48 protein-coding genes and 2 tRNA genes (2 of these 50 only partly in view) are annotated in these 55,899 nt (G+C 65.8%); 32 read left to right on the top strand and 18 right to left on the bottom strand.

What is annotated here, in order from left to right; translation table 11 throughout:
- The 3 genes in view from NOV65_RS05200 to NOV65_RS05190 are tightly spaced (at most 8 nt apart) and all read right to left on the bottom strand, a layout consistent with a single transcriptional unit that may run on beyond the window.
- Window positions 1-1,299: the 5' portion of a M20/M25/M40 family metallo-hydrolase gene (locus NOV65_RS05200; RefSeq protein ID WP_257304899.1), read on the bottom strand. 78 nt of this gene lie to the left of the window's left edge; 1,299 of the gene's 1,377 nt are visible here — the first part of the coding sequence; the start codon lies at window positions 1,297-1,299; its stop codon lies beyond the left edge, outside the window.
- Window positions 1,300-1,307: 8 nt separating this feature from the next.
- Window positions 1,308-2,840: a carboxypeptidase-like regulatory domain-containing protein gene (locus NOV65_RS05195; RefSeq protein ID WP_257304897.1), complete on the bottom strand. Its 1,533-nt coding sequence runs from the start codon at window positions 2,838-2,840 to the stop codon at window positions 1,308-1,310.
- Entirely contained in the window at window positions 2,837-3,652 is an 816-nt protein-coding gene (locus NOV65_RS05190; protein WP_257304896.1) for a response regulator, read from the bottom strand. The genes NOV65_RS05195 and NOV65_RS05190 overlap by 4 nt, the downstream gene beginning before the upstream one ends.
- Window positions 3,653-3,798: 146 nt before the next feature.
- Here NOV65_RS05190 and lepA point away from each other — a divergent pair, with 146 nt between their 5' ends.
- A complete protein-coding gene (gene lepA, locus NOV65_RS05185) occupies window positions 3,799-5,616 on the top strand; it encodes a translation elongation factor 4 (RefSeq protein ID WP_257304894.1) in 1,818 nt (605 codons plus the stop codon).
- A 12-nt stretch (window positions 5,617-5,628) separates the two neighbouring features.
- On the opposite strand, the gene NOV65_RS05180 is transcribed toward lepA, so the two are convergent.
- The gene (locus tag NOV65_RS05180; protein ID WP_257304893.1) at window positions 5,629-6,501 is read right to left on the bottom strand and encodes a cyclic di-GMP-binding domain-containing protein, MshE-related; all 873 of its coding nucleotides are present in this window, start codon (window positions 6,499-6,501) and stop codon (window positions 5,629-5,631) included.
- A 91-nt stretch (window positions 6,502-6,592) separates the two neighbouring features.
- Here NOV65_RS05180 and NOV65_RS05175 point away from each other — a divergent pair, with 91 nt between their 5' ends.
- From NOV65_RS05175 to miaB, 3 genes are all read left to right on the top strand, one after another.
- Entirely contained in the window at window positions 6,593-7,219 is a 627-nt protein-coding gene (locus NOV65_RS05175; protein ID WP_257304892.1) for a hypothetical protein, read from the top strand.
- The gene (locus NOV65_RS05170; RefSeq protein WP_257304891.1) at window positions 7,219-9,267 is read left to right on the top strand and encodes a TonB-dependent receptor; all 2,049 of its coding nucleotides are present in this window, start codon (window positions 7,219-7,221) and stop codon (window positions 9,265-9,267) included. Before NOV65_RS05175 ends, NOV65_RS05170 begins: the two co-directional genes overlap by 1 nt.
- Window positions 9,268-9,430: 163 nt before the next feature.
- Window positions 9,431-10,735, top strand: coding sequence for a tRNA (N6-isopentenyl adenosine(37)-C2)-methylthiotransferase MiaB (gene miaB, locus NOV65_RS05165; protein WP_257304889.1), 1,305 nt, complete (start codon window positions 9,431-9,433; stop codon window positions 10,733-10,735).
- Here miaB and NOV65_RS05160 read toward each other — a convergent pair.
- The gene (locus tag NOV65_RS05160; protein WP_257304888.1) at window positions 10,732-11,622 is read right to left on the bottom strand and encodes an aldose 1-epimerase family protein; all 891 of its coding nucleotides are present in this window, start codon (window positions 11,620-11,622) and stop codon (window positions 10,732-10,734) included. The genes miaB and NOV65_RS05160 overlap by 4 nt on opposite strands.
- Window positions 11,623-11,690: 68 nt before the next feature.
- Here NOV65_RS05160 and NOV65_RS05155 point away from each other — a divergent pair, with 68 nt between their 5' ends.
- Window positions 11,691-12,233: a hypothetical protein gene (locus NOV65_RS05155; protein WP_257304886.1), complete on the top strand. Its 543-nt coding sequence runs from the start codon at window positions 11,691-11,693 to the stop codon at window positions 12,231-12,233.
- Window positions 12,234-12,242: 9 nt separating this feature from the next.
- On the opposite strand, the gene NOV65_RS05150 is transcribed toward NOV65_RS05155, so the two are convergent.
- Window positions 12,243-12,328: transfer RNA gene (locus NOV65_RS05150), tRNA-Leu, on the bottom strand.
- A gap of 47 nt (window positions 12,329-12,375) precedes the next feature.
- Between NOV65_RS05150 and NOV65_RS05145 the strand changes: the two genes are divergently transcribed.
- From NOV65_RS05145 to NOV65_RS05135, 3 genes are all read left to right on the top strand, one after another.
- Entirely contained in the window at window positions 12,376-12,702 is a 327-nt protein-coding gene (locus tag NOV65_RS05145) for a c-type cytochrome (RefSeq protein WP_257304885.1), read from the top strand.
- A 68-nt stretch (window positions 12,703-12,770) separates the two neighbouring features.
- Window positions 12,771-13,145 (top strand): c-type cytochrome, encoded by a 375-nt coding sequence (locus NOV65_RS05140; RefSeq protein WP_257304882.1) that lies wholly within the window; start codon window positions 12,771-12,773, stop codon window positions 13,143-13,145.
- A 9-nt stretch (window positions 13,146-13,154) separates the two neighbouring features.
- A complete protein-coding gene (locus NOV65_RS05135; protein WP_257304880.1) occupies window positions 13,155-15,452 on the top strand; it encodes an ATP-dependent helicase in 2,298 nt (765 codons plus the stop codon).
- 6 nt (window positions 15,453-15,458) lie between these two features.
- Here NOV65_RS05135 and NOV65_RS05130 read toward each other — a convergent pair whose 3' ends face one another.
- Window positions 15,459-16,376 (bottom strand): TIGR01777 family oxidoreductase, encoded by a 918-nt coding sequence (locus NOV65_RS05130; protein WP_257304878.1) that lies wholly within the window; start codon window positions 16,374-16,376, stop codon window positions 15,459-15,461.
- 97 nt (window positions 16,377-16,473) lie between these two features.
- On the opposite strand from NOV65_RS05130, the gene NOV65_RS05125 reads away from it, so the two are divergent.
- Complete coding sequence (locus NOV65_RS05125; protein WP_257304876.1) at window positions 16,474-18,117, top strand: NAD(P)/FAD-dependent oxidoreductase; 1,644 nt, start codon at window positions 16,474-16,476, stop codon at window positions 18,115-18,117.
- A 1-nt stretch (window position 18,118) separates the two neighbouring features.
- Here the strand turns inward: NOV65_RS05125 and NOV65_RS05120 are convergent, their stop codons facing one another.
- Window positions 18,119-19,024 carry a DUF7544 domain-containing protein gene (locus NOV65_RS05120; RefSeq protein WP_257304875.1) on the bottom strand — a complete coding sequence of 302 codons (906 nt, stop codon included), beginning with the start codon at window positions 19,022-19,024 and terminating at the stop codon, window positions 18,119-18,121.
- 93 nt (window positions 19,025-19,117) lie between these two features.
- Between NOV65_RS05120 and pap the strand changes: the two genes are divergently transcribed.
- Window positions 19,118-20,593 carry a polyphosphate:AMP phosphotransferase gene (gene pap, locus NOV65_RS05115; protein ID WP_257304874.1) on the top strand — a complete coding sequence of 492 codons (1,476 nt, stop codon included), beginning with the start codon at window positions 19,118-19,120 and terminating at the stop codon, window positions 20,591-20,593.
- Between the two features lie 36 nt (window positions 20,594-20,629).
- Here the strand turns inward: pap and NOV65_RS05110 are convergent, their stop codons facing one another.
- The gene (locus NOV65_RS05110; protein WP_257304873.1) at window positions 20,630-21,457 is read right to left on the bottom strand and encodes a pyruvate, water dikinase regulatory protein; all 828 of its coding nucleotides are present in this window, start codon (window positions 21,455-21,457) and stop codon (window positions 20,630-20,632) included.
- A gap of 23 nt (window positions 21,458-21,480) precedes the next feature.
- Between NOV65_RS05110 and NOV65_RS05105 the strand changes: the two genes are divergently transcribed.
- From NOV65_RS05105 to NOV65_RS05085, 5 genes are all read left to right on the top strand, one after another.
- Window positions 21,481-22,623 (top strand): sensor histidine kinase, encoded by a 1,143-nt coding sequence (locus NOV65_RS05105; protein ID WP_257304871.1) that lies wholly within the window; start codon window positions 21,481-21,483, stop codon window positions 22,621-22,623.
- Window positions 22,624-22,644: 21 nt separating this feature from the next.
- Entirely contained in the window at window positions 22,645-24,354 is a 1,710-nt protein-coding gene (gene nadE, locus NOV65_RS05100; protein ID WP_257304869.1) for an NAD(+) synthase, read from the top strand.
- Between the two features lie 75 nt (window positions 24,355-24,429).
- Window positions 24,430-24,516, top strand: a tRNA-Leu gene (locus tag NOV65_RS05095).
- 335 nt (window positions 24,517-24,851) lie between these two features.
- Entirely contained in the window at window positions 24,852-25,256 is a 405-nt protein-coding gene (locus NOV65_RS05090) for a bacteriohemerythrin (RefSeq protein WP_257304868.1), read from the top strand.
- Between the two features lie 186 nt (window positions 25,257-25,442).
- Window positions 25,443-28,661, top strand: a complete 3,219-nt coding sequence (locus tag NOV65_RS05085; protein WP_257304867.1) for a TonB-dependent receptor — start codon at window positions 25,443-25,445, stop codon at window positions 28,659-28,661.
- Between the two features lie 65 nt (window positions 28,662-28,726).
- On the opposite strand, the gene NOV65_RS05080 is transcribed toward NOV65_RS05085, so the two are convergent.
- Both NOV65_RS05080 and rpsU read right to left on the bottom strand, forming a co-directional pair.
- Window positions 28,727-31,147: an endonuclease MutS2 gene (locus tag NOV65_RS05080; protein ID WP_257304865.1), complete on the bottom strand. Its 2,421-nt coding sequence runs from the start codon at window positions 31,145-31,147 to the stop codon at window positions 28,727-28,729.
- Between the two features lie 83 nt (window positions 31,148-31,230).
- Window positions 31,231-31,437: a 30S ribosomal protein S21 gene (gene rpsU / locus NOV65_RS05075; RefSeq protein ID WP_026852993.1), complete on the bottom strand. Its 207-nt coding sequence runs from the start codon at window positions 31,435-31,437 to the stop codon at window positions 31,231-31,233.
- 144 nt (window positions 31,438-31,581) lie between these two features.
- On the opposite strand from rpsU, the gene NOV65_RS05070 reads away from it, so the two are divergent.
- Together NOV65_RS05070 and NOV65_RS05065 are read left to right on the top strand one after the other, a co-directional pair.
- Window positions 31,582-33,528: a protein kinase domain-containing protein gene (locus NOV65_RS05070; RefSeq protein WP_257304862.1), complete on the top strand. Its 1,947-nt coding sequence runs from the start codon at window positions 31,582-31,584 to the stop codon at window positions 33,526-33,528.
- A gap of 59 nt (window positions 33,529-33,587) precedes the next feature.
- Window positions 33,588-33,818 carry a hypothetical protein gene (locus NOV65_RS05065; protein ID WP_257304861.1) on the top strand — a complete coding sequence of 77 codons (231 nt, stop codon included), beginning with the start codon at window positions 33,588-33,590 and terminating at the stop codon, window positions 33,816-33,818.
- Between the two features lie 77 nt (window positions 33,819-33,895).
- Here NOV65_RS05065 and NOV65_RS05060 read toward each other — a convergent pair whose 3' ends face one another.
- The 3 genes from NOV65_RS05060 to asd are packed head-to-tail and all read right to left on the bottom strand — an operon-like array spanning window position 33,896 to window position 35,807.
- The gene (locus NOV65_RS05060; protein ID WP_257304860.1) at window positions 33,896-34,147 is read right to left on the bottom strand and encodes a hypothetical protein; all 252 of its coding nucleotides are present in this window, start codon (window positions 34,145-34,147) and stop codon (window positions 33,896-33,898) included.
- Entirely contained in the window at window positions 34,144-34,818 is a 675-nt protein-coding gene (gene scpB, locus NOV65_RS05055) for an SMC-Scp complex subunit ScpB (RefSeq protein WP_257304859.1), read from the bottom strand. Before scpB ends, NOV65_RS05060 begins: the two co-directional genes overlap by 4 nt.
- Window positions 34,815-35,807, bottom strand: coding sequence for an archaetidylserine decarboxylase (gene asd / locus NOV65_RS05050; RefSeq protein WP_257304857.1), 993 nt, complete (start codon window positions 35,805-35,807; stop codon window positions 34,815-34,817). Before asd ends, scpB begins: the two co-directional genes overlap by 4 nt.
- 9 nt (window positions 35,808-35,816) lie before the next feature.
- Between asd and NOV65_RS05045 the strand changes: the two genes are divergently transcribed.
- Both NOV65_RS05045 and NOV65_RS05040 read left to right on the top strand, forming a co-directional pair.
- On the top strand, window positions 35,817-36,464 hold the full coding sequence (locus NOV65_RS05045) for a methyltransferase family protein (RefSeq protein WP_257304856.1): 648 nt from the start codon (window positions 35,817-35,819) through the stop codon (window positions 36,462-36,464).
- Entirely contained in the window at window positions 36,461-37,048 is a 588-nt protein-coding gene (locus NOV65_RS05040) for a HutD/Ves family protein (protein ID WP_257304855.1), read from the top strand. Before NOV65_RS05045 ends, NOV65_RS05040 begins: the two co-directional genes overlap by 4 nt.
- Here the strand turns inward: NOV65_RS05040 and NOV65_RS05035 are convergent.
- Complete coding sequence (locus tag NOV65_RS05035) at window positions 37,045-38,055, bottom strand: YncE family protein (protein WP_257304854.1); 1,011 nt, start codon at window positions 38,053-38,055, stop codon at window positions 37,045-37,047. The genes NOV65_RS05040 and NOV65_RS05035 overlap by 4 nt on opposite strands.
- 106 nt (window positions 38,056-38,161) lie before the next feature.
- Here NOV65_RS05035 and NOV65_RS05030 point away from each other — a divergent pair, with 106 nt between their 5' ends.
- Window positions 38,162-39,310, top strand: coding sequence for an ABC transporter substrate-binding protein (locus NOV65_RS05030; RefSeq protein WP_257304852.1), 1,149 nt, complete (start codon window positions 38,162-38,164; stop codon window positions 39,308-39,310).
- Window positions 39,311-39,351: 41 nt separating this feature from the next.
- Entirely contained in the window at window positions 39,352-40,140 is a 789-nt protein-coding gene (locus NOV65_RS05025) for a sulfite exporter TauE/SafE family protein (RefSeq protein ID WP_257304851.1), read from the top strand.
- On the opposite strand, the gene NOV65_RS05020 is transcribed toward NOV65_RS05025, so the two are convergent.
- Complete coding sequence (locus tag NOV65_RS05020; protein WP_257304849.1) at window positions 40,137-41,960, bottom strand: ABC transporter ATP-binding protein; 1,824 nt, start codon at window positions 41,958-41,960, stop codon at window positions 40,137-40,139. The genes NOV65_RS05025 and NOV65_RS05020 overlap by 4 nt on opposite strands.
- A 231-nt stretch (window positions 41,961-42,191) precedes the next feature.
- On the bottom strand, window positions 42,192-43,382 hold the full coding sequence (locus tag NOV65_RS05015; RefSeq protein WP_257304848.1) for an AI-2E family transporter: 1,191 nt from the start codon (window positions 43,380-43,382) through the stop codon (window positions 42,192-42,194).
- Window positions 43,383-44,116: 734 nt separating this feature from the next.
- Here NOV65_RS05015 and NOV65_RS05010 point away from each other — a divergent pair.
- The 4 genes from NOV65_RS05010 to NOV65_RS04995 all read left to right on the top strand — a co-directional run bounded on the left by NOV65_RS05010 (window position 44,117) and on the right by NOV65_RS04995 (window position 50,126).
- Window positions 44,117-44,392, top strand: coding sequence for a hypothetical protein (locus NOV65_RS05010; RefSeq protein WP_257304847.1), 276 nt, complete (start codon window positions 44,117-44,119; stop codon window positions 44,390-44,392).
- A 181-nt stretch (window positions 44,393-44,573) separates the two neighbouring features.
- Window positions 44,574-46,208, top strand: a complete 1,635-nt coding sequence (locus NOV65_RS05005) for a BamA/TamA family outer membrane protein (protein ID WP_257304846.1) — start codon at window positions 44,574-44,576, stop codon at window positions 46,206-46,208.
- Window positions 46,209-46,620: 412 nt separating this feature from the next.
- The gene (locus NOV65_RS05000) at window positions 46,621-49,218 is read left to right on the top strand and encodes a PAS domain S-box protein (protein ID WP_257304843.1); all 2,598 of its coding nucleotides are present in this window, start codon (window positions 46,621-46,623) and stop codon (window positions 49,216-49,218) included.
- Window positions 49,215-50,126 carry a response regulator gene (locus tag NOV65_RS04995; RefSeq protein WP_257304842.1) on the top strand — a complete coding sequence of 304 codons (912 nt, stop codon included), beginning with the start codon at window positions 49,215-49,217 and terminating at the stop codon, window positions 50,124-50,126. Before NOV65_RS05000 ends, NOV65_RS04995 begins: the two co-directional genes overlap by 4 nt.
- Before the next feature lie 450 nt (window positions 50,127-50,576).
- On the opposite strand, the gene NOV65_RS04990 is transcribed toward NOV65_RS04995, so the two are convergent.
- Complete coding sequence (locus tag NOV65_RS04990) at window positions 50,577-52,238, bottom strand: sigma-54-dependent Fis family transcriptional regulator (protein WP_257304841.1); 1,662 nt, start codon at window positions 52,236-52,238, stop codon at window positions 50,577-50,579.
- Window positions 52,239-52,655: 417 nt separating this feature from the next.
- On the opposite strand from NOV65_RS04990, the gene NOV65_RS04985 reads away from it, so the two are divergent.
- The 7 genes from NOV65_RS04985 to NOV65_RS04955 all read left to right on the top strand — a co-directional run.
- Window positions 52,656-53,417 (top strand): BON domain-containing protein, encoded by a 762-nt coding sequence (locus NOV65_RS04985; protein WP_257304839.1) that lies wholly within the window; start codon window positions 52,656-52,658, stop codon window positions 53,415-53,417.
- A 64-nt stretch (window positions 53,418-53,481) separates the two neighbouring features.
- Window positions 53,482-53,631, top strand: a complete 150-nt coding sequence (locus NOV65_RS04980) for a lmo0937 family membrane protein (RefSeq protein ID WP_257304838.1) — start codon at window positions 53,482-53,484, stop codon at window positions 53,629-53,631.
- An 11-nt stretch (window positions 53,632-53,642) separates the two neighbouring features.
- The gene (locus tag NOV65_RS04975; RefSeq protein ID WP_257304837.1) at window positions 53,643-53,930 is read left to right on the top strand and encodes a sll1863 family stress response protein; all 288 of its coding nucleotides are present in this window, start codon (window positions 53,643-53,645) and stop codon (window positions 53,928-53,930) included.
- A gap of 66 nt (window positions 53,931-53,996) precedes the next feature.
- Window positions 53,997-54,488, top strand: a complete 492-nt coding sequence (gene dps / locus NOV65_RS04970; protein WP_257304836.1) for a DNA starvation/stationary phase protection protein Dps — start codon at window positions 53,997-53,999, stop codon at window positions 54,486-54,488.
- 18 nt (window positions 54,489-54,506) lie between these two features.
- Complete coding sequence (locus NOV65_RS04965; RefSeq protein ID WP_257304835.1) at window positions 54,507-54,896, top strand: hypothetical protein; 390 nt, start codon at window positions 54,507-54,509, stop codon at window positions 54,894-54,896.
- Window positions 54,897-54,906: 10 nt separating this feature from the next.
- Entirely contained in the window at window positions 54,907-55,188 is a 282-nt protein-coding gene (locus NOV65_RS04960) for a YtxH domain-containing protein (RefSeq protein ID WP_257304834.1), read from the top strand.
- A 171-nt stretch (window positions 55,189-55,359) separates the two neighbouring features.
- On the top strand, window positions 55,360-55,899 hold the 5' portion of the coding sequence (locus NOV65_RS04955; protein ID WP_257304833.1) for an alpha/beta fold hydrolase. It continues 294 nt past the right edge of the window; only the first 540 of its 834 coding nucleotides appear in the window; the start codon lies at window positions 55,360-55,362; its stop codon lies off the right edge, out of view.

Below are 55,899 nucleotides of genomic sequence, written 5' to 3'. Positions count from 1 at the left end.
CTGGTCCACCTTGTCGAAGGTGTCGGCCTGGGTGTGGTGGATGTCGAAATAGTGGGTGGCGGCGTGGCCCACGCCGATACCCGGCACGCCCTCGGCCACCATGGGACTCACGTCCGCGCCGGAACCACCCAGCCGCAGGTCGATGGCGCCGAAGGGCTCGACGGCGCCCAGCTTTTTCAGCGAGGTCAACGCACCCGCTTTGGTCTCCGGAGTGGCCTTGCTCAGATCCAGGCTGAAGGCTTTGATGCGCTCGCTGCCCGAGTCGGTCTCGAAGGCGGCGATGATCTGGCCGAGCTCGGCGCGATGGGCATCACGGTAGGCCTTGCCACCGCGCAGTCCGTTCTCCTCGTTGGTCCACAGCACCACGCGGATCGTGCGGCGGGGCTTCAGGCCCAGGGTCTGGATGAGGCGCGCGGCCTCCATGGCGGTGACGGTGCCGGCGCCGTCGTCCTGGGCGCCCTGGCCCACGTCCCAGCTGTCGAGGTGGCCGCTGAGGATGACCACTTCATCGGGCTTCTCCGTGCCGCGGATCTCGGCTACCACATTGGCGGAGGGAGCATCGGGGAGCGTTTTCGCGCCCATCTCCAGCTTCATGCGGATGCGCTCGCCCCGGGCCTGCATGCGCCGCATCTGGGTGGAGGCCTCGATGGTCACGGCGGCGGTGGGGATCTTCGGATAGGCCGGGTCATAGTCCATGGCGCCGGTGTGCGGGGTGTCCAGGCTCACGGGGCCTACCGACCGCACCAGGGCGGCCGCGGCACCGTATTTGGCGGCCCGGGAGGCGCCGTCATGCCGGTAGACCACCGTGTGGCCATAGCCCTTGAAGGGCACGTCGAAGAGGACGATCTTCCCCTTCACGGCCTCGCCCAGCTTGTCGAGTTCATCGAAGGAACCCACCACCACCACGTCCGCCGTGAGGCCGCCCTCGGGCGTGCCCACGCTGCCGCCCAGACCCAGGAGGTTCACCCGCTGGGGGGCGGGCGACAGCAGCTCGGCGGATTCGTGCCCGCGCACCCAGTGGGGCACCATGGCGGGCTCGGCGTGGACATTGGTGAGGCCGGCGGCCTTCAGGCGCGCCTGGGCCCAATCAATGGCCTGGTCCAGCTGGGGCGAGCCGCTCAGGCGCGCTCCGATGTGGTCGCAGAGCCAGGCGAGGTCCGCATAGGCGCCATGGGTCCGGAAGGCCTCGGCGCGCAGCCGTTCGGCCGTGGCGTTGGCGGCCGGGGAGGACGTCTGGAGCGGTGCCTGGGCACCCAGACAGGCCGTGGCCAGGAGGAAGAGGCAGCGAGCTGATTTCATGCCTCATCTTACTTGGCAGAACCTCGGGCGCGGGACTTTTTTGCCAAGGGTTGGGTCAGCGCCAGCCGGACCCGCATGCGGCCGCCGGCATCGGTGTCGAGGACTTCCCAGGACAGGGGCCCGCTGTGGCCCTTGGGGTTCTCGCCGGGGCCCAGGTTGAAGGCCGCGTCATCCAGTTCCCAGCGCCTGCAGGGGAAGCGGGGCTTGGGCGGTTCGGGGCTCCCGGGATGGGCGTCCACCACGCGCACGGGCCCCCTGGGTTCGTCAGGGCTGAGCAGGGAGGGATCGACGGTCGCCACGATCAGCCCCTCGTAGCCGGGGCCGAAGCGCCCACCCACGCGGCCACGCTCGAAGCCCCAGGGCCGGCGCACTTCCAGGCTGAAGAAGCGGCCCTTCTTCCGCGGGTCGGGCAGGGTCACCCACTGGGGGTCGGCACCCGGGGCACGGGAGATCGGGGCGATCCAGCCCTCCCAGCTCCGGCCCTTGACTGCAAGGTGGCGGACCTGGTCCCGGAAATACCCTCGATACCAGAGCTCTGAGCGCACCCAGGCCGTGGGATGGGAGGGGCTGTAGCCGGTGTCCTCCACCCAGGGGCCCTCCTCGGGGTGGGAGCGATCCCAGCCGCGGTACTGGCCCGCATCCATGAGATCCCAGATGCCGGCCGTGAGGGGGTCTTTGCAGTCCAGGTAGAGATCATCCACGCGGTGCTCGCCCATGGCGTGGAAGGCCTCGTGGACGATGTTGCCGAGAGGCACCTCTTCAGTCATGAAGATCAGCGGCCAGCGCCGGGTCTTGTCCCAGGGCAGGGGCAGCAGGAAGCTCACAGCCTTCAGGTCCGCCTCGTCCGCTGTCAGCGACTGGGGCTTGCCGGGCGTGATGATCCAGAGGTGGTCGGGCTTGCCATCGGGGTGGACGGCTCCGGTGCGGTTGTCCAGGCGGTCGCATTCGTCGAGTTCCTCGCCCTGCAGACGCTCCACCACCCATTCGGCCAGGCCCAGCTTGTGAGCATCCGTCCGCGGGGCCGGGTGCTCGGCGCTGCGGAGCTTGAGGAAGCGGCCCTCGACGAGGGACAGGGCGCCCTTGCTGACTTCGTACAGGTAGTTCGCCGCGCTGGCCACGCCGGGGCGGCGGGAGAAGATCAGCTCCCGCAGGGCGCCGTCGGGCAGCTTCGAGTGCTCGTCCGTGAAGTCGAGGCGCACGAGGAAGACCGCCTCCTCGCGATGCCGGGGCTCCGGGCTGAGGGCGAGGTCGCCGGGCCATCCGGCGGTGGGCACGAGGTCGCGGCGCCACCCATCCTTCTCGACCGCCAGCACGGTGTCTCCGGGCTCCAGGTCCAGGTGGAAGCGGCCCTCCGCATCGGTGACGGCCAGGGGCGGGTCCGTGGCGGGCGACACCCGGGGCTGGCGATCTGGATAGACCCGCACGCCGGCCAATCCCCGGTGGCCATCCGTGACGCGGCCATCCATCGCTGCGAGCGGAGAGGAGAGCGCGGCCAGGAGGCCGAGGGCGGCGCCGAGGCCGCGACTGGAACGTGGGGTCATGCCTGGCCGACGAGTTTCTGGAGGTGGGCGAGCCGGGCCAGCAGGCCCAGGCGACGGCGAGTCTCCGCTGCCACCAGCGGCTTCTCCAGGGCATCGGCCACGGGCTCCCGCAGGCGGGACCAGGTCTCCAGCTCACCGGGGTCATACAGCAGGAGGATGGGCAGGTTCTTCAACTCCTCGGACTGGTGCAGGGTCACCGCCAGATGCTGGGCGCTGCCTTCGGAGAGATCCGTGTCGAGCACCAGCAGGTCGGGCCGGTGGGTGAGGATCTGGGCCCGGGCCTGGCCTTCGCTCTGCGCCTCGAGGAAGCTCGCCTGGTCTTTGCCGAAGTGGTTCTGGACCTGGGAGAGCACCAGCTGGCTGGCGGAGGCCACCAGCACCTTGGGACGGGCCGGGGCCAGCGGCCCTGTGCGGAGCGACAGGGCGCGCACGCGGAGGTGGGTCTGCACGCGCACCTGGAGCAACAAGGTGTTGGCGGGTTTCCGGATGAAATCGTCGGCACCCGCCGCGTAGCTGCGATCCTTGGCATCCCGGCTCAGGGCCGTCAGCACCAGCACGGGAATATCCGCCGTGGCTGGGTCGGACTTGATGTTTTCACAAGCCTTGAACCCATCCATGGAGGGCATGACCACGTCCATGATCACCATGTCTGGTTTTTTTCCACCGGTCTTGAGGCGCGCCAGGGCCTCCTCGCCATTGGCCGCCACGAGCAACTGGTGTCCCAGCGGCTGCAGCTCCGCCTCCAGCATGCGGCGCTGCAGGGCGTTGTCTTCCACCATCAGGATGGTCATGGGAGACGCGAAGTGGGACAAGGTGGCTCCTTGTTCTCGAGTCTTGAGGGTAAGGGGCCCATCCATTCCGATCAACTCTGATCAACCGAGGGTGTGGATGGAGCCTGGTAAAACCCCGCAGACGTAAAGCCTTTCCAACGATACAATGGCCAGTTCGAGGTTCCTCAGTGGCTCATCCCAGTCTCATCCGCAATTTTTCCATCGTCGCTCATATTGATCATGGCAAGTCGACCCTGGCGGATCGCCTGCTCGAATTGACCAAGACGGTGGCTGGACGGGACATGCAGGCCCAGATCCTGGACGACATGGATCTGGAACGGGAGCGGGGCATCACCATTAAGGCCCACGCGGTGACGCTGAAGTACCCGGCCAAGGATGGCAAGACCTATACCCTGAACCTCATCGACACCCCGGGCCATGTGGACTTCACCTATGAGGTCAGCCGCAGCCTGGCGGCCTGCGAGGGCGCCATCCTGGTGGTGGATTCCACCCAGGGCGTGGAGGCCCAGACGCTGGCCAACACCTACCTGGCCCTGGAGAACGGGCTGGAAGTCTTCCCGGTCCTCAACAAGACGGATCTGCCGAGTTCAGACCCCGTGCGGGTGCTGGAGCAGATCGACACCGTCATCGGCCTGGTGGACACCGCCCATGCCGTGAACGTCAGCGCCAAGACCGGCGAGAACTGCGAGCAGGTGCTCGAGCAGATCGTGAAGTGCATCCCCGCCCCCCAGGGCGATCCGACCGCGCCGCTCCAGGCTCTGGTCTTCGACTGCTACTACGACGCCTACCGCGGCGTGGTGAACCTCATCCGGGTCATGAACGGCACCCTGAAGGCCGGCGACCAGATCCGCTTCATGTCCACGGGCAGCGAACACCGGGTGGACGAGATCGGCATCTTCGACCCCAAGATGGACAAGCAGGAATCCCTGTCGGTGGGCGAAGTGGGCTACCTGGTGGCCAACATCCGCCAGCTGGTGGATGTGAAGGTCGGCGATACGGTGACCCACGCCGTGACCCTGACCACGAAGCCCGCCACCGAGATGCTGAAGGGCTTCAAGGAGATCCAGCCCGTGGTCTTCGCGGGGATCTTCCCCACCTCCAGCGACGACTACGAGAACCTCCGCAACGCCATGGACAAGCTGCGGCTGAACGACAGCAGCTTCACCTACGAGCCCGAGACCTCCACGGCGCTGGGTTTCGGCTTCCGCTGCGGGTTCCTCGGCCTGCTCCACATGGAGATCGTCCAGGAGCGCCTGGAGCGCGAGTTCGACCTGGATCTCATCACCACGGCGCCCAGCGTGCGCTACCACGTGCACCTGACGGACGGATCCGAAACCTCCGTGGACAATCCCTCGAAGCTGCCGCCCCTGCAGAAGATCGCCAAGATCGAGGAACCCATCATCGAGGCCACGATCCTTACCCGCACGGATTTCGTGGGCGGACTGATCAAGCTCTGCGAAGAGCGCCGCGGCTTCCAGCAGAAGCTCGAATACGTCAGCCAGGACCGCGTCATGCTCGTCTACGAGCTGCCCCTGAATGAAGTGGTGATGGATTTCTACGACAAGCTGAAGTCCATCTCGAAAGGCTATGCCAGCTTCGACTACCACATGAAGCACTACACGGAATCCGACCTGGTGAAGATGGACATCCTGGTGAATGGCGAGCCGGTGGATGCGCTCTCCATCCTGGTGCACCGCAGCAAGAGCCAGACGCTGGGGCTCGCGCTCTGCCAGAAGATGAAGGAAGTGATCCACCAGCAGATGTTCGACGTGGCCATCCAGGCGGCCATCGGCAGCAAGATCATCGCCCGCACCAACGTGAAGGCGCGCCGCAAGGACGTGCTGGCCAAGTGCTACGGCGGCGACGTCAGCCGCAAGAAGAAGCTCCTCAACAAGCAGAAAGAGGGCAAGAAGCGGATGAAGTCCATCGGCAACGTGGAGATCCCCCAGGAGGCCTTCCTGGCGATCCTCAAGGTCGAAGACTAGGTCCGTCGCGTCCTAGTCCGCTCTATCGTTGTTCTTGATCGCGCCGGATTCGACCAGGTTCGCGAGCATGCGCTGGAGTTCGTCTTCGCCAAGGATGCCCCGGCGCTGGAAGAGGCGGATCAGGCCGAGCAGCATGGCGCGGGTCTGGTACGACTCCAGGGGGGGCACGGACTCGCGGGTGATCCGGCCGGGGATGAGGTCGGGAGGCGCCACGGCGGGCGGCACCTCGGTCGGCTCGAAGAACTGGAAGGGATCGAGGTTCGTCGGTTCCTGGATGGCGGCCCCGGTGCTGTCGAAGAAGGGATCGCGCGGGAAGACCGCTTCGGCCGGGGTGCTCGAGGGGGGCATAGGCAGGGGATCGAGGCTGAAGGTGACTGGGAGGGCCTCGCCCTCCGTATGATCGACGCCCACTTCCACGGTCAGCGGAGTCCCCTGAGAGGGTACCTCCAGGTTGCGGTAGAGCTCTCCGATGGCCTTGCGGAGCGCGCTGTGGGAGGCCACAACGGGTTGGATGTGCAGTCCCGAAGCGAATCGGGCACTGTCCACGGCGTTCAGGTCCGAAGGATCGGACATGGCCAGCACCAGCGACTTGGGCTCCTTGACCGAGACCGGCAGCACGGTGAACTGGTCTGCCAGGCGGAAGGGCACCAGCTTCAGCACCTCGGGCGGCACCACGAGATTCCGGACATCCACCTGGGGTACCCCGGCCTGGTGGCTGAGGAAGTCCATGAGGACCTCCTCGGAGATGTAGCCGAGGGCCACCAGGTTGCTGCCCAGGCGACCCCGGGCGATCTTCTGGTGGGTGATGGCGCTCTGAAGTTGGGCCGGCGTGATGAGGCCGGATTCCACGAGCAGTTCGCCCAGCCGCTTGATCGGTTGCTGCATGAGGGAGTCCTGGGGCTTAGGTCTTCCGGGGATGCACAGAGGGTGGCCCCCAAGGTAACGTCATTCAAGGCTTTTGTGGGCCGGGGGGAGCATGGAATCCGAAGATCTCTGGCGTGCGGCCCTGCACGATTTCAACAATCTGGTGACCGGGCTCCAGGGCGTGGTGGATCTCGGCGACCCGGCGCTTCCCTTCGATCCCCATAACCACGCAAGACTGGAGACGATCCTCGAGGATGGCAAGACCCTCATCGCCATGGCGCGGAATCTGGCTCTGGGGCACCAGCCCGTTTCCGAACCGGTGCCTTGGGTGGACTGGGAGGCCGGATTGCGGAACCGCCTGGAGGCGACTGGCAGCCTCTTCCGTTGTCCGGTCGAGCTGGTGGATGCGGGGGCCAGGGGGGCGCCTTGGCCTACTCCACTGCTCCAGGACTGGGTGGTGGCCTTCACTCGGCAGATCCTCCCCTGGGCCGCGCCGGGCCCCCTGCGCCTGGAGGCGCAAGCTACCTCTGAGGCCTGGGTCCTGCGGTGGATCACGGATGCTCCCCTCCCTTCCACCCTGGAGGCTGATCTGCCACCGGACGCGCCGCGAAGTCTGGCCGGGTTCTGGCTGAGGAGCATGGCGCGCCACATGACATTGAACCTGGAAGCAGCCGACGGGTTCCTCCAGGTTCGCCTCCCCCGGTGCAGTGTCGAAACGTCCAGATCGCAGGAATCCTAATGCTCCAAGCCCCCCCTCCCGCGCCACCCGCAGCCGTGGTGGAGGTCACCGCCACGCGCTTTCCGGAGGACCCGGCGAAAGTTCCCGCCTCCATCACGGTCCTCACGGCCAAGGAGCTGGCTGAACGCGGCGCCACAGACTTGCGCAGCGCCCTGGGCCTGCTGGCCGGCGTGTCCATCGCCCCTGGCGGAGATGGCGGCCCGGCCGGCAGCGTGCCCGAATTCTGGGGCCTGAAGGAGTTCGACGCCTTCCTCCTCGTCGTGGACGGCGTGCCCTGGGGCGGGGCCTTCAATCCCGCCCTCGCCACCCTGAGCCTCGAAGGCGTGGAGCGCATCGAGGTTCAGCGGAGCGCAGCCCCGGTTCTATACGGCGCCACCTCCTTCGTCGGTGTCATTCATGTCATCCGGGGTCTGCCGTCGGATGGGAAGGGAACCGCCCGCCTTTCCCTGGGCAGCCATCGAAGTTTCGGGGGGGCGGTCTCCCTCCGGCTTCCGACCGGAGCCGCCACGGACAGCACCCTGACTGTGGATCACGACACCCAGGGCTTCGAGGATTCCCGCACCGGCTTCAAGCGCACCCACCTCCTGTGGCGGAACCGCGTGCAGGCCCTGGAGGGGGTGTTCCGCTTCGATCTGGAGGGCACGGCCACGGACCAGCAGCCCGCCAGCCCCTTTCCCCGCGTAGGCAGGGCCCTGACCGACCAGGTGCCCCTCGACGCCAACCACAATCCCGCCGGGGCCTACCTCAACGACCGGCGCGCCACCTTCACCACGGGCTACGATCGGACCCTGGCCGCCACGCTCTGGTCCACCACGTTGTCCGTGTCCCGGGCCCGCCAGGATGACTTCCGTGGCTTCCTCACGGACGTGAGCGTCGCAGATCCCAACGCCCACGGCTTCCGTGAACGCATCGACCTCACGGACATCTATTTTGATTCCCATCTCACCTGGGCAGCCGGATCGGGCCTCAAAGTGGTGGCGGGCCTGGATCATCTGCACGGGCAGGGTCGGGGTCGCGGCGGGGATTTCGACTACTTCGTGAACCTGGACGGATCCGGCGCGCCGGGGGCCTCTGCCACGCCCAGCCAGGCGGACATCCGCATCGATGACCGCCGGGACTTTTCGGGCCTCTATGTCTTCGCCCACTGGCAGGCCGCGCCGCGGCTGACGATCGAGACGGGCTTGCGCCTCACCCGGGCGGAGGAGACCCGGCGAACGGCCACCCTGGAGTTCGCCAACGGAATCCCCGAAAGCGGCGTGGATGCCCACACCACCACCCGCCTGGGCGGCAGCGCCGGCGCCACCTGGACCGCCTGGCAGGCCGGTGAGGATCACTTGAACCTGTTCGCCGGCGTGCGCAGCACCTTCAAGCCTGCGGCCATCGACTTCGGCCTGGACAGCGCCGCACAGATTCTCAAGCCCGAGACGGCCACCAGCTACGACCTGGGCGCCAAGGCCGACCTTCTGGGGCGCCGGCTGGCCCTGGAGGTCAGCTTCTTCCGCATGGACTTCGAGAACCTGGTGGTGCCCCAGAGCGTGATCGATCCGGTCACCGGGACCGCCTCGCCGACCCTCACCAATGCCGGCACCGAGCGGTTCCAGGGTGTCGAAGCCAGCGCGGCCTGGCGCTTCACGCACGATCTGGCGGCCCGCCTCGCCTACAGCTACCACGACACCCGCTTCCGGGACTACGCCAAGGATTTCGGGGATGGCACCCTGACGCAGCTGGCCGGGAAGCGCCTGGAGATGTCCCCCTACCATCTCGGCGGCCTGGGCCTCGCCTATGCGCCCGGCCGGGGCCTGACGTCCACGGTCGAGCTGAACTACGTGGGGGCCGTGTTCCTCAACCAGCGCAACACCGCGCCGGCCGGCGGCTATGCCACCTGGGCCGCCAGCCTGGGGTGGCGCGAACACGCCTGGGAGTTCCGTCTGGCGGGCCAAAACCTGACAGACCGCCGCAAACCTGTGGCGGAAAGCGAGCTGGGGGATGCCCAGTACTACCTGCTGCCCGGCCGCCAGCTCACCCTGAGCGCCCGCTGCCGGTTCTGAGGCAGAAGGCGTTCCGACAGCGTTACCGGTACAATCAAGGGTTTGGGCGGTGCGATGAAGTTCCACATCCTCGCGACCATGTGGGTCATGAAGCGGAGTCCGGTGGACTCCGCGCAGTTGGGACCCACAGGGAGCGAATCATGCTTGTCAGGGAAGTAACGCGATGAAGTTCCACATCCAGACCTGGGGCTGCCAGATGAATGACCACGATGGCGAGAAGCTGTCGGGGTTGCTGTCGGCGGAGGGCTTCGAAAGCGTGGAGGACGCCGGGGACGCTGATCTGGTGCTGCTGAACACCTGCTCCATCCGTGAGAAGGCGGTGCACAAGGTCTATTCGGAGCTGGGCCGCCTGCGTGAGGAGAAACAGCGCCGTCCCCTGCTGGTGGGCGTCACGGGCTGTCTGGCCCAGCAGGAGCAGGCCGCCCTGTTCAAGCGGGCGCCCCACATCGATTTCGTGCTGGGTACCATGGCCCTGAAGCAGCTGCCGCGGCTGGTGGCCGAGGCTCAGGCGGGCAAGGCCCGGGTCATGGATGCCGGCGAATACCCGGACAACCACCTGTTCCCGCCCTCCGTCACGCGCCGCCGGGATACCGCCAAGGCCCTGGTGACCATCACCGAGGGCTGCAACCACGCCTGCACCTACTGCATCGTGCCCACCACCCGCGGCGCCGAGCGCCACCGTCCCTACGAGGATGTCCTAGGTGAGGTGCGAGGCTTGGTGGAACACGGCTACCGCGAGGTGGAACTGCTGGGCCAGAACGTGAACAGCTATGCCGGCGGCTGCAACTTCGCGGACTTGCTGGAGCGGGTGGCCGAGATCGATGGCCTCGAATGGATCCGCTTCACCACCAGCCACCCCATGAACTTCACGAAAGATCTCGCCCGGGTGCTGGTGACGAATCCCAAGGTCGTGCCCTTCCTCCACCTGCCCCTGCAAAGCGGCAGCGACCGCGTGCTGAGGCGCATGCTGCGGGAGTACACCGTGGCCGAGTACCTGGAGCGCCTGGGCTACCTCGGCGAGGGCCGGGCACGGATGACCCTCAGCACTGATTTCATCGTGGGGTTCCCTGGCGAGACCGACGAGGATTTCGAGGGCACGATGCGCGTGCTGGACGAGGTCGCCTTCGACGGTTCCTTCAGCTTCATCTATTCGCCGCGGCCCGGCACGCCTTCCCTGCGCCTCAAGGATGACCTGCCCATGGCCGTCAAGTCGGAGCGGCTGACGCGGCTCCAGCAGCGGCAGGCCGAGCTCACGCGGGCCAGCAACGAGCGGTTCCTGGGCCGCGAGATTCCGGTTCGCATCGAGACCCACGGTCCCACCGAACATGGCTGGTGGCTGGCCCGCAGCAGCGAGTGGAAGACCGTACACCTGACGGTCGGAGTGGGTCGGGAACTGCCCTTCGGCGAGCTGGTAAAGGCGCGGATCACCCTGGCCAGTCCACACTTCCTGGGGGCCGAACTGGTCTAGGGAGGCGTCAGCTCCCGGCTGTCGCTGGAGATGCGGAGGGACCAGCGGCGGGTGGCACCGGGCGCGAGCAGGAAGCCACCGGGTTTCTCGCTGAACTCCCCGTCCCACCCTTCGGGGTCTGCATAGCCTTCCCAGGGTTCGATGCAGAGGAAGCTGGGGCCGGGATCGGGCTTGGCCCACAGACCCAGGTGGGGGAAACCCTCCCAGCGCAGGGTGAGCGTCGGCCCACTTTCGGTCTCGAAGCGGAGGCTTCGGCTCCGGGGTTCCAGGAAGATCAGGGCGTCCTCGGCGAACAGCTCTTCGCGGAGCGGCAGCACCCGCCCTTGGATGGGGGTGGGATGAGGGGTTGGTTCCAGCAGCCCCTCGGCCGTCAGGCGCCGGAGGGGGCCGGGCTCGTCCAGCTCGAACACGAGGCGGTGCGCCAGCTTGAGAAGGTTGGGCACCAGGGGCCAGCGGAGGGCCGGATGCAGACCCAGGCTGGCGGGCAGGGGAACCTCGCCCGGGTTGCGCAGGGAGATGTCCATGCGCAGGGAGGTCGCAGTCAGGGTGTAGGCCACTCGCAGCAGGAAGGGGAAGGGATAGGCGGCGCGGCTGGCTGCGTCGTCGCGCAACTCCACGGTGCAGGTGGTGGCGGTCCCTTCCAGCAGCGCGAAGTCCCGATCCCGGGCGAACCCGTGTCGGAGCATGGGGAAGGCTTCGCCCTGATGTCGCAGGGTGTCGCCCTGCAGGCGGCCGACGATGGGGAAGAGCAGGGGAGCGTGCCGGGGCCAGAGGGGGCCTGCCTCCCACAGCAGGTCGAGACCGCCCAGGCGCAGGGACTGGAGCTCGGCACCCCGGGCCGAGATGACCGCTTCGGCCGCGCCGGTGTGCAATCGATGGATGTCCATGCACGAGATTATCCCTGCCATGGTAGATTTTCCCCGCCAAGCCTGCCGCTTTCCTCCGGGAGCTAGCCATGCCATTCACGGCGGACGTCATCGCGACGACCCTCCACGCGCCCCTGGCGAACGTGGAGAAGAACTGGCCGCTGGTGGCAGAGGCGTTGGCGGCCCTCAAGATCCTGGATCCGGCCACCGAAGTGGCCGCCATCGCCACCATCGGTGCGGAAAGCTACCTCTTCGCGCCGGAACGGGAGCAGGGCAGCGACGCCTACTTCCGGCGGATGTACGAGTTCAAGCGGGCTCTGGGCAATACGGAGCCGGGTGATGGTGCCAAGTACTGCGGGCGCGGCTTCATCCCCGTGTTGGGCAGGGCCGAATACGCGCGCTTCGGGAAGCTGGTGGGCGTCGATCTGGTGGAGGATCCGGACCGGGCGCTGGAACCGGCCCTGGCCGCCCGCATCCTGGCCTACGACTTCATGCTCAAGGAAGTGCCGAAAGCCGCCACCGATGGCAACTGGGTGAAGGTCCACCGCCTGATCCGCGGCGACCTCACGGGCTGGAAGCGGTTCAACGGGATCCTCATCCCCCTGCTGAAGCTGCTGCCCGAGCAAGCCTGAGGCCTGAACTGGTGCGCCCGACCAGACTCGAACTGGTACTCCGTTTCCGGAAGCGGATTTTAAGTCCGCAGCGTCTGCCATTCCGCCACGGGCGCGCTGCTCCAGCCTAACGGGGCATCCCCGCCCGTGGTAGCGTCGAGCCATGGGGCTCCGTTCCACCGCGCTATTGCTGATCCTTTCCGGTTCCCTGCCCGCCCAGGTCCGGGACCTGCGGGCGTTCTACCGGGAGCGTTGCGTCGTCTGCCACGGGGCCGATGGCACGGGCCGCGGGCCCAACGGGGCCCGGCTGGGCGGGCGGAACCTCACGGAGGCCCGCTGGCAGGCGCGGCGGGAGGATGCGGCCCTGGTGGCGTCGATCCAGAAGGGCCGGGGCGCCATGCCCGGGTTCGGCCGCCAGCTCCCGGAACCGGAGGCCCGGCGCCTGGTGGCCGAGGTGATCCGCCCCATGGCGGGTCGGCGAAAGCCCTGATACCCCCTTGCGCCGGAGCAGGGCGGGGCCCATCCTGTGCGGGTGTTTCAACATCCATCGAGGTCGCCATGCGGATCGCCCTGACGCTCCCCCTCCTCCTGCTTGCCGCCAGCCTTGAGGCCCAGGCGCCCATGAAATCCGTGGACGAGTTGCGGTCCTTCTTCTCCCAGAACTGCGTGAAGTGCCACGGCCCCGATGGGTCAGCCCACGCCGCCGACGGGAAGAAGCTCGGCGGGTTCGACTTCACGGACACGAAGAAGGCCGCGAAGGAAACGGATGCCGACATGGAGAAGACCATCCGCAAGGGCATCTTTTTCGGCATGGTCATGCCCTCCTTCAAGGATCGCCTGACCGATGCCGACATCAGCCTCCTGGTGAAAGAAGTGCTCCGGAAGGCCGAGAAGGGCAAAGCCATCGCGCCGAAGCAGGAGGCAGGCCGATAGGATGAAGGGATGCCCGGCGCCGCCCACGATCCTTCCACCCACCCCCTGCTCCGCAACCTGAACGCCCCCCAGCGGGAGGCCGTCCGCCATGCCCATGGGCCGCTGCTCATCCTGGCGGGCGCCGGATCAGGCAAGACCACGGTGATCACGCGGCGCATCGCCTGGCTCATCGAGGAGGAGGGGGTCCACCCCGGCTCCATCCTGGCCATGACCTTCACGAACAAGGCGGCCGAGGAGATGCGGGAGCGCGTGCAGCGGCTCGTGTCCGTGCCCGCCGCGCAGATGTGGGTGAGCACCTTCCACAGCTTCTGCACTCGCATCCTCCGTCGCGAAGGCGAGCGCACGCCCGTGGGCCGGGACTTCGTCATTTTCGATCCGGCGGACCAGAAGAGCCTGATGAAGCAGGTGCTGGCGGAATTGAAGCTCCCCGAAAAGCAGTTCCATCCGAAGAAGGTCCTGGAGGTCATCAGCGACTTCAAGAACCGGTGCCTGCTGCCGGAGGAGGCGCGGGAGGAGGCGCTGGATCCCTGGACCCGCAAGGTCCTGGACGCCTACGACCTCTACCAGAAGGGCCTGAAGAACCACCGCGCCTGCGACTTCGACGATCTGCTGCTCTATACCGAGCGCCTTTTCCGCGAGCCTGTGATCCAGGCCCAGTACGGCGAGCGCTTCAAGTTCATCCTCGTGGACGAGTACCAGGACACCAACCGCGCCCAGTACCTGCTGGTGCAGCACCTGGCCCGGCGCCACCACAACCTGTGCGTGGTGGGTGACGAGGATCAGTCGATCTATGGGTGGAGGGGCGCGGACATCCGCAACATCCTCGATTTCCAGCAGGACTTCCCGGAGGCCGTGCGCATCGAGCTGCTGCAGAACTACCGCTCCACGAAGAAGATCCTGGACGCGGCCTCCGAGGTCATCGCCAACAACTCCCAGCGCGTGGAAGGCAAGGGCGCCCTGATCACCGACCTGGGCGAGGGCGAAGCCATCACCTTCAAGCTGGCGGACGAGGGCCGGCTGGAGGCGGAGTGGGTGGTGCAGCGCATCCAGGAACTCCGCTACCGGGAACCCGAGGCGAAGGTGGCCGTGCTCTACCGCGCCAACTGGCAGTCCCGCCAGATGGAAGAGGCCCTGCGCGCCCAGAACCTGCCCTACCGGCTGGTGGGCGGGGTGAAGTTCTACGAGCGCCAGGAAGTGAAGGACCTCATCTCGTATCTGCGGCTCATCTCGAACCCGTTCGACCTGGTGAGCTTTCGCCGCTGCGTGAACGCCCCCACCCGCGGCGTGGGACCCACCACGCTCGGGAAGATCGAAGGCGCCATCCCCGAGGGCGGCACCCCCCTGGAAGGGCTGGTCCTGGTATTGCGGGCCGGCGAGCTGAAAGGCCGGGCCCAGCGGGAAATGGGCAAGTTCCTCGACCTGTTCGCCCGGGCCGGAGCCGAGCGGGAGGCCCAGGGCCTGGCGGGCCTGGTACGGTGGGTGCTCCAGGAGAGCGGCTACCTCCAGAGCCTGGAGGATGAGGCCACGCTGGAGGCCGAGGGCCGCATCCGCAACCTGGAGGAGTTCCTCAGCGCCGCCGCCGAATCGGAGTCCCTGGGTCTCCGCTTGTCGGAGTTCCTGGACCGCATCACCCTCGCCGCGGATGCGGACCAGGTGGAGGAATCCGCCCAGCTCAGCCTCATGACCATCCACTGCGCCAAGGGGCTGGAGTTCCCCTACGTCTTCGTCATTGGCATGGAGGAGGATGTCTTCCCCAACCGGAACGCCCGGGAGACGCCTGAGGGGCTGGAGGAGGAACGCCGTCTCTTCTATGTGGCCATTACCCGCGCCCAGCGGCGGCTCACGCTGAGCGCCGCGCGCCGCCGCCGCATCATGGGTACCGAGATGCTCTCCATGCCCAGCCGCTTCCTGCGGGAGCTGCCCGCGGAGGCCCTGACGGCGCCCATCCGGTGGGGCACCGAGATCTACCAGTCCGGCGAGGGCGTGCGCCCGGGCAGTTCCTTCACCCGGGGCGGCGGCGGCGGCTCCGTCGCCACGGAACTCCAGCGCATCCGCAGCTTCTTCGATCGGGTCAAGGAGGTGCCGGTTTCGCCGCCGGACTCCGATGGCGCCAGGTTCTCCGAACCTGCCGAATCAAAAGATCCCAATGCTTTCGAGGCTGGAACGCGGGTGAAGAGCGCCCGCTTTGGCGTTGGTACCATCCTGGCCGCCTCCGGTCGCGGTGATGGATTGACCTATACCGTACGCTTCGATCAGGGCGGCGACCGGCGTATCATGGCGCGGTTCGGGGGGCTGGAGCCGGCCTGAACGGGCTCACAGAAGGTCCTCGAGGGCCGACACGGCCGTGGGGAACTGGTAGCCGAAGCCCAGGGCCTGGGCACGGGTCGGAACCACGTAGGCGCCCTGCAGCAGCAGAGCCGTGGCCATCTCGCCCAGAGCCAGCTTCGCGGCGGCGGCAGTGAGGGCTCCTGGCACCGGGAGCAGGGGACGGCGGAGCCGCCGTGCGAGGAGATCGGTGAAGGCCTCGTTGCCGAGGGGTTCCGGCGCCGTGCCGTTGAAGGGGCCCTCCCAGGCCGGATTCCGGGCCGCCTCCAGGAACATGGCGACCAGGTCATCCAGGTGGATCCAACTGAGCCCCTGAGCCCCCGACCCGAGTTTGCAGCCGAGCCAGAGCCGGACCGGCAGCGCCATCTTCGGCAGGGCCCCGCCGTCCCGGGCCAGCACCACGCCGATGCGGATGCGGGCTACGCGAACCCCGATCGCGGAAGCCGCGGCGGCCTCCGCCTCCCAGGCCTGGCAGACTTCAGGCAGGAACCCGACCCCCTGCGGGGCAGCTTCATCCACGGGTGTCCTGTCCCTCGCTCCGTAGTAGCCGATGGCCGAGGCGTTCACGAGAGCCCCGGGCGGCTGGCGGCAGTCCTTCATGGCTTCCACCAGCCGGCGGGTGGCGAGGATCCGGCTATCCCGGATCGCGGCCTTGCGAGCCAGGCTCCAGCGCTGGTCCGCGATCCCCTCGCCCGCCAGATTGATGACTGCATCCGCGCCATCAAGCAGGGCGGGGAGATCCTCCCAGCCGTGGGCGTGGGCGGCAGCGGGCAGCTCGGCCCGAGCGGGATTCCGGGTCAGGACCGTCACCTGCGCATCCTGATCCAGAAGGGACCGGACCAGGGATTGTCCCACCAGCCCCGTGCCACCAGCGACCACCACCCGTCTGGGACCTGAACCCGTCATGGGCATCTCCTCGGATGAATATAAGTTAAGCCCAAAGATCCGGCGCTATCCTTGAACCTGGCCTTGAGTCCCGTGGACTCCTCCCGCCGAGGCGATCATGCGCTACCTGCTCTCCAACCTGCCGCTGAACCTGGGGGAGGAGGCGCTCGACCTCGCGAAGCCCCTGGCCTACGCCCTGGGTGGCGCGCCCAGGGACTACCGGGCGGTGACGCTGGAACGCCGCAGCCTGGACGCCCGCCACAAGGGTGCCATCCGCTTCCTGACCGCGCTCAGCTTCGACACGGCCCGCGCCTTGGAGCTGGGCCCTCATCCCGGGGGGCTCAAACTGGACCCGGCACCGCCTGCGGCGCCCTACGCGGTGGCGCCGCCACCGCGCAAGCCCCGGGTCGTGGTGGTGGGCAGCGGCCCCGCGGGCACCTTCTGCGCCCTGCGCCTGCTGGACTATGGCATTGAGCCCATCGTGCTGGAACGCGGGCCCGCCATGGGCGAGCGGGTGAAGGCCATCGCGGGCCTGTGGAAGGACGCGGTGCTGGACCCTGAGGCCAATGCCCAGTTCGGCGAGGGTGGCGCAGGCACCTTCAGCGACGGCAAGCTCACCACCCGCATCGGCCATCCCGCCACGCGGTATGTGCTGGAGGCCTTCGTGCGCTTCGGCGCGAATTCGCGGATCCTCTATCTGGCCAAGCCCCACGTGGGCACGGATGTCATCCGCCGCTGCACCGTGCTCATCCGGAAGGAGGCCGAGGCTCGCGGCGCCCGGTACCGGTTCCAGGCCCGACTGGCGGATATCCGCTTCGATGATCAGGGCCGCGTCCGCGCCGCCGTGCTGGCGAGCGGGGAGGAGATCCCCTGCGAGGCCCTGGTGCTGGCGCCGGGCCACAGCGCCCGGGATACCTTCGAGATGCTGCACGGCCACGGCGTGGCCATGCGCCAGAAGCCCTTCGCCATGGGCGTGCGCGTGGAGCACCCCCAGGACCTCATCGACCGATCGCAATACGGCCCCAGCGCGGGGCATCCCTCGCTGCCCGCCGCGGACTACAAGCTGGTCTGCAACTTCGGCCTGAACCGCGCGGCCTACAGCTTCTGCATGTGCCCCGGGGGCGAGGTCATCCAGTGCAGCAGCGAGGAAGGTGGCGTGGTGGTGAACGGCATGAGCAACGAGAAGCGCGATTCGGGCTTCGCCAATTCGGGGCTGGTGGCCAAGGTGAACACTGCGGATTTCGGCAGCGACCACCTCCTCGGCGGCATGTACTTCCAGCGGAAGTGGGAACAGGCCGCTTTCCGCGCCGCCGGCGAGACCTACGGCGCCCCGGCCATGGCGGTGCAGGACTTCCTCAAGGGCCGTGCCACGGGCCGCCTGCCGCGCACCAGCTTCAAGCCCTTCGCCGTGGCGGCCGACTTGCGCACCTGTCTGCCCGACTTCGTGCGGGAGCAGCTGGCGGGGGCTCTCCCCACCTTCGACCAGAAGATCCACGGCTTCGCGAGCAGCCAGGCCATCCTGCTGGCCATCGAGAGCCGCACCAGCAGCCCCATCCAGCTCCTGCGGGGCGAGGACGGCCAGTCGGTGTCGCACCCCGGCCTCTACCCCTGCGGGGAGGGCGCGGGCTTCGCGGGCGGCATCACCTCCGCCGCCGTGGATGGCATCCGCGTGGCCGAGTGGATCGCCCAGACCGCCGGTGCACCGGTCTTCCAGCCCTTCGAGAAGCAGGTGCGGGCGGGGGATCTGGCGAACGAGTACTAACCTATGACTGGGCTCGCGGGGTTTCGATGATCCGCCACTCCTCCCCGAACTGTTCGAGGAAGCCGAGGGAGTAGCAGCGGAAGAAGACGAAGATGGGCAGGAAGGCCACGGAGCTCAGATAGGGCAGGATCGCCACGCAGCAGGTGAGACAGCAGCCGAGCAGGATCAGGAGGAATGCTGGGATCCAGAGCAGGAAGGTCATCACGAAGAACCCCACGAACCGCCAGGCGTTTCCGGGCAGGAGGTCCCGGAGCAGCACGGCCCAGGCTGCGGAGGTATCGAGGTTCCTGCGGTACATGATGGGTACCACGAAACCCCGGAGCAGCAGGCCGATGATGCCGATGACGAGGAAGCCGAGGACCAGGAGCCCTCCGGCGGTGGCCAGGGCGGTGATCGCGGAGGTCCCGAAGGCCCGGGCGTGGATGTCGGGCAGGGCGATGAGGACGCCGAGCCCGCCACAGATGATGAGGAGCGCCAGCGTGGCGAGGAGGAGCAGCAGCCGGAAGCGGAAGAGGCGGTTGCCCAGGTCCCGGAGCCGGGTCCAGGGTTCCACGATTTCCGCCCGGTCCTGGGCCACATTGTCCAGGAACATGAACTCGCCTCGGCTGCCCAGCCACAGGAAGACCACCACCAGGGCCAGGATCAGGATGAAGAGCACCACGCCCAGGGCGATCACCAGGGGCAGGTGGGAGGAGATCCACTCCGTCACTGGGCTGAAGTCTGGCATGGCGCCATGGGCGGGGCGGTCGAAGGGATTGCCATTGAAGTTGAAGGACCCGCCGCCCGCCAGGTTGGCGAGGAAGGCGGAAAAGCCCATCACGAACCACTTCCGGGCGCTGAAGGGCTCGAAGAGGATGCGCCGGACATGGGCCAGGGCGGGCTGGATGGGATCGGTGATGGAGATCATGGTGCCCCATCATTCCACGGGCTCCACCGGGGTGGAAATCAGCTATCGTGGCTCCGAAGCCGCAACACCCGGCACACCCGCCCCGGAGGAACCATGTTCGAATCCGCGGAGCTCGGCCACAGGATCGACAAGGAGGCGTGGGAGCGGGAGGTTCCCCCCTTGCGGGAGGCGCTGCTGGATGCCCAGTACGACCTGGCGGGGGCCAAGTTCCCCGTGATCATCCTGGTGGCGGGGGTGGATGGGGCCGGCAAGAGCGAGACGGTGAACACGCTCAACGAGTGGATGGATCCGCGCCACATCCAGACCCACGGCCTGGCCGAGCCTTCGGACGAGGAGCGCGAGCGGCCGCACATGTGGCGCTACTGGCGCCTGCTGCCGCCCAAGGGGAAGATCGGGATCTTCGACGGCTCCTGGTACACCTGGCCCATCCTGGAGCGGGCCTATGGCCGGACCAAGACCTCGGATCTCGACCAGGACATGGCCCGGGTGGCGCGCTTCGAGCAGATGCTCATCCATGAAGGCGCCCTGGTGCTGAAGTTCTGGATGCACCTCGGGAAGGACGTGCAGAAGAAGCGCCTGAAGGGGCTGGAGAAGGATCCCAAGACCCGCTGGCGGGTGACACCCCGGGACTGGAAGCACTTCGAGATGTATGACACCTTCCGGCAGGTGGCCGAGCGGGCCCTGCGCTCCACCAGCACCGGGGACGCTCCCTGGATCGTGGTGGAGGCCACAGATCCCCGCTACCAGCGCCTGACGGTGGGGAAGATCCTGCTGGAGCGGTTGCGGGCCCGCTTGGACCACCCGGCCCCGGTAGTGCCGGCGCTCCCCTCGCATCCACCACCGCCGTCCCTGGACGGGGTGAACATCCTCAAGGCTCTGGACCTTTCCAAGCGCATGGACAAGAAGGACTACGAGGAGGAGCTGCTCATCCTCCAGGGGAAGCTGAACCTGCTCATGCGGCACCGGAACTTCCGCAAGCATGCCGTGGTCATGGTGTTCGAGGGCGTAGATGCCGCCGGCAAGGGCGGAGGCATCCGCCGCATCACGCAGGCTCTGGACGCCCGCCAGTACCACATCCACCCCATCGCCGCACCCACGGAGGAGGAGCGGGCCCAGCCCTACCTCTGGCGCTTCTGGCGGAACCTGCCGCGCCGGGGCAAGGTGGCCATCTACGACCGCAGCTGGTACGGCCGCGTGCTGGTGGAGCGCGTGGAGGGCTTCTGCTCCGAGGCCGACTGGCGGCGGGCCTACAGCGAGATCAACGACTTCGAGGACCAGATCGTGCGCAACCGCAGCATCCTGTTGAAGTTCTGGCTGTCCATTAGCCAGGAGGAGCAGCTGCGCCGGTTCGAAGAGCGCGAGACCACGCCCTTCAAGCGGTTCAAGATCACCGAGGAGGACTGGCGCAACCGGGAGAAGTGGCCTGCCTACGAGGCCGCCATCTGCGACATGCTCGACCGCACCAGCACTGAGATCGCCCCCTGGACCCTCGTCGAGAGCGAAGAGAAGCACTACGGACGGATCAAGATCCTGCGGACCCTCGTGCAGCGGCTGGAGGAGGAGCTGTAGGGAGGGAATCAGTCCCGAGTCTGGTCTCTGGCCTGCCTAGACCGCCCGTTCCTTGCCGAAGACGCGATCCAGCACCAGGCCAGCGGTCTCTTCGATGCTGCGGCCGGTGACATCGAGGATGGGCCACCGGCGGTGCTGCTTGAAGATCTCGTCGGCATAGACCAGTTCATCGAGGATGTGGCCCAGGTCGCTGTAGTTGTCGGCGCTGCCCGCGGCGCCGAGACGCTTCAGGCGGTAGGCGCGGATCTCCTGGAGGCGGTCAGGCTGGATGGTGAGGCCCACGATGCGGCCCTGGGGGATGGTCTCGAGCTCGGGAGGCAGGGCGACCCCGGGCACCAGGGGCACATTGAGCACCTTGTAGCCCTCCATGGCGAGGTACATGGAAAGGGGGGTCTTGCTGGTGCGGCTGATGCCGACCAGCACGATGTCGGCGTCAGGCAGGCCGCCCATGTCGATGCCATCGTCGAACTTCAGGGCGAACTCAATGGCCTCGATGCGGCGGAAGTACTTATCGCCCACGGCGTGGAAGCTGCCGGGACGCTCTTCCGGGCGCTCCCGCAGGTAGAGGGCCAGGGTATCGAGCAGGTTGCCGAACAGGTCCACCTGGGTGAGCCGCAGCTCCGCGCAGCGGTCCGCCAGGTAGAACCGCATTTCCCGGGAGACGGTGGTGTGGATGATGACGGCCCGCTTTTCCGCGGCCATCTGCAGCACTCGATCCATGTCCTCCTGGGTGCGGACGTTCTGGAACCGGCGCACCAGGGCGGAGCTCTCGCCCTTGGAAAACTGGGTGAGCGCCGCCTGGACCATGCGCTGGGCGGTCTCTCCGGACCCCCCGGACACCACGTAGATGGGCTGCCTGTCCATGGGAATGAGCATACCCTGGGGCGATGGAACCGCTCTCCCGTACTATCGTGTGGCTGGCGCTGGCCCTCCCTGCCGGAGTGGCCGTCGGTGGCGTGGCCCTGGTCCTCGCCCGCTGGGCGCGGATTCACCGTCGCGCCAAGGCGGACCCCGAGGCGCTCCTTCTCTCAGCAGTGTCCGGGAGCCTGCGGGAACGGGGCGAGCTGGCCAACTCCCTGGGCGAACTGCGCACGGTGCACGAGCGCTTGTTGGATGTGCTGCCTACAGGCGTCCTCTGGGTGGACCAGCGCCAGCGCCTGGCGGCCCTGAACCGACGCGGCTGCGACCTGCTGGGGGTGCGGCGCGGCGTGGTGGGCCTGGAAGCGGCCTTCGTGCTGGAACCCTTCCCCTGGCTGCGGGAGGCCCTGGGCCGGGATCCCGGGCCCGCCTGGCGCTGCACCGCCGGGGGGCGCCGCTGGCGGCTCCAGCGGATCGAGGCCCCGGATCGCATCGGCGCGCTCGTGCAGTTCGAGGATGTCACCGAAGCCGAGGCTGAGGAGCACCGCCGCCAGCTGCGGGAGCGGTTCGCGGACCTGGGTGAGATGACGGCGGGCGTGGCCCACCAACTGAAGAACGGCCTGGCGGTGCTCAAGGGGCGGGGACAGATGCTGAAGCGGGCCGGTCACGGTGAAGCCGCGGGGGCCCTGCTGGAGGAGACTGAGGACCTGGAACGGCTCGTCCAGCGCTTCCTCCAGTGGGCGAAGCCGCTCGATCCGGCTTCGGAACCACTTCGCCTGGAAGAGGCCGTGGCCCAGGCCGTGGTGGAGCTGAAGCGCCGCCCGGTGAGCCAGGGCCGCCAGCTGGTGGCGGAGGGGGAGGGGGGAGCCACGGGCGATCCGCTGCTGCTGCATCAGGCTCTGGTGAACCTGCTGGAGAACGCCTGCCAGGCTGCGCCCCTGGGGGGGCGGATCCTGGTCCAGGTGGCCGAAGGGCGGATCGACATCCTGGACGACGGCCCCGGCCTGTCGGAGGACACGGCCATCCGCATGCTTCGGCCCTTCGAGAGTGGCCGGCCGGATGGGACCGGTCTGGGGCTTCCGCTGGCCCTGAAATGGCTCAATGCCCAGGGGGCCGACCTGCGTCTGGCGCTCCGCCCCGAGGGCGGCACCTGTGCGGAGATCCGCTGGTAGGGAGGCTGGTAAGTTGATGTCATGAGAATCGCCCTGCTCCAGCTCAACGCCCGCCTCGGCGATCCCGAGGGGAACGGCCGCGGCGTGGAGATGGCCTATGCCGAGGCTGTGGCCGCCGGGGCGGAGCTGGTCCTGGCGCCGGAGCTCGCGATTCCGGGCTATCTTGCCGAGGACCGGCTCTGGGAGCGGGGGCTGCGCCAGCGGATCGAACGCGAATCATACCGGCTGGCGGCGCTCTCCGGCCCGGTGCCGCTGCTCTTCGGGACGGCGCGGCCCGCGCCCTCGGGACGCCTTTGGAATGAGCTGTGGTGGTGCGAGGACGGGGTCCTGCGCCACTGCTCGCACAAGCGTGTCCTGCCCAGCTACGACGTCTTCGACGAGCACCGCTACTTCGAACCAGACCCCTCGCCCCAGCCTCTGGTGCCCTTCCGGGGCCATCGCATCGGCCTCTCCATCTGCGAGGACCTCTGGGCGGATCCACAACTGGGGAACGCCCCGGTGGACTACGGCCTGGATCCCATCGCGGACCTGGCGGCGGCGGGAGCCACGCTGATCCTCAATGGCAGCGCCAGCCCCAGCGCGCTGGGCAGCTACCTGCCGCCGGGCCGCAGCGCCCCCTGGGCCATCCCAGCGAAGGATGCCCAGCGTCGCCGCCTGCTGCCGGGGCTGGCGCAGAAGCACGGCGTTCCCGTTGCCTACGCCAGCCGAGTGGGCGCCGAAAGCTGGCTGCTCTTCGACGGTGGGTCTGGTCTGGCCCTTCCGGACGGCCGCTGGCAAGGCTGCGAGCCGTTCTACGAAGGCCTGCTCATGGTGGACACTGGCCGGTCCGGCGACCCTTGGCGGAGTGTGGAAGAGGGTTCCTGGCTGCGGACCGCACTGGTCGCGGGGATCCGCGACAATCTGGCCAAACAGGGGCTCGAAGCGCTGGTGATGGGGCTCTCCGGTGGCATCGACAGTGCCGTGGCGGCGGCCCTCGCGGTGGAGGCCCTGGGTCCAGGTCGGGTGCTGGGCGTGGCCCTGCCCACGCGGTTCAGCAGCGGGGAGAGTTCCGCCCTCGCAGAGCAGCAGGCCCGGCACCTCGGCATGGGCTTCCTGCACATCAATGTGGACGACCCGTTCGCGGGGTTCACGGCCGCGCTGGAGCAGGCGCTCCCGGGCCGCGCCTTCAGCCTCACGGACGAGAACCTCCAGAGCCGTTGCCGCGGCAGCCTGCTCATGGCGCTGACCTCGGAGCCGGAGATCCACCACCGTCTTGGTACCGGCCGCGTGGCTGTGCTGAACACGGGCAACAAGAGCGAGGCCGCCACCGGCTACTTCACCCTCTACGGCGACGGCATCGGTGCCTTCGCGCCGCTAGGGGACTGCCTCAAGGCCCGGATCTACGCGGTGGCCCGGGAGTTGGGGGAGGCCGTCCCCCGGGGCGTGATGGAGCGGCCCCCCACGGCAGAATTGCGCCCAGGCCAGACCGACGAGGCGAGCCTGCTGCCCTACGCCCAGTTGGACGCCATCCTGGGCGCGGTGCTCGAGGCCCAGCGGCCCGAGGAAGGACTGGCCGAGGACCTGGCCCTGCTGTTGGAGGGATCTGCTCTGGAGGAGGCGCGCGCAGCCCTTCCCCGCATCCTGGGTCTGCTCCGTCGCACCGAATTCAAGCGGCGCCAGCTCCCCTTCGCCTTCAAGGTGAGCCCGAAGGCCTTCGGAGCCGGTCGCCGCATCCCCCTCACGGCGGTTTGAGGGTCTCAGGAGGTAGGTGGCGCACACCTCCATGACTATGAAAACCCGCAGTGCCGCGATATCCTGGCGGTTCTGGCCGGTGTGGCGAAATGGCAGACGCGACGGACTCAAAATCCGTTTCCCCCTAAAGGAGTGTCGGTTCGAGTCCGACCACCGGTACCATCCATGGGCCCCGACGGGGCCCTTCTCCTATCCGGTGGTCGGACTCGAAGTCGCGGATGGCGGCCAGGTAGGCGCCGCCGGGGACGCCGCAGGGCGCGGCGTTCCCGGCGAAAAGCGCCGTGGCCAGCCAGCCGCGCGGCGGGAACCGGAAACCGCCCACCGGTACCAGTCTCCAGGAAAGAGAACACAATCTTCTTGATCGAAAGATCGCGGAAGTCTACATTCGGCTGTCAGTCTTCTGTATGGCTGTATGAAGATCCGTGTGGTGGATTGCCTGTTCGTGGTGGCCCCAGTCCGGATTCCATTGTTTTCGTCATGAAAAAAGGATCCGGGCCATGGATGTCGTTTGGAACACCCGCTACAACACGGGCATCCAGATCATTGATGAACAGCATCAGGAACTTTTCGCCACCGTCGACCGTCTCCGGAGCTCCGTCCAATCAGGGGCGGACCGTGCGGAAGTCGAGGCGCTTCTGGCTTCCCTGGTCAGCCACTCCGAGCGCCACTTCGCCACAGAGGAATCCTTCATGGCGCGGTACGGCTATCCGGATCTGACTCAGCACATGTCCGAGCATGCCTCCATGCTCACCAGCCTCCATGAGCTCCTCAGCAAGTTCCAGGAGAGTCACCACGCCTTGGCCCTGATGGTCCCGACCTTCATGGAAGGCTGGCTGAAGCACCACATCAGCGATGGGGACTTCGGATTCGTGACCTTCCTGAAGTCCAGGAACCTGGCCTGAGCTGCCCCGGACTGTGACAACTGAGTGAAGAGTGTCGACTATTTCCGGAAACTTTTCGGACAAAAAAGGCACTTGAGTCGCCGTATAAGAATCGGGGATCCTTGGTTTTTCCCTGCCACGGACGCACCGGAATAAACCGGGACCCGTAATCCATCGGCGGCCAATTCTCTGGCCTCAGGAGTGACGATGAACCGACGTTGGTCGACCCTCACACTTACGGCCCTGGCCTGCGCCACGATCGCCTCTGCCCAGACCTCCTCCACGGCCGGCGCGGTGCGCGGCGTGGTGAAGAACACGGCCGGCCAGTCGGTCTCCGGTGCCAGCCTCTCTCTGCGAAACCGTGAGACGGGCCTGGCTCGCACGACCACTACCAATGCGGAGGGTGAGTACCAGATCGGGCTGCTGCCGGTGGGGAACTATGAGCTCACCGTCACCGCCAGTGGCATGCGCAGCATGAAGGACACCAATATCCAAGTACTCCTGGGCCAGAACACCATCGCCAACTTCAGGCTGGACGTGGCGGAGGCTTCCGCGATGGTGGAGATCGTGGGCGTGTCCGGCGGCGTGGACACCAAAGAGACGAACGTCATGACCAGTGTGGATGCCGCGGTGATCGAGGCCGTTCCCCTGGTCAGCCGCAACTTCACGGACATGGCCAAGCTTTCTCCGGGAGTGGTGTCAGGAAACAACGGCCGCCTCACCGTCGAAGGTGGGCGCCAGATCTTCAACGCCATCCAGATCGATGGCGCGAGCACAAATTCCGCGTTCTTCAACGAGCAGCGTGGGGGCGTGTATACGCCGTTCATCTTCGGCGCGGACACGATCAAGGAACTCCAGATCGTGACCAATGGCTACGACGTGCAGTATGGCCAGGCTGGCGCCACCATCAATGCTGTGACCAAGACCGGCACCAACGAATTCTCCGGGAGCGCCCTCTACCAGATCCGGCGGACCAGCTGGAGCGCCCGGCCGAAGCCCGTGCCCTACGACCCCAGCCACACCTTCAACACGCCCACCAACCTCCAGCGGTTCAACGACTCCACCAACGTGAACTTCAACGTGGGCGGGGCTCTCGTGAAGGACAAGCTCTGGTACTTCGTGGGCGTCGAGCGCTACAACAAGAGCATCACCGCCAACCCGAATCCGACTTCGCTTGGACAGAGCAAATTCCTGGCTGATGGGGTGACTCCCAATCCGGCGTACACCTCGGGCATGGGGCCAGAAGACTTCAATAACCTCGAGGCAAGCCCGCTGGGGGGCGTACTGACCAACCGGAACGGCCTCACCCTGGCCCAGGAACTGGGCAACCCCAAGGCCGGCATCCCCCCCCACGCCTACCCCATGGAGAACACCAACACGGTGTACTTCGGCCGTCTGGACTATTCGCTGAACGAGAACCACCGGTTTGTCCTGCGGATGAACTACCAGACGATGACGGACACGCTGAACAACACCAGCGCCAACCCCAACAATGCCGAGAGCAATAACATCCCCACCAAGACGAACTCGATCAGCTGGGTGGTCGAAGCCAATGACATCTGGACCAACGAGCTGTTCACCGAAAGCCGCCTGCAGATCGCCCGGGAGGCCCGGCCCATGCGGAACAACTCGGTTCCGGGCGTCCCCTCCCTTGAAGTGCCCACCACCGCCAGCTTCATGGCCTTCGGCACCAAGACCTCCACACCCCGTGAGAGCAATGAGAACACCCAACAGTTCTTCAGCGCGACCACTTGGAGCCACGGCGACTTCCAAGTGAAGGGCGGCGTCGACCTGATGAAGGTCGACGTGGACAACCAGTTCTTTCAGAACAATGCTGGGCGCTTCCAGTTCGGTACCTACGGTGCCGCGGCCGATTGGGCCAACGGGACGCTGGGCGACCTGAACACGCCGCCAGTTCCCCCGAACCCCGACTACAACAGGGCCAACCCCATCACCTACAGTGGGGCCGTCAGCCCCTACAACGGCCGCATCCAGATGTGGACCAAGACCAACAGCGTGTTCGGGCAGGTCCAGTATTCCGGTCTGTTCGACAAGCGTCTGAACCTGACAGCGGGCCTGCGGACCATCAACCAGTCCTTCTCGGACAATCCGGCACCCAACCCCAACTTCCAGGGACTGGACAAGGCCAGCGGGGCCAGTGCCGTGGATCCGCGTTTCGCGTTCAGCTTCGACCTGGATGGCCGTGGCAAGACGGTCATCCGTGGAGGCTACGGCTCCTTCAGCAGCCCAACTCCGCTCCTGCTCCACTCCAACACGATGACCGGCAACGGCCAGATCATCACCAACTACAGTTTTTCCCTCAACCGCACCAACGCAACCAACCTGGCGCTCTTCAACAGCGGCCTGCTGAGCGCCTCGAACCTGATCAGCGGCAGCGGTATGCGGAAGCTGACGGATGCGGAACTGGCCACGATCGCCGGATCCGGCGTATTCACCTCGGGCGCCTCCTCTACCTCACTCTGGGATCCGGAGAACAAGCTCTCCCGCTCCAAGAAGGCCAGCCTCGGTGTCGAGCATGACCTTGGCAACAACCTGGTGCTGGGCCTGACGGCGACCTACGTGCGGTACGAGAACCTGCAGCGCTTCGAGAACATCAACCTCGGCCAGACCGGCGGCCAGGCCTACAACGATGGCTACGCGCCGGGCATCGACGCCTGGAGCATCGCCACCCGCCCCAACTACGCGATCATCCGCGGCCACCGGGTGGACTTCAACAAGGGCTCCATCACACCCGGCAATCCGGTCGGCGGTTTCAGTGATGTCTACCTCGTCAAGACCGATGGTTGGGGCTACTACCGGGGCTTGAGCTTCTCGGTCAAGAAGACCTGGGATGAGAAGACCGGCGTCATCGGCAACGTGACCTACTCCAAGGCCCAGGACACCGGGTCCTTCGAGCGCGGCACCTATACCTCCGCGAACTCGAACTTCAGCAGCGAACTGGGCGCCTCCCTCACGCCCAATCCCCAGGATCCCTCCTCCAATTACGGCTATGGCGATAGCGACCGCCGCTGGGTCGTCAACGTGGTGGCCTACTTCCCCATCCTCTGGGGAGTGGAGGGTTCCGTGCGGGGCCTCTACCAGAGCGGCCTGCCCTACTCGGCCTACCTGGTCAATGACGTGAACGGCGACGGTATGGCCAACCACTTCGCTCCCGGGCACACCCGCGGCGACGAGCGGCAGCCCGGTTACACCCAGTTCGACCTCCGCCTGAGCCGCAACTTCAAGGTCTACGGGAAGCTCCAGGTGGAAGGCATCGTCGACATCTACAACGTCTTCAACAGGGCTGATTTCAGCGTCCGCTCCCCCAATGGCTACATCATCACCAACGCCGAGTTCGGACAGCTCGGCCTGGTGGCCAAGGACAAGACCCGCGAGGTCCAGGCTGGCGTCCGCGTCAAGTTCTGAGTCGACCCTGGTTCCCCACTAGAAGGCCCCGCGTCCGCGGGGCCTTTTTCATGTAGTAGGGATCATCATTTCAAGGTGATGACGGTGGCGCCGGCGCCGCCCTGGTTCTGAGGCGCGTCCTCCACGCGGGCGATGCCGGGATGACCGCGCAGGGCCTCGCGGACCGCCGCCTTCAGTCTGCCAGTGCCGTGACCGTGGACGATACGGACAAAGCGCCGGCCTGCCGCCAGGGCCTCCTCCACGAAGCGGTAGATCTCGCTGTCCACATCGTCGCTGGCCCGGCCGATGAGGTTGATCTCGGAGTCGATGTCCTGGACTTCAGCCCGCACCCTCACCTTGCCGGAAGGTCTGGGGGCCGCCTCCCGGGCCCCGATAGGTTCCAATTCTCCGAGGCGGCATTCCAGGCGGCGGCCCTGGGGTGTTTCCAGCGTGGCCCGGTCGCCCTTGAGCGTCACCACCTTCCCTTCCACGCCAAGGCCCCGATGGCGCGCGTACCCGCCCTCCCGGACCTCCCTGGGCGCGGCGGGCTTCGCCTTGGCGCCTCGCGGCGCCAGTTCCGCCTCCGCCAGGCGTGTGAGCTGCTTCACCCGCTCGTGGACTTCGGTGCCCAGGCGGTCGGCGTTCACGTCGGCGGCCTTCTGGCGCTCCTTCAACTCTTTCACGAGCCGCTTGCCCTCGTGGTCGAGGAAGTCGAGCACCCGGGCCACCTTCTCTTTCGATTCCTGCAGGAAGGCTTCCCGTTCGATCCGCAGCTTCTCCTCCCGCTGGCGGAGGATCTCTCGGTCCTTCTCGGCGGCGGCCATCTGCTGCCGCAACGCTTCGGCCTCTTCCATGAGGCGGGTGCGTTCTGCCTCGAGCTCTCGCAGGAAGTCGCGCCAGTCCTGCTCCCGCTTGCCCAGCACCTTGTCGGCGTGCTCCAGCACGGCCTTGGGCAGGCCCAGCTTGGCGGCGATGGTGAGGGCGCGGCTCTGGCCCGGCTGGCCCACCAGCAGACGGTAGGTGGGAGCCAGGCGGTCTTCGTCGAACTGGACGGAAGCGTTCTGGAAGCGGGTGTGGCGCAGGGCCCACTGGCTGATCTCACCCAGGTGGGTCGAGCAGAGGATCCAGCAGCGGCGCCGGGAGAGGGTCTGGAGCATGGCGATGCCGAGGGCCGCACCCTCCTTGGGATCCGTGCCCGTGCCCAGCTCGTCCAGCAGCACCAGGCCGCCATCATGGACGTTTTCCAGGATCTTCTTCAGATGCAGGACATGGCTACTGAAGGTCGAGAGGCTTCCTGTGATGGTCTGATGGTCGCCGATGTCCGCGTGGAGGCTGGGCAGGGCGGGGAAGCTGGAGCCCTCCTTCGCAGGCACGGCGCAGCCGCAGGCGGCCAGCACGGAGAGGAGACCCACGGTTTTCAGCACCACAGTCTTGCCACCGGTGTTTGAGCCTGAAATGACCAGCCCGGGCTTCTCCGCCTCCAGCCCCAGGTTCAGGGGCACCACGGGGTGGGTCAGGGGCTCCAGGCCCATGGCCTCCCGCACCGCAGGCAGCAGCATGGGGTGGCGGGCCTCCAGCAGGCAGAGGCGGCCCTGCTTGGGGTCGGCCTCCAGATCCGGCAGGCGGCCGTCGCAGAGGGCGGCCCAGCGCAGGAGGGCGAGCCCCTGGTCCGCCTGGGCCTGGAGATCCCGCCAACGGGTGAAGTCCTCCCGGCGGGCCCGCAAGTCCGCCAGCAGGTCCCGCAGGAAGGCCTGCACCGCCTGGGCGTAGTCGCGGTCGGCCTCCACGAAGGCGTTGTTGAGGGGCACGGCCTCCATGGGCTCGATGAAGACGGTGGCGCCGCTGCCGCTGCGGTCCAGCACCAACCCCGGCACGAGGCTGCGCCGCTCCTGCCGCACGGGCAGGCAGAAGCGCCCGTTGCGCTCCACGACCATGGCCTCGTTGAAGGCGTCCGGTGTGGCCCGCAGCAGCTTCTGGAGCTTGGCCTGCACGGCCTGGAAGGCGTCCTGGCGGCTGCGGTGGAGGCTGGCCAGGGCCGGGATGCGCAGCGGGTCCAGCTGGCCGTCTGCATTGAAACTTTTCGTCAGGCGCTCGGCGATGGGAGCCGGCTCCGGCAGCAGGGCGGCGGTCACCTGGAGGCGGTCGATGCCCAGGTGAACGCCCGGGGGAATGGGGTGGGCTTCGGGCCAGGACAGGGTCGTCAGGCTGTGCAGCAGGCGGGCCAGGGCCTTCAGGCCATCCCGCAACTGCCGCCAATGTTCCGGGAGCAGCCAGCCAGCCGGATTAAGCAATTCGTCGAGGGCCTCGTCCATGGGCAGGATGGGCAGCAAGTCCGGAGACTGGGCCCAAAGCTCCTGCAGCTCCAGCTGGTGCAGCCGCCGCAGTCCCGTCCGCCCATCCCAGGGCTGCATGGCCCCCAGCGCCGCCCGTGCGGGCGCTGTGCGGGCGCCCGACTGGATGAGGCGGACCGCATCGGGAAATTCAAGGGCGTCGAGTTCAGGGTTCATGGGGGCAGTCTTGGGTCATGAGTCTTCAGTAAATCAAAAGGCCCGCTTCCGCGGGCCTTTTTCGAGATGAAGCGGGCTTCATCTCAACCGATCATGCGGCGCTCTTGCGCGAGGCGCTTCAGGGTCTTCTTACGGGCGGCGAGCATCTTGCGCTTGCGCTTGGTGCTGGGCTTCTCGTAGTGCTGGCGCTTCTTCAGCTCACTGAGAATGCCGGACTTCTCGCACTTCCGCTTGAAGCGGCGAAGGGCGAACTCGAAGGTTTCGTCTTCTTTGACCTTGACCAAAGGCATATGGATGCACCTCCTTTCCCGTGGATTTCGGCAGGGCTGCAGGGCAGCACCGGACCGAACGAAAAGTCTACCTCAACACTGGGGTTATGGCGAGGAGGAAAGCCTCTGGTTACCCTTAACCCTCACTGCTTCTTCTGGATGATCATGCGGCGCCCTCTCCTTCTCATCGTGGACGGCGAGTCCTTGCGGACTCCTGGCCTGGTGTCTGCCATGGAAGGTGATGGCTGGGAGGTCCGGTGGATCCGCCACGACGCCACGGAGGCCTTCCTCCAGGCGGGCCAGGATCCGGACCTGCTGTTGCTGGACTCGAATGCGCCCGATGGCCTGGGCGCGGACAGCAATCTGGTCCAGCGCCTGCGGGAACGGAACCCCGGGCTGCCGGTGCTGGTGCTGACCGAGGGCTCCCAGAGTGGGGAGGTGGCCGGGGCCGGGGTGCAGGAATACCTGGAACGGACCCGCCCCGATGGAGAGATCGCGGCCGTCCTCCGGCGGTACCGCCCCGGGGCCGCCAAGCTCACCACCACGGACATCTTCGGCGACCTCCTCGCAGACCTGGCCGAGGGCGCAGAACCCGCTCCGTCCGAAGCTGGAGCCGAGCGTTCCGGGACGCAGCCCCCCCTGAGCGCCGCGGAGATCTTCGGCCGGGTGATCGAAGAGGTGGAGGCCCTTCCCCCGGAGCCTGCCCCGGTCAGAAACCTGGTGCGCGTGGTTCCGGCCCTGGCTTCGGCTTCAGCGCCGACCCCCTCCCTGGCTCCCGCCCCGACCGAAGCCCTGGGGCCGTCGGACTATACCCTCAGCGGCATTTCCGGGGTCCATGACCCCTTCGCCTGGTCTGCCGGCGCGGCCGGGGCCCCCGCGGCTCCTCCGGCTCTGGAGGCGAAACCCGTGGCGGCAGGACCGCAGGAGGTCCTGGAGGAGTACGGGAACTACTTCCTGTTGGAGAAGATCGCCATCGGCGGCATGGCGGAGCTGTTCAAGGCCCAGCAGCGGGGCGTGCAGGGCTTCCAGAAGATCGTGGCCATCAAGCGCATCCTGCCGCACTTCAGCGACAACGAGGACTTCGTCACGATGTTCATCGATGAAGCCAAGCTGGCGGCTCAGCTGACCCATCCGAACATCGTGCAGATCTTCGACCTGGGGAAGGCCGGCAGCTCGTACTACATCGCCATGGAGTACGTGAACGGCCGCGACCTCCGCACCCTGCTGCGGAAGGTGCGGGAATACGGCCTGCCGTTCCCGGAGCAGGTGGCGGCCTTCGTGGTGATGAAGGTGGCCGCGGCCCTGGACTACGCCCACCGCAAGCGGGGCTTCGATGACCGGGAGCTGAAGCTGGTTCACCGGGACATCAGCCCCCAGAACGTGATCCTTTCCACCGAGGGCGCCGTCAAGCTCGTGGATTTCGGCATCGCCAAGGCCGCGAGCAAGGCCAGCCACACCGTGGCGGGGGCGCTCAAGGGGAAGCTGCTCTACATGAGCCCGGAACAGGCCACGGGCCAGCCCCTGGACAATCGCTCGGACCTCTACTCCCTGGGGCTGGTGCTGTTCGAGCTGCTCACGGGCGAGCGCTGCTTCCAGGCGGATTCAGAGCTGGGCGTGCTCGAGAAGGTCCGGCTGGGCCGGATATCGGACCTGGGCACGCTGAACCCGAACGTGTCGAAGGAGATGGTGGCCATCGTGAACCGGGCGCTCCAGAAGAGCGTGGATCACCGCTACCCCTCGGCCCGCTTCATGGAGCGGGATCTGCGCGACTACCTCCAGCGGCAGGGCCCGCCCATCACGGAACACGACGTGGCGGAGTACATGCAGGCCCTGCTCAACGGGCCGCTCGACCACCTGGAGAGCCTGATGGCCTCCCGGTTCCCGCCCCCCAACGGCTTCACTAGCGGCACGCATCGCAACCTGGCGCTCCAGACCGAAACGGTCGTCCGGAAAGCCCCCCTGTCCGGCGATGGCTCCGAGTCCGGCCTGGAGGCGCTGGAAACCATCGAGCCGATCGAGGAGATCCCATCGCGGCCCCGCTGGATGCTGCCGGCGATCCTGGGTCTGGCCGCGCTCCTCGTGCTCCTGCTGGTCATCGCCCGGTGGTCCTGAACGGAAGATCGGGATAAGATCAGCTTTTCCGTACACTTTCGTCGCCCCGGGGAGTTCCCATGGATTTGAGCCAGGATCAGAAGGCCTTTTACGAGACCACCCGTGAGCGCTGCCGCTCCGAGGTGTCCCAGATCAACAACACCATCGCCACTGAAGTGCAGCGCGTGAAGGAACTGCTCACCAGCCTGAGCAACCGCAAGACCGCCGTGCTCCAGATGTACGGCGCCGCCTGCGAAGTGCTGGGCGAAGAGAACGACCTCGCCGAAGAGTCCATCGATATCGAGTTCTGACCGACCGCCGGGCGGCGAAGCGGAGGCTTGATGTGCTCCGCGCAGCCGGGACCCGGCGAGGAGGTTACGCCAGCCCGCTATTCATGAATCCGCATCAGGGGTGCGGCGCACTTCTGGCAGTTGCTCTGGTGCGGGGGATTCTTCTTCCCGCAGTGGCTGCACACGAGGATGTGGGCGCGCTTGCGACGCCAGATCCGCAGGTAGAGGACGCCGAGGAGCACGATCAGCAGGCAGCCCTTCTGCCAGGACTGGAGGACGAAGCCCGTGGGGCTCTCGGCCTTCGGTTTCTCCGGGTGCTCCTGGAGGCTGAGGGTCGTGGGCTGGCTCATGATTCGGCCCCTTCGTCCGGCAGTTCTTCGATCATCTCCATCGCCCCTTCGCCGAAGAGCCCGTCCTCGGGCAGGGGCGGTTCGAGGCCGGCCAGGGCTTCGGCCTCCAGGCGGCCTTCGCCGAAATCCTCCAGCCGGGGCAGGTCGTGGAGGTTCTTCAAGCCGAAATGCAGCAGGAAGGCCTGGGTGGTGGCGTAGGTCATGGGCCGGCCCACCACGGGCTTGCGGCCGGCGGGGGTGATGAGCTGGCGCTCCATGAGGCTCTTCACCTGGTTGGCGCTGCTGGTGACGCCGCGGATGGCGTTCAGTTCCGTGATGGTGACGGGCTGGCGGTAGGCGATGATGGCCAGCGCTTCGATCTGCGCCGGGGTGAGCCTGCCGCTGCGCGTGGTGGTCACCAGCCGGGCGACCATCTCCTTGTAGAGCGGGCTGGTGGCCATGCGCCACCCCCCGCCTACCTCGAGGAGACGCAGGCCGCTGGGCCCGGTCAGGCGCTCCTGCAGCTTCTCGATGCCCTGCTGGAGGGCGCCGTCACCCAGGCCGGTAAGTTCCCTCAGGCGGGCCAGGTCCAGCACCTCCCCGGCCGCGGTGAACAGGGCCTCCAGGGCGCCCGGCAGGTCGCCGCCCTCGTCCCAGAGAGGATCCTGGTTGAAGATCTCGGTTTCGCTCACCGGTACGCCCCCAGCCGTTGTCCCACCTTCACGCTGCCCTCGGTTCGGAGCGGAACCCAGTCTCCGGCTCTGGGACCGCCGATCAGCAGAACCACGGTGGAGCCGAACTCGAAGGTGCCGAGGTCCTCGCCGGGCGTGCAGGGAAGCAGGTCCACCGTGAAGCCGCCATTCTTGGGCAGGTCCCGTCCGGCGAGCCAGCGCCGATCGATCACGACGCCACCCACGTGCGTGGCGCCCACCAGGACGGCGGCCACCTCCAGGCCCTCAGCGGAACCAGTGCCCAGGGCGGTCCAGGCGGCGCGGCGGTTGCGCTCGTAGAGGCGCGGGACGCTGCCGGTACTGGCATCGTTCACGGGCCAGAGCTCGCCCTCCACGCGGCTGACCGCGGTGACCTTGCCTTCCAGGGGCACATGGATGCGGTGATAGTCCTTGGGCGAGAGGTACAACGTGAGGTAGTGGCCGCCCTCGAAGCGCTCTGCGCCCCGCTCATGCTTCAACAGTTCCGAAATGCGGTAGGGGAGGCCCTTGGCCTGGATGGCCGTGTCTGCCTTGATGCGGCCGCTGGCGATGATGCGGGCATCCACAGGGCTGTTCAGGCCGCCGGGCGTGGGGGTGTCCTGGGGACGGAGGCCCGCCTTGAGGCGCCGCGTGAACAGGGATTGGAGGCTGGGGTAGTCCTCCAGGGAGAACTCCGCTTCCGCCATGTCGATGCCGTAGTGCCCCGCGAACCGGCCCAGCAGGGGTCCGCGCCAGGCCTGGGGCAGGGGGCAGGCCGCGGCCCAGCCCACCACGCGCGAGCCCAGTTTCTTCGGGTAGAGCCCGAGCATCCTCAGGGCGAGGGGGCCCGGCGTCCAGAGCAGGACATAGACCACCCAGAGCAGGGCGAGGACAAGCGCGAAGCGCGCCGGCTGGGGCCAAGTCAGTTGCATCCCGACAGGATAACCCGCCCGCTGGTTCTGCTGGTGGCCCCGGAGGACCGGGGCGTCCACAATCCTTCCATGGGTTCCGACACCGCCAACCTGCTCCTGCTGTCCTGCGCCTGGATCGCCTATGCGGCGCTGCACTCCCTGCTGGCCTCTCTGGGATTAAAGCGGGCCGTGGTGGCTCATGCCCGGCCTCTGGTGCCGGCCTATCGGTTGCTCTATAACCTGATCGCCGTGCTGGCGCTCCTGCCGATCCTCGGGTGGATGTGGCGCCATCCAGGGCCCTGGCTCTGGCGTTGGACCGGTCCGGCGGGGTGGACGATGAACGGGCTGGCCCTCCTCGCGGCAGCGGTCCTGGTGTTCGGGCCGGCCGGCTACGACCTGAAGGAATTCCTGGGCTGGCGGCAACTCCGGTCCCTCCGCACGATGGCCGAGGACCTGGAGCCGTTCCGGATCTCGCCCCTGCACCGATTCGTGCGGCATCCCTGGTACAGCCTTTCCCTGGTGATCCTCTGGACCCGCGACATGAACCAGGCGCGTCTCGTGTCGGCCTGGTGGATCACCCTCTATTTCATCCTCGGGTCGCGGCTGGAAGAGCGGAAGCTGCGGGCCCGGTTCGGCGCGGCCTACCGGGAGTACATGGCCCGGGTTCCCGGATTGCTGCCGCTGCCATGGAGGATCCTGAGCCAGGAGGAGGCCCGGAGGCTGGAGGGAAAGAAATGAAGTGGCAGCAGATCAAACCTTCAGATGGCCGCCTCATGCCCTGGAAGAACGGCGGGGGCACGACGCTGGAGTTGGCCGTGGACCCTCCGGGGGCGACCGTGGAGACGGGCTTCCGGTGGCGCCTCAGCTCGGCCGAGGTGGCCGCGTCTGGGCCCTTTTCGGCCTTTCCGGGGCTGGAGCGCTGGCTGCTTCTGCTGGAAGGCGCGGGGTTCGACCTCGACTTCGGTCCCCGCGGCCGCGTGGCACTCACGGAACCGCTCGTGCCCATCCGGTTCTCCGGGGACTGGCCCGCCACGGCCACCCTGGTGGACGGACCGAGCACTGACTTCAACCTGATGGTGGATCCACGGTGCTGCCAAGCGCGGGTGGAGTCCTTCCATCTGGCCTCCCCCCGCGCCCTGGCTCAGCCGGCGGGCTCCACCCTGATCGTCTTCGTGGCCGGGGGGACCGTCTATGTCCCGGAAGTGGAGCTGCACCTGGGCCGGCGCCATCTGCTGCGGATGGACGATGCCCCTGACGTCCTTCAGCTGATTCCAGGGTACGGCGGCGCGACGCTGGTGGTCGTCGAGCTCAGAGTCGTCTAGCGCCCCACCACCAGGATCTGGAAGCTGCCGGGCGTCATGGTCGGTCGGGGCCTGGGGGTTTCCGCCGTCGGGGCAGGGGTGGGAGCGAACTCGGCGGTGGGGAGGTAGATCCTGTGGGTCTTCTCGTCCAGGGCCATGGTGCGCGCCCCACGCCTGGTGGGGACCTGTTCCAGGACGCTGTACCGGTCCGGGCTCTCCTGGCGAATGATGGTGAGGGTGCCCTCTCCGTTCGAGCTGAAGGCCAAGCCCAGCCCGGGGTCATAGGCGGCTCCGTCGGCGCCGGTCCCGATGGCGAGGGTGGCTAGCATCTTGCCGGTGGTCGCGTCCAGCACCGCCATCAGCTTGTTGCCGCCGACGATGAAGAGCCGGTGGTGCTTCACATCGATGGCCATGCCGGTGGGATCCTGGATAGGTGCCAGGGGCCAGCGCTGTTCCACGGCGAGCTTTTTCGCATCGATCACGGCCACTTCAGCCGAATCTTCCAGGTTCACGAACACATGCCCCTTGCCGTCCGTGGCGGCAAATTCCGGTTTGTGGCCGAACGGGATGGTCCCCACGACATTCCCCGTGGCGGCGTCGAGGACCGTGGCGTTCTTCCCGCGTCCGTTGAAGCTGAATACCCGGTTGGTGGAGGAATCGAAGAGGATGGCGTCGGGGCCTTCGCCGGTGGCCTTGATCTGGTCGAGAACCTCCAGAGTCGACAACCGGAAGATGGTGATGGTGCTGCTCCGGCCGTTGCTCGTGAAGCCGCGGTCGAGACCCGGGGCCAAGGCCACACCGTGGACGCCATCGGTGCCTTTGATCATCCCGATGAATTTGCCCTCCAAGTCCAGGACCTGCACCCGATCGGACCGGGGGACGTAGAGGCGCCGGGCCGAGCTATCAAGGGTCACGTAATCCCACCCTCCGGATTCCCCGATGGGGAGGATCTTCATGACACGAAGATCGGCCTGGGAAGGTGCGGCCACGAGGCTGAGGGAAAGAATCGATGCCAGGAGAGCCCGCATGTCAGACCTCAATGGGAAGATCGCGAGCCTACCACGCGTGACGAGACCCCGTCATGCTACGCTCCCGTCCAACATCCAACCCCAATCCCATATCCAAGGAGGCAGCATGATGCTGAGAATCCTCGCACCCCTGATGGCCTTCGGACTCGCCCTGCAGGCGCAGACGCCGGTGAAGCTCGGCGTCATCAACTGCGCGACGGGCACCCAGGCGCCCATCGGCGAGTACATGAGCAACGGCTACAAGCTGGCCCTGGAGGATCTCCAGAAAAAGGGCATCAAGGTCGAACTGGTCACCGAGGACGACACGGGCAAGCCCCAGGTTTCCATGTCGGCCATGGAGAAGCTGGTGACCCGCGATCGCGTGGCCGCCGTCGTCGGCCCCTACAGCTCCGCCTGTGCCAACGCCGTGTCCAAGCTGGCCGAAAAGTACAAGGTGCCTCTGCTGGTCCCCGTGGCCTCCAAGGAGGACATCACCCGCCAGAACCAGAAGTACGTCTTCCGCCTCAGCGCCACCACCGAGGACTACGCCTCCATCCTCATCTCCATGGCCCAGAAGCTGGGCAAGCCCAAGACCATGGCGATCCTGAACGAGAACACGGATTTCGGCACCTCCGGCGCCAAGTCGGCCAAGGCCTATGCGGCCCAGGTGGGCATCCAGGTGGTGATGGAGGAAGCCTACGCGGCCGGCTCTCCGGACTACCGGTCCACCCTGGCCAAGGTCAAGGCCGCCAAGCCCGACCTCGTCTTCATGGTGTCCTACGTGGCCGACGGCATCCTGCTCATGCGCCAGGCGCGCGAAGTGGGCCTCCAGCCCCAGGCTTTCCTGGGCGCGGGCGCGGGCTTCGCCTCCTCTGAATTCGCCCGGGAGCAGGCCATCTCCAACAACGTGTTCTCCAGCACCCAGTGGACCACCGATGTGAACTGGCCCGGCGCCAAGGACTTCGGGGCCCGATACAAGGCCAAGTTCGGCAAGGCCGAGGTCCCCTACCACGCCGCCAATGCCTACGCCTCAATGATGGTCATGGCCGAAGCCGCGGCCAAGGTGGGCGGTGATCGCGAGAAGCTCCGCGCGGAGCTGCGCGGCGGCCACTGGAACGGCATCATGGGCGAGGTTCGGTTCATCGACTACAGCGGCTACACAAACCAGAACAAGCACCAGATGCTGGTGGAGCAGATCCAGAACGGCAAGCATGAAACCGTGTGGCCGCCTGAGTATGGTTCGAAGAAACCGGTGTTCCCGTTCAAGTGGAAGTAGCCGACTTCTGATTGGTCCGCAGGCCTGTCATCTTGGATGGCATGCACATCGGACACGCACTCACGGTCATGGCAGCGGCCTTCATCGCTGGTGCCATCAATTCCATCGCGGGGGGCGGCACGCTCGTGTCGTTCCCCGCATTGCTCGGCATCGGCCTCACAGGCCAGCAGGCCAACGTCACGAGCACCATCGCCCTCTGGCCAGGGTCCATTGGAGGGTTCTGGGGGCATCGCGAGGATCTCGCTGGCATCCGGGAATTCGCCCTGCGCTTGATGCCGCCCTCGCTGCTCGGCGGCGCCCTGGGCGCCTGGCTCATGCTCGTCACGCCCCAGAAGGTGTTCGACCAGCTGGTGCCCTGGCTGATCCTGGCGGCAACGGTGCTGCTGGCGGCCAATGATCCTGTCAACAAGCTGCTGAAGAAGATGGGCAGCCACGACCGGACGCCGGGGTGGTGGATCGGCGCCATGGTCTTCCAGTTCATCGTGGGCATCTACGGCGGCTACTTCGGCGCCGGCATCGGCATCCTGATGCTCGCGGCCCTGAGCCTGCTGGGCCTCACGGACATCCATCAGATGAATGGCCTGAAGAACCTGCTGGCGCTGTGCATCAACGGCATTGCCATCTTCGCCTTCCTGGGCATGGAGTTCCTGCGGCATCCCGGCAATGTGCAGTGGAAATTCATGATCATCATGGCCATCGCGGCGGGCCTGGGAGGGCTCTTCGGTTCCCACATGGCACATCGCGTGGGACGGAAGACCGTGCGGGTCGGCGTTGTCACCATCGGCTTCATCCTGTCGGCCTGGTACTTCTACAAGCACTACGGGGTCTAGAGGCGCTCCCCTGGCCCATCCAGGGCTGTGAAATCCTCACCGGGATTGATGAACTGGTCCATCTCCACGCCGTGCTGCCGGTCATGTAGCTGTTTGTAGCGGCCGTTCAGCCTTAGCAGCTCCGAGTGGGTACCCCGCTCCACGATCTCGCCGTGCTCGATCACGAGAATCTGGTCGGCACTTTCGATCGTGCTCAGGCGGTGGGCGATGACGAAGGTGGTCCGGCCCGCCCGCAGCCGCCGCAGGCCGTCCCGGATGAGGGCTTCGCTCTCGCTGTCCAGGCTCGAGGTGGCTTCATCCAGCAGAAGGATGCGGGGATCCGCCAGGATGGCGCGGGCGATGGCCACGCGCTGGCGCTGGCCGCCGGACAGCTTTACGCCGCGTTCACCCACCACGGTGTCGTAGCCCTGGTCGAAGCGGTCCACGAATTCATGCACATGGGCGATGCGGCCCACGGCCTCGACTTCCTCCCGGGTGGCGCCAGGCTTGGCGAAGCCGATGTTGTCGGCTACGGTGCCGTCGAAGAGGAAGTTGTCCTGCATGACGACCCCCAGCTTGGCCCGGTATTCCCGCAGGCGCAGGGTCTCGATGTTCTTGCCGTCTACCAGCACCCGCCCTTGCTGGGGATGGTTGAAGGCCATGACGAGGGAGATGATGGTGCTCTTCCCCGAGCCGCTGGACCCCACCAGAGCCACCGTGCTGCCCGCCGGAACCTCGAAGGAGATGTCCTTCAGCACCGGGGCGCCCTCCTCGTATGCGAAGCTGACTCCCTGGAAGGCCACCGAGCCCGCCACCGTGGGCAGGGGTTCCCGGCCGGCATCCTCCTGGTCTTCGGTGGGCATGTCCAGGATCTCCCGGATCCGGTCCAGGCCGGCGAAGGCCTCGCTCACCTGCGTTCCGATGTTGGCGATCTGGACCACGGGCGCCGCCATCATGCCCACGAAGAACGTGTACATGATCAGGTCGCCCAGGGTCATGGCCCCCGCGAAGATCGCGCGACCGCCGATGATCATGATCAGCACGCCCAGGGCCCCGACGATGGCGGTGCCGAAGGCGGTGATGGCGCTGGTGCCCGTGAGGGTCCCGGCGATGTTCTTGAAGAGCCGTTCGGTGCCTTCCGCGAAGATCCGGCGTTCGCGGTCCTCCGCCACGTAGACCTTCAGGATCCGGATGCCCCCCACGGACTCTGTCAGGCGTCCAGTGATGTCCGCCGTGATCTCGCTGCGCTTCCGGAAGAGGGGGCGGAGCCTTCGGAAGGCCAGGGCCATGGCCCCGCCGAAGATGGCTAGGAAGATGACCGTGGCGAGGGTGAGCTTCCAGTTCAGCCAGAACAGCACGGCCAGGGAGATCACGGCCGTGAGGACGCCGCCCACCAGCTGAATGATGCCGGTGCCCACGAGATTGCGGACGCCTTCGGCATCGTTCATGACGCGGGAGATCACCACACCGCTCTTGGTGCTGTCGAAGTAGCGGATCGGCAGGCGGAGGATGTGATCCTGGACCCGCTGGCGCATGGCCATGATGGCCCGCTGGGCCGCCACGCTCACCACCTGGGAGTTGGCGTAGCTGGTGATGGCCTGCAGGATGGTGGCGGCGCCTGCGCCCAGCGCCAGGGGCAGCAACAGGCGGCCGTTGTGCTTCCCGAGCACCTCATCGATGAGGTATTTCGTGCTGGCAGGCAGCACCAGCCCCGCCAGGCGGCTGATGAGCATGAGGAACAGGCCGAGGGCCAGGGAGCCCCGATGCTGCCGCAGGAGAGCCCGAGCTTCCCGCCAGGCCCGGGCCGTATCTACCTTGGGTTTCATCTTGGGTTCGGTCATGCGGTCACCACCATTCAAGTCCGGTCCGAGGGGTGCGGGGTACCGGACCTAGGGACTTCCAGGCGTCCAGCTTTACCGATTCATCGAGGCCTGTCCTGTAAAGGATGCCGCACAGGCCGCTGCTGTTTCAGCGGGTCGCCACCAAGCTGCCCCAGGCGTCCAGGCGGCCCTTGATCCCAGGAACAGGGGCTTCGTCCCCAGGGGTTCTGACCACCACCGTCTGGCCAAGTTTCAAGGGGGAGGCGTCAGGTGCTCGTCCCTCCTTCGGTCACCCGAGATCTCGACAGCGATGGCTGCGGCCTGCTCGGCCGCCACGCCTTCGGTCCGGCGCTCGTATTCTTCCTCGGCAAGGTCATCCTGGGCGCGCAGCACCGTATCCGCGACCTGTTCCTGCTCCCCGGGCAATTCGACGCGCAGCTCCTCGATCAGCATCATGACCGTCGCGGCCACAGGCAGGGCGAGGAGGGCGCCAAGCAGCCCCATCAGTGTTCCGCCGGCCAAGAGCGCGAAGAACACGACCGAGGAGGGCAGACGGAGCGCCTGGCCATAGATGCGTGGAATGAGCACACGGCCCTCGAATTCCTCATAAGCGAGCATCATCACCAGGACGATGGCCGCAACCGCCGGGCTGTGGCCGAGCGCCGCGAGGACGACCGGAACCACGGACAGGATGGCGCCGACATAGGGCAGGACATCGGCGATCCCGGCGAATACCGCCAGGGCCATCGCGTTCTTCACGCCACAGGCGGTGAGCAGGACGAAGGTGAAGGCGCCGATGAGCAGGCAGGTGATCAACTGCCCGCGGATGTAGGCGCCGACGATGGTTTCCAGGTTCAGCATGACGCGGGAGAGCCGGATGTGATGGGTTCGTGGCACCACCGCGAACAGCCCGCCGCGCAGGCGATCCCGGTCGATCATCATGTAGAGCGCGAGGAAGAGGGCGCTCATGCCGTAGGCTGCGATCTCGAAGATGCGCAGCGAGTAGGAAAGGGCAGTGGCGCCGAAATGGTTCAAGGGCGCGCTGTAGTCCAGATTCTTCAGCCAATTCGCAAAGGGTGCGCTCAGGGGGTAATGGGCGAGGTGGTTGGCCAGGTTCGCGCGGAACACGGGTTCCCGCTCAACAAGCGCCGCGGCCTGGGCGAGGAGCGAGGGGATCGTCAGGGTCACCACGAGGACGGCCACCAGGAAGAGGCCGGTGAAGACGGTCGCGATCCCCAGTCCGCGCCTGACCCCTCGGGATTCCAGCCACCGCACGGCGGGGCTCAGGGTCCCCAGGATGAGAAGGGCGACGACCACCACGAGAATGACCGGCCAAAGCCGGATCAGTAACCACAACGAGAGGCCCAGGAGGACCAGCCGGAGCAGGGTCGAGGTGGGAATCTCCAGGCGCAGGGTTCGCGGTCTGGATTCCAATGGTTCCATGGGCTCCGAGGGGGTCACGGCGTCACTTCCACGACTGGCCCGGATGATGCCGGCGGTCTGAGAAAGGCGCCATCAGCACCGCCGCTCTGTTTGTAGGTCACGGAAAGCCTCGCAGGGTGGGAGGGACTCGAGGCGAACGACGGAAGGCCGCGTGCGCATCCTCGAATCCAGCGGAATCTCCTGAGGTCAAATGCAGCTTCCGTTCCGAATCATCAATTGCCTGTAACCGGCTGTAAAGTCAGCTGTCAAGCAGGGTTTCTCAAGCCTCAGGCGAGGCGAGGCGGGCAAGCGGCCCGATCAAAATGGAGGGGCTGTCAGCTCAATTCGAAGGGGTCGGCCCCGTTGCGCCCTGAAGGCGCAGAGTCTGCGGCCCATGCAGACCTGGCCACCTGGCAGGGGGACTGCACCTTACCCTTCAGATCCCTTCAGGGCCCAGTGAAGAGAAGGGGCTTGAACCGCTCTGGCCGTATTCCCAAGGGGCCTTCGAATTGAAGGAATCAATACATCATCTTGATTGGATCGCATGCGGTACAGAACGATTTGCACGCTGTAAATAATAACAAAATAAATAGTTACAGTGTGGCTTGAATCGTGCGATCCAGTGAGGGTGACCCTCTCCGGATGGAAGACAAATCCTGGGGGCAAGAACCATTAGGGAACCCTTCGAAAGCTTCCTTTCCTGCGCTGCGGGGGAGGTTGTTCTGCAATTGGCCAGGCAGCAAAAGGAGAAAAAAATGACAGGCAAAGTGATCGTTCCGATGTTCTCGATTCTCATGCTTTCGGCGTGTCTGGTCGGGCCCAGGCGAGGCGGAGGGCTGGAGATCGTTCCGATCCTGCCGATGGTCGTGGAGATCGATGACGACAACTACTACGCGCAGGACGGGTATCACTACTTCTATACCGGCGATCGTTGGTACTACTCCTCGTCGAGGAGCGGTGAACGGAGGGAATTACCCAGGTCCCACTGGCCGAAGGAAGTCCACCGCCACGGGCGAGGGGATCGCCGCTAGGCGGATCCGGTCAGGCCGGGAATCCTTTCTGAACGGAGCAAGAGGGAGGGCCGCATGCCGGGGGCTCTCCCCTTCCTCATCGTGATGTTGATGGGCTCGTACCCCGCTGCCGTCAGGCCTGGAGAAAAGTGACGCTTGAGAAGGCGATGACTCAGCTTTCACGGGCGTTTGGGGAGATCCCTTGAGCAGCATTCGATGGTTTGGAGGCTGCGCGGTCAGCGCCCTGGTCACCTTGACCGTACCTCTCCTGGCGGGCCGGCCCGGCCGGCCCTGGAATGGCCTGGAGGCCCGCCAGGCATCCATCGGAAGAATCGATGTGGAGATCGGCGATGTCTTCGATCTCGCCAGGCCGGATGAGAACAACTGGATCGGCCGGACTGCCGATCATCTCCATGCCCTCACCCGGGAAGGCGTCATCCGGAGGGTGCTCCTCTTCGCAGAGGGGGATCGGGTGCGGGAGCGGCGCATCTATGAAACCGAACGGCTCCTGCGCGCGTTGCCCTTCGTCAAGGACGCGCACATCGATCCGGTGGTCCAGCCTGATGGCACCGTGGTGGCCCGGGTCCGGGTCCGGGATGCCTGGACCACCCAGCTGAGCGCCAACTACTCGCAGGTGGGCGGCCAGCGGACCACAAGCTTCGGTGTCGATGAAAAGAACTTCATGGGCCTGGGCAAGAGCGTGGCCTTCGACCTCTCCAAGGATCACGAGCGCAGCACCTGGGGCCTGGCCTACGGGGATCCTCAGCTGTTCGGGAGCCGCTGGACCTTTGCCACCCACCTCCAGTACCTCACGGATGGGTTCACGCGGAGCCTCCAGCTCGAGCGGCCCTTCTTCGCCCTGGACACCCCCTGGTCCACGGGTGTGGCCTTGTCGCAGAGCCATGCCAGCCTCTACCTCTATGACCAGGGGGCCCAGGTCTTCCAGGCCCCTTTCATCCAGAATGAGGTCCGCTTGTCCGGGGCCCTGGCGCTGCATGAAGCCGGGAATCGGGTCTGGCGGGGGGGCCTTCTCCTCAAGCGGCAGGACACCAGCTATGGGGCCTTCACCCAGACCGGCCCCCCGGGGCCGTTGCCGCCGCCCACCTTGACCGACCGGCGCCTCCGCGGTCCCGCGCTCACGTTCTCCACCCAGGAAGACGCCTTCGAGACCTTCGAGGACCTGCTGGGCATGGATACCCCGGAGGACTACAACCTGGCCTGGAATGGCACCGTCGAACTCGGCACCTACAGCCGCTCCTTTGGTTCGACCATGAACGCCCCCTTCTTCCGGATTCAGGTGGGCCGGGGCTGGTCCTCATCAAGCGAGAACCTCACCCTCCTGGCGACGTCCTGGGAGGGCCGGAAGCCTGCCACCGGTCTGGAGAACACCCACCTTGCCTTCTCCCTGGTGCAGTACCGGAAGCTGACCTCGAACCAGATCCTCGCGGGCATGGTGACGGTGGATCAGGCCCGGCGTCCAGATCCCGAAACCTGGTACTACCTGGGGGGCGACCAGGGCATGAGGGGATTCCCCAACCAGCTCCATCCGGGGGATGCCCGCTGGACTGCTTCCTTCGACTACCGCCTCCTGACGGAACAACGCTGGTGGGGTCTCGTGCGGCTGGGTTACACCGCCTTCCTGGACCTGGGTTCCGTCCGTCGGATGGACGGGCAGGGGTGGTCCCGCACGTACTCTGATGTGGGGGTCGGGCTCCGGCTGGGCAACCTCAAGAGCTCCGCGGGCCGTGTGATCCTCCTCAGCGTGGCGGCGCCCTTGAACCGGGAGCCCTACCAGGCCCGCTGGCAGTTCACCGTCGGCAACGCCATGCGTTTCTGAGCGGTTCCTCCCCGCGTGTCTCGACCCACGAGTTCCGGGAAGGGGCCGACCTGGAAGCCGCTGCCAGGTCACATTGATGGGAAGGGCATTCATTTTGGTGGATTTGCGCTTCGTGGTGAAGAACGAATGCGGCGCAAATAACCCGAATCCAGTTGTTTATGGTTTGGAATGAAATCCGCTTCATACCCCTGGTCGGATCCCCTCACGTGGGATCCCACGACCCCCAATCCGGGGATCCAGTGTCAGGTTGTTCGGCGCAACGGGTCTTGCCGCAAGCACCGCGAGTCCATCCCGGCCCATTTCCGCAGCGAGGCTGATCTGCTGCCGAATGGGCGTATAAACAGGTGAGGCATTCTTCGCACCTCCGGTCTCGCGATCCGCAGGACTTTTCGCGGTTTCCCAGAGGTCGATCATGCCCAGAAAGATCCACATTCACACCCTTCCGAGCCTCGCCGGCGGTATGGCGGTGGCCCTGCGGAAGACGCAGCAGCGGACCAGGAACCTCGCCCATCTGGAGACGCAACGCCTGCTCAGAAGTCAGGAAGAGTCGAACAGCCGGCTTCAGCAGATCAATGCGACCCTTCAGGAAAGCGAAGAGAAACTGGCCGTCACCCTCAATTCCATCGGCGACGCGGTCATCGCCACGGATGCCGAGGGACGGGTGAGGATCCTGAACCCCATCGCAGAGCAGCTCACCGGGTGGACCATGGCCGAGGCCGCGGGTCACACCATCGATGAGGTATTCCGGATCATCAACCAGGAGACTCGCCAACCCGCTGTGGCCCCGGTCATGGACACCCTCGCCCATGGCACGGTACAGGGGTTGGCGAACCACACGGTGTTGATCGCCCGGGATGGCGGGGAATGCTCCATCGCCGACAGTTGCGCGCCCATCCGCGATCGCGACGGACGGGTGACCGGGGCCGTGCTGGTGTTCCGCAACGTCACCGAGGAATACGCCGCGCAGCGGTCGCTACGCGATTCGACGGCCCTGATCCAGACGATTCTCAACACTGTGGTGGACGGGATCATCACCCTCCAGGCCCGCGGCGGGATCATCGAGACAGTCAACCCAGCCACGGAGAGGATGTTCGGCTATGCCGCGGCTGAGCTCATCGGACAACCCTTCAGTTCGCTGATACCCGAGCTGGACCGGGACCAGGCATCGGGTTCCCTCGAGTATTTCAGGGCGAGCGATGAGGCCCGGGCCAATGGCCTTGGTCGCGAAGTGCTGGGCCTGCGCAAGGGCGGTCAGCGCTTCCCCCTGGAGATCGCTGTCAGCGAAATGTGGCTGGGCGACCAGCGCTATTTCACTGGCATTCTGCGTGACATCAGCACCCGGAAACAGGCGGAGGCGGCCCTGCTGAAGGCCGGGGCCCTGCAGAATGCGATTTTCAACAGCGCCAATTTCTCCAGCATTGCGACCGATGCCAGGGGTGTCATCCAGATCTTCAATGTCGGCGCGGAACGGATGCTGGGCTACTTGGCTGCAGAGGTCATGAACAAGATCACCCCCGCCGACATCTCCGATCCCAAGGAAGTCATCGCGCGGGCGGAAGCCCTGAGCCAGGAATTGGGCACCCCGATCGCACCGGGCTTCGATGCCCTGGTGTTCAAGGCTTCGCGCGGCATCGAGGACATCTATGAACTGACCTATATCCGGAAGGATGGCAGCCGGTTCCCGGCGGTGGTCTCGGTCACGGCGCTCCGCGACCCGCAGGAGGCCATCATCGGCTACCTGTTGATCGGCACCGACAATACGGCGCGCAAACGGATCGAGGAGGAGCGGACCCTGCTCGACCAGGCCCTCCAGGACAAGAACGCTGAACTGATGAGCGCCAAGATCGCTGCCGAGAAGGCGAACCTCGCGAAATCCGAATTCCTCTCCAGCATGAGCCATGAGCTCCGCTCACCTCTCAACGCGATCCTGGGTTTCGCCCAGTTGATGGATTCCGAAACCCCGCCGCCAACGGCCCCCCAGAAGATGAGCATTGATCAGATCCTGCACGCGGGGTGGTATCTGCTCGAGCTCATCAATGAGATCCTCGATCTGGCGGTGATCGAGTCCGGGAAACTGTCGTTCTCGGAGGAACCCGTATCTCTGGCGGATATCATGCTCGATTGCCAGGCCATGATCGAACCCCAGGGCGCGAGGCGGGGCCTCAAAATGACCTTTCCCCGGTTTGATAATCCCGCCTTCGTACGGGCCGACCGGATCCGATTGAAGCAGGTCCTCATCAACATCCTGTCGAACGCGATCAAATACAATCGGCCAGAAGGGACGGTCATCGTGGACTGTGTCACGACCACTCCCGGCCGCATCCGCATCAACGTCAGGGACACTGGCCATGGATTGCCTCCCGATAAGGTGAGGCAGCTCTTCCAGCCCTTCAATCGCCTGGGGCAGGAACAGGGCGGAGAAGAGGGCACGGGCATCGGCCTTGTGATGAGCAAGCTGCTGGTCGAGCTGATGGGCGGTTCGATCGGCGTGGAAAGCATGGTCGGCGTGGGCAGCCGGTTCTGGTGCGAGCTGAACTCGGTGGCGGCTCCCCAGTTTGCGGAAGATAAAGCTGATGTCGGTGCCCTGGTGAAGGTTCCGATTCGGCTCGATACGCCGCCTCGGACTCTGCTGTACGTAGAGGACAACCCGGCCAACCTGAGTCTCGTCGAACAGCTCATCGCACGCCGGCCGGATCTGCGCCTGTTGAGCGCGGGGAACGGGGGCCTGGGCATCGAGTTGGCACGGGAGAGACAACCGGATGTGATCTTGATGGACATCAACCTGCCTGGGATCAGCGGCATCCAGGCCCTGAAGGTCTTGCGGGAAGATCCCGCGACCGCGCACATTCCGGTGGTGGCCATCAGTGCCAATGCCATGCTCGGGGACATCAAGAAGGGCCTGGACGCGGGTTTCTTCCGCTATCTCACGAAACCGATCAACGTCACCGAGTTCATGGCGACGATGGACGTGGCTTTGGAACGCGCAACGACGACATCGAGGCACACATGATCAGTCCCACCGACATCCTCCACGGCAAGATCCTGGTCGTCGACGATCAGGAGGCCAATGTGCTCCTGCTCGAGCAGATGCTCCGTGGCGCCGGCTATACCGCTATCACCTCCACTCTGGATTCTGGCAAGGTCTGCGAGCTTCACCTCGTCAACCACTACGATCTGATCCTGCTCGATCTTCAAATGCCGGGCATGGACGGATTCCAGGTGATGGAGAACCTGAAGGACCTTGAACAGGGCGGCTACCTTCCCGTCCTGGTGATCACGGCGCAGCCTGGGCACAAGCTGCGGGCACTCAAAGCCGGGGCCAAGGATTTCATCAGCAAGCCATTCGATCTGGCCGAAGTGTTGCTACGGGTTCACAACATGCTCGAAGTCCGCCTGCTTCATCAGGAAATGAAGGGACTGTACGAACGGATCGCTGCGGAGCAGAAAGTATCGCAGCGGCTGCTGCTCAACGTGCTGCCTTCTTCCCTGGCCGAGCGCCTCGAAGGGCGTCCCGAGGTCAAGGGCGGAACCTTCACAGAACTGGTCACGGAAAGCTACGCGGAAGTGACCCTGCTGTTCGCGGACATCCTGGCGTTCACCAGGTTCGTGGAGGGGGCGAACGCCGAAGTCCTGCTGGGGGTGCTCGACGAAATGGCCTCCCGCTTCGATACCCAGGGCGGCGGGTCCGGGTTGGACAAGACCAGGACCATTGGCAATGCCTATCTGGCTTCCGTCGGCTTGTCCGATCCGCTTATCGAACATACGATCAAGGCCTCGCAGAGGGCCCTGGACATCGTCGAAGCCGTGGATCGTTTCAACGAACACAGCAAGTACAAATTGAAGCTGCGCATCGGACTTGACCTCGGGACCGAGGTCTCCAGCGTCGTCCACAAACGAAACATCGTCTGCGATTTCTAGGATGACGCTGGCGGCCCGACGGTTCCGACACCGCCGGATCGAGCCCAGGCTGGCCGTTCAATCTGATCGGCATCCTGCCTCATCTTGACTGACCACTCGAATGTATCGGGTGAAAACGTGTCTATATATACAATTAATACAACAGCTTACGATTTGGACTGATTCATGCTGTTGGATGCTCATCAAGAGAGAAGGTGAGCGATGCAACCACCAAGTCCGATCCTGCGAAGCCAAGCGTTCGTGCCCCAAGCCATGCCGAGGGTCGAATCATTGAAAGCACGCCCCCTGCTGCGGGCCACGCCGACTCACGGTGAGCGGTGGGAACTCCTCCAGCGGGGCGCTCAGGACATGATCAGCTACTTCGTCGCCACCCTGCGCAGAACCTGGTGAGCCACCGGCGAGCATCGGCGGCCTCCCTGTCGAGGCCACACACCACTTTGAAAACAGATCCTAGGCGCCTTGGCGGTTTGCCTTCTCTCCGCCGATCAATCCATAGCTCTTGAGCTTGCGGTAAAGCGTGGCGGATCCGATGTGGAGCTGCTCGGCCGTGCGCGTCTGATTGCCGTTGTTCAGGGACAGGGCCGCGAGGATGTATTCCTTCTCGATGACCTCCAGCGGCCTGACCGTCCCATCGGTGGCCACGGGGATGGGGCAGGCCTGGCGGACCTCTTCTGGCAGGTCCTCGAGTTCCACGCGGGTGCCCGGCGAGAGCGCGACGGCCCGCTCCATGGCGTTCTCGAGTTCGCGCACATTGCCCGGCCATGCGTAGCGGAGGAGCTGATCGGCTGCGCCCGGAGTCAGGCCCGAGATCTTGCGCTTCATCCACAGCGCCGACCCGGCGAGCAGCACCCTGGCCAGGGGCAGGATGTCATCCCGGCGCTCCCGGAGGGGCGGCACATGCAATTCCACGACCTTGAGCCGATAGTAGAGATCCTGGCGGAAGGTGCCATTCGTGACGCCCAGAGCCAGGTCCCGGTTGGTGGCGGCAAGGATGCGCACATTCACCTTCCGGTTCTTGTTCTCGCCGACCCGCCGGATCTCCCGTTCCTGGAGCGCGCGCAGCAGCTTGACCTGCATGCCCGGCGAAACCTCACCGACCTCATCGAGCAGCAGGGTACCTCCATTCGCTGACTCGAACAGGCCCGGCCGGTCATGGGTCGCACCCGTGAAAGCGCCGCGCGCGTGCCCGAAGAGCTCGCTCTCCAGGAGGGTCTCGGTGATGGCGCCGCAGTTGACCGCAATGAACGGCCCGGCCACCCGTGTGGACTCATCGTGGACCAGCCGGGCGATCCGCTCCTTGCCCGATCCGCTTTCCCCCGTGATGAGGACCGTAGAATCAACCTTGGCCACGCGCCGGGCCAGGTCCACGACTTGTCTCATGGCCGAGCTCCGGGCGACGATCCCGAACACGGGTTCACTTCCCTCCGGGGCCGTGCCGATCAGTGCCTGGCGGTGTTCCTTGATTTTCCGTTCTGCCGCCTTCAAGGTCTCCGTGACGCGGTGGATCGACACATCGAGGCAATCCGACAACCGGCTCTTGTCGTAGAAGCGCAGTTCTTCAGCCCGTGCGTCACCCCACTCCTCGCGGGTGCGTCCGAACAGGTGGCAACCCGCATCGCCTTTGCCTTGGCAGCGGTCTTCGAGGACGAAGACCTCCTGGCCGGCGATTCGACTGAGATAGCCGCTGATGAGGCCACAGATGGTCCAGCACATGGGCGCCTCGGCGCGGCCGAAGTGCAGGAGGTGCTGTTCGGCCTCATAGGAGGTCACGAGCATCATCCCTTCCTTGGAAAGAGGATCCTTGCCCTCCGTCTGGACTTTGAAGAGGCCCCCAAGGGTGTGGATGCGATTGCCGGCCCGACGCCACTCGCCTTCGTCATCCCATTTGAATTCAGTCTTCATGGCCTCGGCCATCCGCCAGCCGTGGGCGAAGCCGAACTGGGTCAGGACCGTCCGGGCGGCGGTGATGCCGAAGTTCTCGACGAGGTACTTGCGCAGGAGCCCCATCGCCACGGCGTCCAGCAGGATGGCCCGCTGCCCGGCGAAGCGGATCACCCCACCCTGTGGATCCAGTTCCAACAATTCCTTGTGGTCCAAATCGTCGGCGCGCATCCGTGGCCTTCATCCTTCGGACTGAAGGAGTGGTCTTTCATCTTGATGGAGAATACCACCACGCTAATGATGTAGCCCTTATTTAAATATAGAAATAATAGATGTAAACATTTGGCGCGAATCCTGCGCTGAAGGACTCCAGATGAGGAGTCCCACCTTGAGGTCTCGAGAGGCAATTGTTCGACGGGTCGTGTTCTGGACCGCCATGCTGACGGGCCTCGCACCGGTGGGCTCCCATTCGGATGGCGGCCGAGAGCTTCGTGAGGACGAGGCGCTCCGTCTACAGCACGACCCCGAGGGGCAGCAGGGAAACCACCGGGTCAACCTCTTCATCAACTTCCCCAACACCACCAAACGCAAGAAAAAGGCCGCGGCCTTTCAACCAGTAGCCCCAAGGGGCAGAAAAGAGAGAGCAACATGCGACACATCAAGCTAGATATCCACGCCGCCCTCCTGGCCTCTTCAGCACTGATCATGGTCGGCCTGCCCCTCCAGGCCGCTGACCAGGACCATCGCATCGAGGCCTCCGCCAAGAGCAGCTACAACTTCAAGACCTACCTGAAGGACGACCATATCAAGGTCCAGTCTTCAAACGGCGTGGTCACTCTGACCGGCACCGTCGCCCACGACTACCACAAGTCCCTGGCCCAGGACACCGTCAGCGGGTTGCCCGGCGTCAAGAGTGTGGACAATCAGCTCACGGTCGTCGGCGACCAGCCCTCGGAACATTCAGACGGCTGGATGACCATGAAAGTGAAAGGTGTCCTGGCCTTCCATCGGAATGTCAGTGCCACAGCCACTGAAGTGAAGACGGAGAATGGCGTCGTCACCCTTACCGGCAAGGCCGATTCCGAAGCCCAGAAGCAGCTCACCGGCGAATATGCCAAGGATGTGGAGGGCGTCACGGAGGTTCGCAACAACCTCGTCGTCACGAAGGGCGCCCATCGGACGCTGGGGGAGAAGGTGGATGACACCTCCATCACGGCCCAGGTCAAGTCGGCCCTGTTGTTCCACAAGTCCACCCATGCCCTGGCCACCAAAGTGGTCACCAAGAACGGTGTGGTGACCCTGCACGGGGAGGCCAAAAACGCCGCTGAGCGGGATCTAGTGTCCAAGCTCGCCGAGGACATCAATGGCGTGAAGCGCGTGGTCAACCAGATGACCGTCAAGCCGTCCTGAACCTTCATCCCCGGCCCGCTGATGCTTTCAGCGGGCCGGGGTTCATGACCTCACAGGAGGAACCATGTTGTGGACCATTGCAGTTGTCTTGATCGTCCTCTGGGCCCTTGGCCTCGTCAGCGCGTACACGATGGGTGGCTTCATCCACATCCTGCTGGTCCTCGCCATCATTGTCGTTCTCGTCCGGGCCATCCAGGGTCGGAAGATCCTCTGAAAGGGGCCTCTATGCTCCAGAATCGCTGGCTCTACGAAAGCAAACTCGAGGCTCAGTTGGCACGATGGAAGGCCGGCATCGCTGTCTTCAGGGCCGAAGCCAGGCCTGTGGGAATCGATGACGCGGTTCGGTTCGACCAGTCCATCGACGCCCTGCAGCATCAACTCGATATGGCCAACCATCACCTGAGCAGCTTGAGGGGCGCCAGCGATGAGGCCTGGCAGAACGTGAAGGTAAGCACCGAGAGAAGCTGGATGAATTTCACAGCGATCGTTCAGGATCCTGCCTTCAAATACTGATCTGCACCGCCAGTCGTTGGCCATGGGGGGCCCAGCCAGCCCGGATGATCTTCCAAGGAGCTAGACATGAGCAAACATCCCGCAATCGCAGAACACATCATGTTCGACGAGAAGACCACCGCGGAATTGGTGGCCCTGCTGAACCAGGCCTTGGCGGACACGCTCGATCTGGCCTATCAGACCAAACAGGCCCACTGGAATGTGAAGGGCTACAACTTCTATAGCCTCCACCTGCTGTTCGATAGTCTCCACAGCCAGTTGGCCACCCATGTGGATGACTTTGCCGAACGGGCCGTCACGATCGGCGGACAGGCCCTGGGCACTGTCCGGGTGGCAGGAGCTGTCTCCCAACTCGACGAATATCCCTTGGATGCCAAGAGCAGCAGGATTCACGTCGATGCCCTGGTGGATCGCTTTGGGGAATACACCAGCCGAGTCCGCCAGGCCATCCGGAAAGCAGAGAAGCTGGGCGACCAGGACACAGCGGATCTCTACACATCCGTGAGCCGCGCCATGGACAAGGCCCTTTGGATGCTATCCGCCCATCAGGAAGCCTGATCACCCATGGAGGCGCCCATGCCCATCGCACTCGAAATCACGCTCATTCTGGTCCTGATCGCCCTCGCGGTCGGCTTGGTGCCTCTGCTCATCCAGCTGCGCCGGACGGCCCAGGGCCTGGACCTGTTTCTCCTCTCCACAAGCAAGGATCTGGCCCAGATCGCGGAAGATGTGCACGCCTCCCGGTTGCGCATGGATCACCTGGCGGGCTCCCTCACCGATTCCCTGGGCGGGTTCTCAACCTTCGCCAAATCGATCGGGGAAGTGGGGGCCACCGTGAAGGAATGGCATACCCACTTTCGCAGCACCATCGAGTCGGCTTCCAGGAACATCGGAGGCCTCATCGGAGGGATCAGCGCCGCGCTGGCCTTCCTCAAGAGCAAGTCAACCGCCCACGAACCTGAATAGGACAAAGACCATGACCACGACCGAATCCAAGACTTCCTCCTACGGCCCCATGTTGCTGACTTTCCTCGCCGGTGCCGCTGTCGGCGCGGTGGTGGTGGCCCTGACCACACCCAAGACCGGCCCCGAACTTCGCGGAGATCTGAAGGACCTCGCCAACCGCGCGAAGCGCAGAACAGGGGAGTTGGCCGACGATGCAAGCGAGGCCTGGGACGGCCTGAAGGGCCGGACTGCGCTTGCTGCCAGCGATCTGAAGCGTGGCGTGACCGACGCGGCCAACGACCTGCGCGGCTGACCGATCGGAGGTTCTGCCCATGGATCTTCGCCACCCGTGTCGGGAGGCGCGGGCTGAGCCCGACCAGCCCATGTCGCTGCCTGACCTGCCAGGGCATTCCCCTTGAAAGATCTCACGGAGCATCCAAGAATCCATGGCCTCCCGTGCGGGGGTGACTGAAGGGAAGGCAACATGTTCAAAGACATCAATGGCATCCGGATCGCCTATACGGATGAGGGGGAGGGCACTCCTCTGCTCTTCGTCCATGGCTTTCCCCTCAACCGGGCCACCTGGTCCAAGCAGGTGGCGTTCTTCAAGGCAAACTACCGGGTAGTCGCACCGGATCTGCGGGGCCTGGGCGAAAGCGCGTCTGGGCCAGGACCGGTCTCCATGAGCCGGTTCGCCGAGGATCTCCATGCCCTGATGCAGCGTCTGTCCACGGGGCCGGTCGTCCTCGTGGGCCATTCCATGGGCGGCTATGTGGCGCTCGCCTTCGCCACGGCGTATCCCAACGCGTTGCGCGGATTGGTGCTGGTGGGCACGAAGGCCGGCAAGGATGCACCCGAAGTTGCCGCCGCACGCCGGGCCACTGCTGAAAAGGTGCGAACGGATGGCGTTTCGACGGTAGTGGATGCCATGGCGCCCAAGATGCTCTCTGCGAGCAATGAGGATCCGGCCATGGCCGCATCCGTCCACGGCTTCATGGCCTCTTCCAAGCCGGATGGGGTCATG

Source organism: Geothrix campi (genome assembly GCF_024609265.1).
GTDB classification, from domain to species: Bacteria; Acidobacteriota; Holophagae; order Holophagales; family Holophagaceae; genus Geothrix; species Geothrix campi.
Note: the sequence above shows the minus strand (reverse complement) of the source record. Positions and strands in the feature narration are given on the sequence as shown.

What these genes read in the sequence shown, in the direction of transcription:
- NOV65_RS05195 (WP_257304897.1), bottom strand. Translation starts at nt 2,840, where the DNA reads ATGACCCCACGTTCCAGTCGCGGCCTCGGCGCCGCCCTCGGCCTCCTG.
- NOV65_RS05180 (WP_257304893.1), bottom strand. Translation starts at nt 6,501, where the DNA reads ATGCAGCAACCGATCAAGCGGCTGGGCGAACTGCTCGTGGAATCCGGC.
- NOV65_RS05175 (WP_257304892.1), top strand. Translation starts at nt 6,593, where the DNA reads ATGGAATCCGAAGATCTCTGGCGTGCGGCCCTGCACGATTTCAACAAT.
- NOV65_RS05170 (WP_257304891.1), top strand. Translation starts at nt 7,219, where the DNA reads ATGCTCCAAGCCCCCCCTCCCGCGCCACCCGCAGCCGTGGTGGAGGTC.
- miaB (WP_257304889.1), top strand. Translation starts at nt 9,431, where the DNA reads ATGAAGTTCCACATCCAGACCTGGGGCTGCCAGATGAATGACCACGAT.
- NOV65_RS05160 (WP_257304888.1), bottom strand. Translation starts at nt 11,622, where the DNA reads ATGGACATCCATCGATTGCACACCGGCGCGGCCGAAGCGGTCATCTCG.
- NOV65_RS05155 (WP_257304886.1), top strand. Translation starts at nt 11,691, where the DNA reads ATGCCATTCACGGCGGACGTCATCGCGACGACCCTCCACGCGCCCCTG.
- NOV65_RS05145 (WP_257304885.1), top strand. Translation starts at nt 12,376, where the DNA reads ATGGGGCTCCGTTCCACCGCGCTATTGCTGATCCTTTCCGGTTCCCTG.
- NOV65_RS05140 (WP_257304882.1), top strand. Translation starts at nt 12,771, where the DNA reads ATGCGGATCGCCCTGACGCTCCCCCTCCTCCTGCTTGCCGCCAGCCTT.
- NOV65_RS05135 (WP_257304880.1), top strand. Translation starts at nt 13,155, where the DNA reads ATGCCCGGCGCCGCCCACGATCCTTCCACCCACCCCCTGCTCCGCAAC.
- NOV65_RS05130 (WP_257304878.1), bottom strand. Translation starts at nt 16,376, where the DNA reads ATGACGGGTTCAGGTCCCAGACGGGTGGTGGTCGCTGGTGGCACGGGG.
- NOV65_RS05125 (WP_257304876.1), top strand. Translation starts at nt 16,474, where the DNA reads ATGCGCTACCTGCTCTCCAACCTGCCGCTGAACCTGGGGGAGGAGGCG.
- NOV65_RS05120 (WP_257304875.1), bottom strand. Translation starts at nt 19,024, where the DNA reads ATGATCTCCATCACCGATCCCATCCAGCCCGCCCTGGCCCATGTCCGG.
- pap (WP_257304874.1), top strand. Translation starts at nt 19,118, where the DNA reads ATGTTCGAATCCGCGGAGCTCGGCCACAGGATCGACAAGGAGGCGTGG.
- NOV65_RS05110 (WP_257304873.1), bottom strand. Translation starts at nt 21,457, where the DNA reads ATGGACAGGCAGCCCATCTACGTGGTGTCCGGGGGGTCCGGAGAGACC.
- NOV65_RS05105 (WP_257304871.1), top strand. Translation starts at nt 21,481, where the DNA reads ATGGAACCGCTCTCCCGTACTATCGTGTGGCTGGCGCTGGCCCTCCCT.
- nadE (WP_257304869.1), top strand. Translation starts at nt 22,645, where the DNA reads ATGAGAATCGCCCTGCTCCAGCTCAACGCCCGCCTCGGCGATCCCGAG.
- NOV65_RS05090 (WP_257304868.1), top strand. Translation starts at nt 24,852, where the DNA reads ATGGATGTCGTTTGGAACACCCGCTACAACACGGGCATCCAGATCATT.
- NOV65_RS05085 (WP_257304867.1), top strand. Translation starts at nt 25,443, where the DNA reads ATGAACCGACGTTGGTCGACCCTCACACTTACGGCCCTGGCCTGCGCC.
- NOV65_RS05080 (WP_257304865.1), bottom strand. Translation starts at nt 31,147, where the DNA reads ATGAACCCTGAACTCGACGCCCTTGAATTTCCCGATGCGGTCCGCCTC.
- rpsU (WP_026852993.1), bottom strand. Translation starts at nt 31,437, where the DNA reads ATGCCTTTGGTCAAGGTCAAAGAAGACGAAACCTTCGAGTTCGCCCTT.
- NOV65_RS05070 (WP_257304862.1), top strand. Translation starts at nt 31,582, where the DNA reads ATGCGGCGCCCTCTCCTTCTCATCGTGGACGGCGAGTCCTTGCGGACT.
- NOV65_RS05065 (WP_257304861.1), top strand. Translation starts at nt 33,588, where the DNA reads ATGGATTTGAGCCAGGATCAGAAGGCCTTTTACGAGACCACCCGTGAG.
- NOV65_RS05060 (WP_257304860.1), bottom strand. Translation starts at nt 34,147, where the DNA reads ATGAGCCAGCCCACGACCCTCAGCCTCCAGGAGCACCCGGAGAAACCG.
- NOV65_RS05045 (WP_257304856.1), top strand. Translation starts at nt 35,817, where the DNA reads ATGGGTTCCGACACCGCCAACCTGCTCCTGCTGTCCTGCGCCTGGATC.
- NOV65_RS05040 (WP_257304855.1), top strand. Translation starts at nt 36,461, where the DNA reads ATGAAGTGGCAGCAGATCAAACCTTCAGATGGCCGCCTCATGCCCTGG.
- NOV65_RS05035 (WP_257304854.1), bottom strand. Translation starts at nt 38,055, where the DNA reads ATGCGGGCTCTCCTGGCATCGATTCTTTCCCTCAGCCTCGTGGCCGCA.
- NOV65_RS05030 (WP_257304852.1), top strand. Translation starts at nt 38,162, where the DNA reads ATGATGCTGAGAATCCTCGCACCCCTGATGGCCTTCGGACTCGCCCTG.
- NOV65_RS05025 (WP_257304851.1), top strand. Translation starts at nt 39,352, where the DNA reads ATGCACATCGGACACGCACTCACGGTCATGGCAGCGGCCTTCATCGCT.
- NOV65_RS05020 (WP_257304849.1), bottom strand. Translation starts at nt 41,960, where the DNA reads ATGACCGAACCCAAGATGAAACCCAAGGTAGATACGGCCCGGGCCTGG.
- NOV65_RS05015 (WP_257304848.1), bottom strand. Translation starts at nt 43,382, where the DNA reads ATGGAACCATTGGAATCCAGACCGCGAACCCTGCGCCTGGAGATTCCC.
- NOV65_RS05010 (WP_257304847.1), top strand. Translation starts at nt 44,117, where the DNA reads ATGACAGGCAAAGTGATCGTTCCGATGTTCTCGATTCTCATGCTTTCG.
- NOV65_RS05000 (WP_257304843.1), top strand. Translation starts at nt 46,621, where the DNA reads ATGCCCAGAAAGATCCACATTCACACCCTTCCGAGCCTCGCCGGCGGT.
- NOV65_RS04995 (WP_257304842.1), top strand. Translation starts at nt 49,215, where the DNA reads ATGATCAGTCCCACCGACATCCTCCACGGCAAGATCCTGGTCGTCGAC.
- NOV65_RS04990 (WP_257304841.1), bottom strand. Translation starts at nt 52,238, where the DNA reads ATGCGCGCCGACGATTTGGACCACAAGGAATTGTTGGAACTGGATCCA.
- NOV65_RS04985 (WP_257304839.1), top strand. Translation starts at nt 52,656, where the DNA reads ATGCGACACATCAAGCTAGATATCCACGCCGCCCTCCTGGCCTCTTCA.
- NOV65_RS04980 (WP_257304838.1), top strand. Translation starts at nt 53,482, where the DNA reads ATGTTGTGGACCATTGCAGTTGTCTTGATCGTCCTCTGGGCCCTTGGC.
- NOV65_RS04975 (WP_257304837.1), top strand. Translation starts at nt 53,643, where the DNA reads ATGCTCCAGAATCGCTGGCTCTACGAAAGCAAACTCGAGGCTCAGTTG.
- dps (WP_257304836.1), top strand. Translation starts at nt 53,997, where the DNA reads ATGAGCAAACATCCCGCAATCGCAGAACACATCATGTTCGACGAGAAG.
- NOV65_RS04965 (WP_257304835.1), top strand. Translation starts at nt 54,507, where the DNA reads ATGCCCATCGCACTCGAAATCACGCTCATTCTGGTCCTGATCGCCCTC.
- NOV65_RS04960 (WP_257304834.1), top strand. Translation starts at nt 54,907, where the DNA reads ATGACCACGACCGAATCCAAGACTTCCTCCTACGGCCCCATGTTGCTG.